Source organism: Mycobacterium sp. smrl_JER01 (genome assembly GCF_048513595.2).
GTDB lineage: Bacteria > Actinomycetota > Actinomycetes > Mycobacteriales > Mycobacteriaceae > Mycobacterium.
The window spans coordinates 169,164-226,112 of the sequence record NZ_JBLXXK020000002.1 but is presented as its reverse complement, the minus strand read 5'-3'; the positions used below and the strand labels follow the sequence as shown (position 1 = coordinate 226,112).

Sequence of the window (56,949 nt, the reverse complement as noted above, 5' to 3'; positions counted from 1 at the left end):
CGCGGCGCGGGACTCCCCCGCCGCGGGCTTGGGTGCTGGCGTCAGTTATCGGCGGACAGCCTCGCGCAGAATCGCCAATCGTTCGCGGTACTGCGTTTCGTCGATCTCGCCACTGGCGAATCTCGCCGCTAGCAGTTGTTCGGCTGTGGGCGCGTCACCGCGTGGCGCTTGTGAGCTGCCCGTCGTGTATCTGATCAGAGCGACGATACCGACGATGATCAAGCCCCAGAACAGCACCATCCCGACGCCCATCCCCGCGTATCCCCACCAACCCATGTCGTGGTCGTACCAAAACATCATGACCGTTCCTCCTCTTGATGTATCCGTGGCCGATCGGCCACAGTCTTACGGTTTGCGTCTCGTCCCGACAGAGTCAAGAGCACTGCGCTTCAAGGTCTTTGGGCCTCATTGCCGCTGACCGTGCGAAGGGCGCGGCACCGGGCTAGGGCGAGTAGTTCAGGCTCGTCATCATGCCGGCTTCCTGGTGATAGGTGTTGTGGCAGTGCATCATCCAGACGCCCGGGTTGTCGGCGGCGAGCGCCACCGTCAGCTCCTGCATCGGCAGAACGATGACGGTGTCCTTGCGTGGGCCCGGAGTCCCGTCCGGCTTGATCACTTGAAAGGTGTGGCCGTGCAGGTGCATGGGATGCCACATCATGGTGGTATTGGCGAAGGTCAACGTCGCCTTCTGGCCTTGCCTCACAGTCAGTGGGACGGTGTCTTCGAACGGTCTGCCGTTGATCGTCCAGTCGTAGGACGCCATGGAACCGGAAAGCCGGGCCGACAGAGCGACATCGGCCCTGCTGACATCCAATACCGCCTCGGGCGCGGCGGTGAACACGCCGACGGTGCCGACCCGGCGCTGCAGTTCGGGTGGCATGAACGTCGGATCGGGTGCGGCACCGGCACCGGTCGACAGTATGGCTCGCGCGAGCGCGTTCTTCCCTTCGGCCGAAGCGACAAAGGAGAACACGCCGTCACCGGTGGTGATGAGCACGTCATAGCGCTCACCCATGCCGATCAGAAGCGCGTCCACCTCGGTCGGCACCACAGGGAAGCCGTCGGTGTGGGTGACGGTCATCCGATGCCCGGCCAACGCGACCCGAAAAGCGGTATCGGACGCGGCGTTGATGATCCGCATCCTTATCCGCTGCCCAGGGCGAGCGGTGAGAGTGGTCGGTGCCGCCGGAATACGACCGTTCGCCAGGTAGAAGGGGTAGCTGACGTCACCCGCGTCGCCCCCGAGAAGCGGGCTCGCGCCCACGCCGCCGACACCGGGAACCCCTGGCATTCCAGGTGTTCCGCTCATGCCGGGCATGCCGGGCATGCCGGGCATGCCTGGCATGCCACCCGAGTGGCCGCCGACTCCCGAGATGGGACGCAGCCCCTCGTAGAGCTGCTGCGGACTGGAGCCGATGCCGTCGGTCCAGTCATCGAGCACCACGATCCACTCGGCGTCGTAGCCTCCCGGTTCGGCCGGATCGTCGATGATGACCGGCGCGTAGAGTCCGTAGTCGGCGTCGAGGCCGGTGTGCGGATGCGCCCAGTAGGTACCGGGATGAGGCGCAGAAAACCGGTAAGTGAAGTTCGAGGACGGGTCGATGTTCGGGGTCGCCGGCGTTGCCCCATCCATATCGTTGCGCAGCGCGATGCCATGCCAGTGCAGCGAAGACGGGTGGTTCAGACCGTTGGTGACGCTAATCGCCAGTTCGTCGCCGACGTTGGCGCGGATCAACGGTCCGGGAACAATGTTGTTGTACGCCAGTGTGCGGGCGACGGGTCCGCCCAGATCGATGTCCGCCGGCCCAGGTGTCAACGCCGCAGTGACAGTGCGCCCGGTGTGGGGCCGCGCGGCTTCGGCGGCGCCGATCGGATCCGTAGCCGGGTTGACACTTGTGGGCTTTCCGCACGCAGCCATGGCGGCGGTACTGGCAGCGAGGGTGGCCGCGAGAAACGTGCGTCGTGTCAATATCGTCGTGCCGACGCTCTGACCGTTCATGGTCGTTGCGGGGGGTTCGTCGTCGCGACGCAATCGGCGGCGGTGAGGCCGGGCAACGGAGCGTCGCGCTGGATTTCAATGTCCTGGCGGCGCTGCGGTGTCTTCCCCCCGAGCAGTGCCGCCAGCGCGGCGATCACGGCTCCCCAGAACGCAACCAGCATCATCATTGCCAGCAGGCAGCCAGCCCACCCCCACAGAGCGCCGGCTTCGTTCCACCACGTCATCGGGGTCACCTCCTTCGCGTTCCACACTCGTGCGGTCGAGTAGCGAATCGACGATGGTTTTATGAAGATTCGCTCAAGACCTGGGTCGCGGGTTCCTGAATCCCTTCGGGGCGGCACGATGAGGACATGGACAAGCCTGCGGCCACCCCTTCTGCGGGTTATCGAGCGTTGGTGGTCGACGACGAGGTACCGCTGGCCGAAGTCGTGGCGAGCTACCTCCGACGCGAGCAGTTTGACGTCAGCCTCGCCCACAGCGGAGCGGACGCCTTGGCGCAGGCCCGTGAGATCGACCCGGACGTGGTCATCTTGGACCTCGCGTTGCCGGGCATCGACGGCGTGGAGGTATGCCGCCAACTTCGCACGTTCTCCGATGCCTACGTGGTGATGCTGACCGCACGCGATACCGAAATGGACACCATCGTGGGCCTGTCGGTCGGTGCCGACGACTATGTCACCAAACCTTTCAGTCCCCGCGAACTGGTCGCGCGGATCCGCGCCATGTTGCGCCGGCCTCGCACCGTCGCAACGCCGACCAGTGCTGCGACCGCGGCCGACGAACCCCCGCCGCGGGCCTTCGGGCCGTTGTCCATCGACGTTGCGGGCCGACAGGTATTCATCGACGACGAACCAGTTCTGCTCACCCGCACCGAGTTCGACATCTTGGCCGCGTTATCGTCGCGACCGGCCGTGGTCTTCAGCCGCCGCCAACTCCTCGAGGCCGTCTGGGGAGACTCCTGGGGCGGAAACAAACATCTAGTCGACGTCCACATCGGACATCTGCGCCGCAAATTGTCGGATGACCCCGCCGGTCCCCGCTACGTGATCACCGTCCGCGGAGTCGGATACCGAATGGGAAGCGGCCAATGAGGACAGACACGAGCATTCAACCCAGGTCGCGGCGCAGTCCTGGAGTCGGGGCGCGACTCCTGCTGGCGCAAGCCTTGGTGCTCCTCGCCGGCGGCGCAACCACCGGGGTCGTCGCCGTCATCGTCGGTCCACCGCTGTTCCGAGAACACCTGAACCGCGCCGGACTTCCTCACTCATCCAATGAACAGTTCCACGCCGAGGAGGCCTACCGGTACGCCACCGCAATCTCCATCGCGGTGGCGATCGGCGTAGCCGCATTGACCGCCCTGTTTGTGACCTGGTACTTCAGCCGTCGCCTGCAGCACTCCATCGCCGAGGTCGCATCGGCCGCCACTGCAGTCGCCGACGGCCGCTATGACATCCGTGTGTCGCCGCTGCGCTTGGGGGAGGATTTCGCGAACCTGTCCCGCGCGTTCAATCGGATGTCCGAACGGCTCGAATCGGTCGAGACCACCCGGCGCCAACTCTTCGGTGACCTCGCCCACGAGATTAGGACACCCGTCTCGGTACTCAAGGCCTACATCGAGGCCGTCGAGGACGGAGTGAAAACCCTTGACCCCGAGACGGTTGCCGTGCTCAACGATCAAGCCAGCCGGCTGGTGCGCTTCTCCGATGACTTCGCCGCGCTCGCTCAAGCCGAGGAAGGTCCCGGCGCGGTCACACCGCAGTGGATCGACCCCCAGGCCGCGATCGTCACCACCGTGTCTGCCGCAGCCGACCGATACGCCCAGAAGGATGTCGCGCTGACCTTCGATGCCGCGAACCCGCTGCCCGAGGTGTGGGTAGACCCTCTGCGCCTCGCACAGGTGATCGGGAACCTTCTCGACAACGCTCTGCGCCACACCCCCGCGCGAGGCCGCGTCGAGGTCGACGCGGCGGCAAAGCCCGGCGAAGTGATCATCACCGTGCGCGACAATGGTGATGGCATCGCTGCCGAGCACCTCCCGCACGTGTTCGAACGCTTCTACCGCGCCGATGTGGCCCGCGATCGAAGCCACGGCGGCGCGGGGATCGGGTTGGCCATCGCCAAAGCACTCACCGAAGCCCACAGCGGCCGCATCACTGCGGCCAGCCGCGGACCAGGCCTGGGCAGCACCTTCACCATCGAGCTACCCGCACGCACGGACCGCCATGACCACTAATCGAACTCGACAACGCTGTCATGAAACATGACTCGCGCGACACGCAGCCATGCCCTGACTTCTACAACGAGGCCAGGATCTTGTTCATGGTGTCGATCTCCTGCTGCTGGCTGGTGACGATCGAGCGTGCCAACGCGACCGTATCGGGGAACTGGCCGTCCTTGATCTCATTCTGCGCCATAGTAATTGCACCCTCGTGATGCTTGACCATCTGCGTCAGGTACAACTTGGAGGCTTCCACCCCCTGGGCGTTTTGCAATGCGGCCATGTCCTCCTCGGACATCATGCCCTCCATCCCCGGCATATCACCCATACCGGGCATGCCCGGCATTCCAGGCATCATCGATTGAGTCGGCGTACCGGATTCGCTGGGCGCGGCACTGGCGCTGGGCATCCCACTGTGACCGGGCATGCCGTCCATCCCGGGCATCATCGGCATCGTGGACATGCCCCACTGCGTGAGCCAGGCCTGCATCTGTTCGATCTCGGGCCCCTGAGCAGCTTTGATCTGCTTGGCCAGGTCCACCACTCGCGGGTCGATTCCCTGCTTACCCAGCAGCATGTCGCTCATCTCGATGGCCTGTTGGTGATGCGGGATCATGTGCTGGGTGAACATGGCATCAGCCTGATTGTGGGCTTCGGTGGCCGATGTCGACGAGGGCGCCGACACCGACGACGACGAATCTCCCTGCGTAGTGCTGGTATCACTACATGCACCAACGGTGACCAGCGCCGCCAAGGTGGCCGCACCGACGGCCAGCGTCTTCCTCTTCATCACAACAAGTCCCTTCCTGGGTCTCACGGTCGATGCGGCTGCAGCGCGCCCAGTTGACGCGCGGGTATCCCGACCTGTCTTCGAGCATTCGCGGCGCCGGTATGGCCCGACTAGTCGTTCTATGAAGATTCGATAAAGAACGGCAACCGCCCTTGGCGTCGGGAGGTCCGCGGCGCAGCCTTGGCTGTGTTCGCCCCACAGGACCATTGAGAGGACCGCATGACCATCGCACTGTCGACAGCGCTGCACACGTCGTTCGCCGACGCCGTTGCGCGCACCCGAGCCGCCCTGACAGAGCAGGGTTTTGGCGTCCTGACCGAGATCGATATGAAGGCGACTCTCAAGGCGAAGCTGGGCGAGGACGTGGAGGAGTACCTCATTCTGGGTGCCTGCAACCCACCATTGGCTCACCGGGCAGTGAATGTGGACCGTCAAATCGGCCTGCTGCTGCCCTGCAACGTCGTTGTCCGAGCCGACCGTGCAGACGACACCTCCGTCATCGTCGAGGCGATGAACCCGCAGATACTGGTCGAGGTGACCGGAGAGCCGGCTTTGCGTGACGTCGCCGACGAAGTGACGCGAAAGATGCAGGCCGCCATCGACTCACTTCAGACTGCGGCCGCACCCGCCTAGTCCCTCAAACACAGAACAGCGACGGCACGCGGAGCGTCACGACTTGGCGCCCGCCTCCGCTGACGCCGGTACGGGAAGCTTCAATCTCTTCAGCATCAACGCATTGACGGCCACGATGAAGCTGGAACCTGACATCGAGAGGGCAGCGATCTCGGGCCGCAGCACCAAGCCGAGCGAAGGTACGAAAACCCCAGCCGCGATGGGCAATGCGATCACGTTGTAGCCGACCGCCCATCCAAGGTTCTGCCGCATCTTTCGTAGCGTGCCCCGTCCAATCCGCAGCGCGATCGCGACGTCGAGCGGGTCTGATCGCATCAACACCAGATCTGCGGTTTCGATGGCGACGTCGGTGCCTGCACCGATCGCCACGCCGAGATCAGCTTGGGCGAGCGCCGGTGCGTCGTTGACGCCGTCGCCGACCATGGCGACCTTCTTGCCCTGTCGTTGCAATTCAGCGACCTTGGCTGCCTTATCACCTGGCAGCACCTCGGCGATGACCGTGTCGATTCCCAGTTGCGCGGCGATGCGATCGGCAGTGGCCTGATTGTCGCCACTGAGCATGACCACCTCGACACCGAGGTCGTGCAGCGCGGACACCGCTTCGGCAGACGTCTCGCGCACAGCGTCCGCCAAGGCGATGACACCGACTCCCCGGCCGTCGACGCTTACCAAGACCGCCGTGCGTCCGCTGGCGGCGAGTTCGTCGCGGCGTTGCATCAACACGCCGAACTCGACGTCCTCCTCGACCATCAGCTTGCGATTGCCGACGGCAACGCGGCGCCCATCTACCGTCGCGACAGCTCCGTGACCGGGCACGTTACGGAAACCAGTCAGTGACGCCGAAGCGATCCCGTGCGCGGCCGCGTAACGCACGATCGCCCCCGCCAGCGGATGCTCGGACTCAGTTTCGACCGCAGCCACCATGGCGAGTACTTGATCCTCTGGAATGCCGTCGACGACGACGTCGGTCACTTCAGGCTCGCCCTTGGTCAACGTGCCGGTCTTGTCCATGACGACGGTATCGATGCGCGCCGACGTCTCCAGCGCGGTCGCATTCTTGAACAACACTCCCCGCTTGGCGCCCAACCCGGTGCCCACCATGATCGCGGTCGGAGTCGCGAGTCCCAGCGCATCGGGACAGGTGATGACCACGACGGTGATGGCGAACAGCAACGCGGTCTGGACACCGGCGCCGACCGCCCACCACACTAGGAAGGTGGCAGTGCCGCCGATCAGCGCCACCAGAACCAGCCAGAACGCTGCCCGGTCGGCGAACCGCTGCCCTGGGGCTTTGGAGTTCTGCGCTTCCTGAACCATCGCGACGATCTGAGCCAAGACCGTGTCGGAGCCGACCTTCGTAGCCAGGACCCGCAACGTGCCGGTGGTGTTGATCGAGGCGCCAATCACCTTCGAGTCCGGCGCCTTTGACACCGGCAGGCTTTCCCCGGTGACCATCGACTCGTCGACGTCTGACGTTCCCTCGGCCACCGTGCCGTCGACGGGAATCTTGGCACCTGGGCGGATGAGCAGGAGGTCACCCACTGCCACCTCGGCGGTGGGAGTTTCCACCGGCTCACCGTCGCGCAGCACAACTGCCACCGGGGGCGCCAGCTCGAGCAGGGTGCGAATTGCATCGTTCGCGCCACCGCGAGCTCGCATCTCGAACCAGTGGCCCAACAGGACGAACGCCGTCAGCACCGAGGCGGCCTCATAGAACACCTCACCGCCGCCGGTCAGCGTCACCCCGAGGCTGTAGAGCCAGCCTGCGCCGACCGCCACGGCAACGAGCACCATCATGTCCAAGGTGCGGGCCCGTAGCGCTCGCCAGGCACCGTCGAAGAAGATCCACGCCGAGTAGAAGACGACCGGCAGGCTCAGCAACAGGGTGAACACGTCATCGCGGAGCCCGAACGGCGCAGGCACGGTGAACCCGAACATGTCGCGGCCCATCGGCGACCACAGCATGATCGGGATCGACAACGCGAGCGCTACTAGGAATCGGTTGCGCATATCGCGGACCATGTGATCCATCGACATGCCGGCGTGTCCGCCGCCGTGACCCATCGCTTCTTGCGGAGTTCGTGCCGGCGCGGCCTCATGCGCATGCACCTCCCCGGCTGTCGGCGACGGAGCCGACGTTGGCTGCTCGTCCAGGGTGGCCGATGGGTGGTGATGGGGCTCGGACGGATCGCAGACGTGGTCCGGCACCGACCGCCCCGCGCAGTGGAAGCCGCAGTCACGTATCCACCCGGCCAGGTCAGCGACCGAGGTCGTCGTCGGGTCGTAAACAACTGTCGCCGTTTGATTTACCGCATTGGCTTCGACCGACGTCACGCCCGGACGTCTAAGCAGAGTGGCCTCCACCACCGCCGTCGAACTTGCCCAGTTCAATCCGTGTACGTCGAGAATCGTCGACTTCGTCATAGCGTCTCTCGTTCAGTGTTACCGGAGCGGCTCCGATGTCCTGCGACCTGCGCTGTCCTCGCCATCCCCATCCCGCATCCGTCAGGCTAGTCATCTCAATCACTCACCCTTCCGGTGATCGATAAGCCTGCAGTGCTGGTTCGACAAAGATTCGATGAAGATTGCGCGCAACACGCAACGAAAATTTCCTGTGGCCGAGACGAAAGCCAGCATGACGGCCCACATGGCCGCGCGGGCTAGGAGACTCAGGTGCGCTCGGCGACGTTCAGATGTGCTGCCCGCCGTGCTTCACCACTACAGCGAAACTCGCCCCCAGCCGGAGGATGTCCCAAAGTAGCCAGCATCGCCGCCGGTGCCTGCGGTGTCGCCTCTCTGTCATGAGCCCCCACGCCATCGAGACTACGCGCGCTGCCAGCCGCCGCAGCGTCGGGAAAGTTCGTAAACAACGTGTTGCGACACCGCCCGCTACGGCCACGTACCGCCGCCCAGCCTGCCCCCAGCCGACACACCAGCCACGCCCCTCCAGGTGAGGGCCAGACTCACCACGGCGTGGGCTGGTCGCCAAGCAGCGCTGCCTGCACCGCGGCGGATCCCAGCCGTGCCGCACCGCGTCGCGTTATGGCACCGATCGTTCGCGCCGCACGCCGCGACTATCGAAGCGCCGCAACGCATAGCGGCCACCGGGGCGCATCCGCTCCTTCTGTCGCTCTGGCGGCCGACCTTATCTGGGATGACGCCAGCCTCGGCATGTCGCTTTCGGGGTTGTCAAGACGCCCGTCCCTCAGCCGCGAACAAGTCGCCACATGCCCCACCATGCGACGGGAGCAAGAGCGAGGACTGTCCACATTCCAGGGACGTAGGCAGTGATTCCGCTGGGGTTCAGCCAGGGAAAGACGGCGAAGTGAGCGAGTTCAGTCAGACCCATGGAGGCGAAGAATGTCCAGGCCAGGTAACGACCTAGGGGGTGGTTGCGGCGCATCAGGATGGGTGTCAGCAGCCAAGCGCCAACCGACACCGCGACGAGCAGCAGGACTGGCAGGGATGTCGCGGAGGGTTTGGAGGTTCCGGTAACCGTCGCCAGAAACGCGAAGAACTCCATCTGCTTTTCTTCGACGCGGTGAAGTAGGAAGAGGCTCAACGCAATCCAGAATGGCATTCGGACATCTGCCCAGAGCCCGCCGGCGGGGAAGAACAGCCACAGCAGGAGGCCGCCGGCAAATCCGGCGGTGAAGATCGTCATTGTCAGTAGGTCGAAGGCCCACCATCCCAGGCCCAGCGTCACAGCGGTGATCCCCGTTGCGGCCGCGACAGCCCAGCGGGGTCGTTCCGGCAGGCGTTTGGTAAGCGGCGCCGTCGGTTTCATCTGTTGGTGAGGGCGGCGAGGTCGTCGGGAATGGGCATGGGTGTCATGAGGCCGGCCGTCACGCGGCCGGTGTTGCCGACGGGATAGCGGCCGGTCAGTGAGCCAGGGGCGGCGACCATCAGGCGTAGGACCTGGCCGATGGCTTCGCGGCGGTCGTGCTGGCCTAGCGCCAACCTCAGCATCGCGGCGTGGCTGCAGGTGTGTAGCCACGGATCCGGTTGCGAGACAATGTGTGCGCGCTCCAGATGTCGCCACCTGGCCGCGGGGCTGGTCGCATATTTCGCAGCGGTCATCTCACCTCGATAGACCCGCCGGGCACGCTCGCCAATTCGTGGCATCGAGTCGACTCCTGTCGTGCGGAAAGTGGTGGGCTATCGGTGGTTGGCCCTTATGGATGCGGTCGGGTCGTCGGCCAGTGGAGGTCCGGCGGGAGCGCAGCAGTCACATCCGTGGTCGTTTGGTGCAACATCTGCCGCGACCAATGGGGAGTTGAGTTTGGTGGCTGAGGGCGGCGTCGACCGTTGGGGACCACAGCAGGGGTCGTCGAGGGTGGGTGCCGGGCCGATGTCGATGGCATGAGTCGTTGATCGTGGCGACGACGTTGTCACGCCAGGGAGGGCGGCGATGCGCGCGGCGCGGATGGCGTTGAGGATGACCAGTACTTCGGCGGTTTCGTGGATCAGGACCACGGTGGCCAAGCCCAGGACACCGAATGCGGCTAGCGGTATCAGGACGGCGATGATGGCCAGCGAGAATGCGATGTTCTGCACCATGATTCCCCGGGCACGCCGCGAGTGGGCCAGTACCTGGGGTAGGTGGCGAAGGTCTTCACCCATCAGGGCGACGTCGGCGGTTTCGATGGCGACGTCGGTGCCCATGGCGCCCATGGCGATGCCGATGTCGGCGGTGGCCAGCGCGGGGGCGTCGTTGATGCCGTCGCCGACCATGGCGATGGGGCGGCCTTGTGCAATGGTTCGCAGTAGAGCTGCTTTGTCCTCGGGAAGCAGCTCGGAGTGCACGTTCGTGATGCCGGCCTCGGCGGCCACTGCTTCGGCGGTGCGGGCGTTGTCACCGGTGAGCATCGCCACCGTGAGGCCCAGGCGTGTAAGCAGCCGCACGGTGTCGGCGGCTTCGGGGCGAAGTTCATCGCGCACCGCGATGGCGGCGACCGGCTGTTCGTCTCGGGCCAGCACCACCACGGTCGCGCCGGCTGCCTGCAACCGCTCGATGTCGTCGGCGAGTGGTCCAGGCGTTACCCAGGAGGGCTTACCGAGGCGCAGCCGGTAGCCGTCGAGCTCACCATGCAGACCATGGCCGGGCACTGCGGTCACGTCGCTGGCGATCGGCGGATCACCGGCGGCAGTCAGAATCGCTTGTGCGAGTGGGTGTTCACTGCGTGTCTCCAACGCAGCTGCCCACCTCAAGGCATCATCGTCGCTGAAGTCGTCGGTGGTGATGACGTCGATGACGCGGGGCTGGTTGCGCGTGAGGGTGCCGGTCTTGTCCAGGGCGACGACCTTGATGCGGCCGAGTTCTTCGACTGCGGCGCCGCCCTTGATCAGGGCGCCATGGCGGCTGGCGGCCCCGATGGCCGCGACCACGGTCAGCGGGACGGCGATCGCCAGCGCGCACGGTGAGGCAGCCACCAGCACCACCAGCGCCCGCTCCAGCCACAGCATCGGGTCACCGAACACCGCGCCAACCGCGGCGATGGCCGCGGCCAACGCCATGATCGCCGGCACCAGCGGACGGGCGATCCTGTCGGCCAGTCGTTGACCGGCGCCTTTACGTTCTTGGGCTTCTTCGACGATGTGCACGATGCGCGCTAATGAGCTGTCGGCGGCCAGGGCGGTGACTTCCACCTCGATCGCTCCACCGCCGTTGATGGCACCGGCGAACACGTCGCTGCCGGGGCCGGCTTCGACGGGCAGCGACTCGCCCGTGATCGCCGACAGATCCAGGCTCGTCTGACCGGACCGAATGGTGCCATCAGTGGCGGCCCGTTCACCAGGCCGGATCACCATGACGTCACCGACGACGAGTTCGCCGGGGGCCACGGTTGTTTCGGTGCCGTGCCGTAGCACCGAGGCTTTCGGCGGCACAAGAGACAACAGGGAGCGAAGCCCGCGGCGGGTGCGGCTGACGGCGTAGTGCTCCAGCCCTTCGGCGATTGAGAACAGGATGCCGAGCAGTGCTGCCTCGGCGAATTGGCCCAGAGCGACTGCGCCGATCGCGGCGATCGTCATCAACGTGCCAACCCCGATGCGACCGTGTCGCAGGTTACGGGCCGCATCCGGCACGAACGTGATGGCGCCGGCGGCTACAGCCGCCAGCTCGACGGCTTCTACGACACCCTCATAGCCGCCGAACCGCCCCACGATCCAGCCCACGCTCAACAGGACCGCCGCGAGCACCGCGAACTGCAACTCTCTTACTTGCCAAAGCTTCTCGGGACCTGCGTCGAGTTCGGCGTCGTCGCGCGGCCCGCAGCACGCATCAGACACAATCGGATTCCTTCCCCGTAAGCGCGACCGCACTGGCGAGCACCGAGTCGGTCAGCTGGCGGCCACGCTCGGTCAGCTGGTACATCACCAACTTGCCCTGACGCCGCGAGGACACCAGCGACGCGTTCTTGAGTTGGCGCAGGTGGTGTGAGACCAAGCCCTGCGGCAGTCCGACCACCCAGGCCATGTCGCAAACGCACAGCTCGTCACCGGCGGCGAGTGCGGCCGCAATGGACAACCGGGTCGCATCGCTCAGGCCGCGCGCCGCCGCGGCGGCGGCTTGAATGGTGGCGGGGTCTGGAACCGTGGCCCGGATGGACTCCGCGCGCGGCAGGTCCAAACAGAGGAGATCGCAAGTGTCCACCGGCTCCGTCATATCCACATACTAAAGTACGTTGATATGTCCGTGGAAGGGCTTGCGCAATCCTGATCAACACGGGGCCGAGTCGGAGAATCTGCAGTGCCACCGCACGTCGCCGGGGCGCTGCCAGCGAGGCAGCCTTCTTCTTGTCGCCGCACGCGATGAGCCGGTCAGCAGCGATTCTTCGAGGCCGGGTCGGGGGTCGACGTCTGAGTGGCGCCGTTCGGCGTCGTGGTGGCCTCCGACGCACACCCGCCGCGTCCAGTGAATGGGTAGATCATTTGGCGCAGATAGCTGTTGGGGTAATCAGGCTTGGCAGCCATACCCAGCTGGGTGGAATCGAATCGTCGGGCGGGGTCATAGGAGAAGGTCCGCATGAGGTGATCCCACACCAGGGTGAACAGCCCGAAGTTGACGTCACCGATGCCGGCCCATTTGAGGTGGTGGAATCGGTGGCCTTCGTTGAGGGCCAGGACGTACTTGGCGGGGCCGATGCGGTACTCGGCGTTGGAGTGTTGCAGCAGCAGTTGAATCGCGACGGCCAGGGCGAGGGCTGATGCGACATCGACGGGCAGCCCGATCAGGATCAGGGGAACGACGCCGGCGGTCATCTCCACGGTTTGGTGCAGCGGGTGTTTCATCAGGCCGTTGAGGCCGTAGAAGCGGGTGACGCTGTGGTGCACCGCGTGGAAGCGCCACAGCACGCCGACCTTGTGGCTGGCCAGATGTACCACGGTAATGCCAAAGTCGGCGACCAGGATCGCGGTAAGAACCTGCGCGACGAATGGCCAACTGTGTGGCCACAACCGGGGCGCGGGGACGATGGCCGCGAGCAGCGGGATCGCGGCGACGCTGGCCAGAATGAGGGTCTCGTTGACCGCCACGTGGATGCGGTCCCGTGTGCCATCGGCTCGATCGTGGTTCCACTCCGGGTCATACGGAATGATCCGCTCCACCAGGAACCCCGTGGCGATCGCAACCGCCAGAATCGCGACCAGCCAAAATTTTGGGGCGCCCGCGGCGGCCACGGCGATGCCCGCGCCGTTGAGGCCGATCAGCATGAACGGCACGTAGCCGTAGCGGGCCACTGCCTGGAGCGCGGTGGTGGACGTCGAAGCCGTAGGGGAAGTTGTACTCATGCCTTGATCGTCGCGGTAGCCGCCGGGCCAGGGCTTGAATGATTCGGCTAGCTGCTGGGGTCGAGGTCCCAGGACACGTGCCGACTCAGCACCGAGGGCGGCAGACCGAACATCTCGCGGGTGGTGCGAGTGAGGTGGGCACTGTCAGCGAAGCCTGCACCGTGCGCGGCGCCAGTCAGGTCGTCCCCGCCTTGGACCAGGGTGATCGCAACCCTCAGCCGTGACCACAACACGTAGCGCCACAGCGGGATTCCGACCTGCGCGGTGAACAGGTGAGTGAAGCGGCTCGCCGAAAGGCCCACCCGTGCCGCGAGTTCGGCCCCCCTCACGGGGCCGGCTGCTACAAGAGCTGGCAGCAACCGCAATGCATGATCGACCGAGGAGTGTCGCGCCGGCACATCGTGTTCGAACGTGACGGGTGATAGGTCTGCCACCAGTTCGGCGACCACTGTGGCAAGCGGTCGGCGCGCAGTAGAGGCGAGCGCCGAGCTGATGGCCCATCCGGAGTCGATCGCGCGTAGGTGCGCAGCTCGTCCCGGCGCTGATTCGGGCTCCAGGAACACCACCGTGCCGTCCTGGGCGCCGGCCCGGATTCGATGGGCCGCGTCGGCAGGCACTACCACTTTCGTGCCCGTGTGTGACGCCCCCTGCTCATCGGTGACCGTCAATGGCGTAGCCGCCGTGATGATTTGCACGGCGTGGTGAGCGTGGGTATCGGTGGCGCCGATGGATCCGGCGAACGCCAGCACTCCGGGCCGGAGGAGCGCCGCACCGCCCCATCGCGGTTGGGCGTCGTCGTCTGCGGACCTACCCGGGTGCGGGTGGCTCATCGTTCGAGGTTTCCTTGCGTCGGTGTCGTCATGATCGCCGGACGCGACTCCTGAGAAACGGGCTTCGATGGCGTGTCGCTCCACATGGAACGGGTCACCGTTGTGTGCCGTCGCTCACGACGACAACCGCGCAGCGATGTGGCTTTCACGGGCACAGGCGCCATCAAGCCGACGGTCCCCCGGCCGGTGATCATCCGATGCGCGGAACGAAGCGTCCTACGCGGCTGACGTAATCGCGGTAGCGCTCGCTGTGCGTGCGATGCAGATACGGTTCCTCCACGAAGCGGACCTGCAACTCGATCGACGTCAGCAACAGGACGAAGCCAATGAGCGCCAATGGATTTGGTGCCATCAGCGCTACGCCGGCGCCGAATACCAGCATGGCGGTGAAGATGGGGTTGCGCACCCACCCAAACATCCCACCCTCGACGAGTCGGGTGGTTTCGCCGGCGTCGACGCCGATGCGCCACGAGTCACCCATCGACTCTTGCGCCCACAATGTCGCGGCGATACCCACCACCGCCGCCACCGTCCCGAGCGCCGCAAATAAGGGGGCGTCGAGCGTGACGACAGGCGACAGCAGACCGGCTACCTGGAGCATCGGCGCGAGCGCACCCGCCACAATTGCCACCACGAAGCCGGCACCGGCAAGCCACTCTAACGACCCCGGCCGTCCATGGAAGCCACGCATACCCGTGGACCCAGTGCGGCGCCACTGCCGATAGCTACGCCACCCGAACCCCAAAACGATAAACATTCCGTAGAACACCAGTGCCGCCGTTGCCATCCTGGCCCCTCCATTCATTTCGTAACCGTTGTGTGACAAACAGTGACTACTGCGCGACCGAAGACTCGCTTGCAGATCCGGCCCGTGTGTCGAATCGGTCGGCGCAATCCGTCGAGCAGAGACGGTAGGCTCGGCCGTCACGGCTTCGGGTGACAGTGGCGGACGCGGCGGTGACATGTAGCCGGCACACCGGGTCGAAGTGCTGCTGGTGTTCCCCGCCGATGTCCACTGCGAACAGTTCCATCGGGTTGGCCATGTTTCTGACGCTCACCAGCCCGAGTGCTGCGAGGGGAAGGCCGAGATCGGCGGCGGCCGTGGCGACGTCGCGACCGATAACGATCAGCCCAGGTGCGGCGAGTGCGGCCAACCTCGCCGCGGCGTTCACAGTCGTCCCGTAGACGTCGCCGCGCCGTCTCACCACCGTTCCCGCGCTGACCCCTGCACAAAGCATCGGAAAGCCCATGGCAAGCCCCGCTGCAACGCCCAATCGGTGCAGGAAGGCCAGCGCGGCAGGCGCGTCCGCACTGGCGACCATGACGGCATCACCCATCGTCTTGATCAGCTCGTCGCCGGGCCCCAGCGCTACATTGACCATGACTGCGAAGTGGGCGGCGACGTGATCGCCGTGGATCTCGATGAGTGCCGTGTCGCCAGACATGTCGGCGAACAAGATGGCCCCACTGGTGTCGGCATGGTCGAAAGTCGTTTCAGCACTTGCATTGGCCATCATCGTCCTGAGCTGTGTCACCGTCCGCGAACCCGGTAGGCCGGGCCGTGCGGTTCGGCGCAGTGACCGTCGTCAGTGTCGCCGCTTTCGTCATGAGTTCACAATACATAGTTATATGCGCATGTGTCTATGCGTAGGTAATGCGGCGCGGTGGAGGCGAACCATGAAGGCCGGGGATGCCAACCGCTAAGCAACCGCAGTTCTCGACACCGAGCCGACATGGCTCCCGGCCCAACGCCGCTGACACCTGTTGCTGCGCAGTCCATTCGGCGCTCTTCCCTTCAACCCCGGCAACCTTCCCGCACGCATTCTTCCCCGGCCGTAGAAACGGTCTTCGTCCAGCGGTCGCCCCGCCGAAGCGAACCGCGCGGCAAATTCCACCTCTGTAATTATGTGACTGCTGTTACTGACGGGGCTAATGTGAGTTATCTTTCCTACGTAGTAGGTACGTATTTGTGCCGCGCTCACGTTCGCGATTCAGCCCGCTATTGGCGCGTGGGAGTAGCTCGCCGCGCGGCGCACCGAGGAGAAGACATGGAATCACACGCCCGGGGCAAGGGTGAAGCACCTGCCGGCGCTGACCGTTCCGACCCGGCGATCCGCATTGCGAGACTCGCTCGACGGCTCCCCGCAGTTATCGCGACCGTTATCTTGCTTTTGCTCGCATGTGCACCGGTCGCGTCGGCCCAACCTGCTGCCGGTCCCTGGGACCCCCTCCTTCCAAAGCTGCCGAGCGCAGGCGCTCCCGGTGATCCGGTCGCCATCGCGAACGCATCGCTTCAGGCCACGGCTTTGGCGACGCAGACGGCGATGAATATGGGTCGCAACTTCCTCAGCAGCCTGGGAATCGTCAGTCCTGCCGCAGATCCGTCGACGAGCGTGCGCGGAAATCGCGTTAATGGTCCCCAAGCGATCGAGTACGTCATCCGCCGAGCGGGAACACAAATCGGTGTCCCCTACTCCTGGGGTGGGGGAAGCCTCACAGGCCCAACCCGCGGCGTCGACCAGGGAGCGGACACCGTCGGCTTTGACTGTTCAGGCCTTACGCGGTTCGCCTTCGCCGGCGTCGGAGTGCTGCTGCCGCGATGGTCCGGCGACCAGTACGACGCCGGCCGAAAGGTTCCTCCCTCTCAGGCTAAACGCGGCGACCTGTTGTTCTGGGGGCCCGGCGGAAGTCAACACGAAGCGATCTACTTGGGCGGAGGACAGATGATCGAGGCGCAACGAACTGGCGTTCCCATCAAAGTCTCACCAGTGCGCCACGCTGGGATGACACCGTACGTCGTACGGATTATCGAGAGCTGACCGAGATCGCCCAATCAGCAAGCGCGCCAAGCCGTTCACCTTCGCGCGTGACCGCATCACCCGACGAGACGGTAGCCAACGCGGACGGTGCGGAGGTAGCGCAGACGGGTCGAGTCACCATCGAGCTCGCGACGAAGATTGCGACATGCACGCCGAATGCAGGCCGAGGTCCGGAATGCCAAGTCCCCCATGACGCTTCTGAAGTCGCCGGCACGTCGCTGGTTCTCCCAGACTGTCGGGTAGTGCCCGCTCAATTACGAACTCCGTCCGCGTGAGCTGTAACGAATTTCCTCGCTGGTACACCTGTCGGGCCGACAGCATCGACCACTAGGTCGTCGATTTGCCGCCGCCGCGTACCGTCGGCCGGACCGTCCCTCGTCTCGGACATCACCTAGGTCCGCTGGTGGTGACTAAGCTGGGGCAAGCAGGATTTGCGCCAGGCGGGTGGTCGTTTCCACGCCATCGTCGTAGCCGCCTTCCCCGTTGAGCGAGTTCATGATCGCCAACGTGTAGCGCTGTCGAGGGCCGGCGAAACCGACGCTATTGACGACCCAGCCGCCCTGCTCTTGAGACCACCCGTTCTTGTTGCCGGGAGTCATGGCCGCGCCCGCTCCCCAGACTCCCCATTGTTGGTTGGCATCGAGGTGTTGCATCTCCGACACGATGGCCGCGGTTTCGGCCGCAGGCAAGCTCGTGAGGGTGTAGTTCATCAGCCGGTCGAGGTCCTCGCTCGTGGCCTTCTGAAAGCCCCAGTACGGGTGCGTGCTGCTGAACCCAGGCTGCGGTTGCAGGCTAGTGAGTCCGTACGTGGCGAAATTGCGGTTGAACGCCATGTTGTCCGGTCCGCTATAGCGTTCCCAAAGCGTATCCGCAGCGCCGCTGTCCGATGAGTGCATCATGTCGGCCATGAGTTGGCGGTCGGCCGGGGTCAAGGTGATCTGGCCGGCGCGTGCCCTAGTCAACAGATCGACCACCATCGCCAGCTTGATGGTGGATGCGGTCCACATCATCGTGTTGGCCACCTCGTTGCGGTGAGTCTCTCCGGTTGTCCGGTCGCGAAGCACATAGCCCACTACGCCGGGACGGGTGGCGAGGTAGGCGTCTGCCTGCGCGACGCGCTGTCCGATCTCAGCGGCGGCCATGGGCGTCGGCGCGAAGAGCAAGACGGTCATAGCGACAAGTCCGGAGACGACGGCTTTCACGTGCGTAGCTTGTCAGCCCCACGGACATCAGGGCCGACGGCACGCCGGGTAAGCACCGGCTCCTACTATCCGCCTACGTACATGCCCGCGGATGGCAAGTGTGCCGTCACGGGCTAGGTGTCGTGACCTGACAGGTTGTTGACGGCGTGCCTGCTTGAAACAGGGAGGGTGGGGACATCATCAGAAGAGAACTAGAACCGAGAAATGAGACCGGCAGGCCAGAGCCTCGCCGCCCACAGAGCCTCGCACCGCCAACCGAGGGCATAACAGATCTACGGTCTTCCTCCGTATATAGTCGGACACGCGATGCTCAACCGCGGGCACGGTCCGAGTCGGAGCTGCGGTAGACGGCTGCTCCGGCGCATCATAGACGTTCGGTGAAACTCAAGAAGGACGCATTCGAATGGCACCTCTCACACGCATTCTGCTGACCGTCTTCGCGGTCATCACCATGATCATCGGGGTTGGCGTCTATCTCTCGGCACAGGACAAGGACACACCCGGCTCCGCGCAAGCCCAGGGTGGAGACGTCGGTCAGCTGGTCCGGGAAAACAGTCGCCGCCTCACCAACGTGCCAAATAGCGATGTCACCTTCGTCGAGTTCCTCGACTTCGAATGCGAAGCGTGCCGCGCGGCCTTCCCGATGGTCGAACAGCTGCGCGCCGAGTACGGGGACCGCGTCAACTTCGTCATCCGCTACTTCCCCATTCAGTCGCACTTCAATGCAGAGCGGGCGGCGCGTGCGGTCGAGGCGGCCGCTCAGCAGGACAAGTTCGAGCCCATGTACAAGAAGATGTATGAGACGCAAAGTGAGTGGGGCGAACAGCAAACTCCGGCGGACTCCCGATTCCGCGGGTTCGCCGCCGAACTTGGGCTGGACATGGCGGCGTTCGACGCTGCCTACAACGACCCCGCCACACTCGATCGTGTCAATGTCGATGTGGCTGACGGTAAGGCCCTCGGTGTCCAGGGCACACCGACCTTCTTCCTCGACGGAACCGAAGTGGAGTTCAGGAGCTACGACGACTTGAAGACCGCAGTCGAACAGGCCTTGAACGGATAGCCGCGGTGATTGATGGCGGCCCCAGGGCGCAGCGGTTCGACACCTCGGCACGTGGATGGCGCCATCGGCGCTAACATGCCGGCGCCGCCTCGTCGACGGCGATGCCGGGGGTCGACATCGACCGCATCACGTCGATCTCGCGTTGCTGCGAGGAAATGATTCCCTGTGCGAAGTAGGTTGCGTAGCGGCTATGTCCCGCATCGACCTCGGTACGCGCCATCTTGATCGCCCCTGCGTGGTGCGCGATCATCAGTTCCAGATACAGGCGGTTGGCTGCGGCATCACCGGCGTTCTGCAACGCCGTGAGATCCGCGGACGAGACCATGCCGCACTGGTTCGGATGATGCTGCTGCGCGGCGGCCGGGCCCACACCCCACAGCGCCAGCCAGCCCCGCATCATCTCGATCTCGGATGCCTGCCGGCTGCTGATGGACACGGCTTGAGCGGCGACCTGTGGGTCGGCGTCTGACTTCGTCACCACGAGATCGGACATCTCGATGGCCTGAGCATGGTGAGGAATCATCTGCTGGAGAAAGGCGACATCGGCGTCGTTGTGAGTGACGGCGATGTCACGCCGCGATACGGGGGCGGTGTCACTGCACGCGCTCAGCCCCAGGACCAGGGCGATGCAGGCCGTTATGCCGACGGTGCGGTACCTCGTCATGAGCCGAGGCTAGCCGTGGTCGTCATCTGCTCGATCGCAGTCGAGCGGCGGCGCGGCACGATCTGCACCGCGATCACCGCCATCACCGCCACAAGCCCGCCGGCAGCGATGACTTGGCCTCCCAACCGCTGGTCGCTCAGCAAGTCTGCATGCCAGCTCAGTTTCAAGGAGCGGTAGAAGGCGCCACCGAGAACCTCACGCATGTTCATCACCACGACCCCAGCAATGACGAACTGCGACAGCGCGAACAACAGCATCGCGATCCGGCCCCGCTTGGGCATCAACCGTGGCACCGGCTCCACACCGCCAACAGCGGTGAAGAACAGTGCTCCACTGAGCAGGAAGTACCCGATCATCAGCATGTGCGAGGCGTGTTCGCTCACGGCGGCATCGAAGACGACCTTGAGGCAGAGCCCGTAGACGCCCACCACCAGAAGCGTGAGCGCCGTCCACGGATGAGCGATGAAACGCAACAATGATGAATTCAGCGCGCTGACAAGCCATTCGCGGGGACCAGGCACCCCGTTGGGATCGACTGCCTGCAATGCCTTCAGCGCGAGGGTCACCGGTGCGCCCTGCACGAGCAACACCGGCACCACTATCGTGAGCATCAATTGAGCGACGGCGTGCATGCTGAACGTTGCCGCCATGTACATGCCGAGTCCTGATGAAGTGGCGAATAGCAAAGCGAGGCAACCGATCAGCCACGACACGGTGCGCCGCGTTGACCACGGGGCGCCGCGGCGAGACAGCCGATACACCGCAACAAGGTAGATACCGGCGATGACGAACGCCGCCGTGCCGAAGATCAGGTCGAATCGCCATTCCACGAACACCCGGGCGATCGTCGGCGGCTCGGCGAGATCGAAGCCGAGCGCAGCCTCAGCCGGAAGCGGTTCGCGCGTCGCGGGCGGCGGTGGCGTGCGACCCAACCCGACCGCCACTCCAATTGCGACGCCGAACAGGGCGGCTTCTGTGAGTGCGAGCCGAAGAAGGGGTCGGCGCGACGTCGGATCACGCTGCAGCGCAACGATCGACGTCTGTCGCTGTCGCCAGCCGATCACACCGAGGCCGACCAGCGCCGTCACCTTCGCCACGAGGAGGAGCCCGTAGCTGCTGTCCAGCATGGTTGACACGTCGATCCGGACCGCCGCGTTGACGATTCCGCTCACGGCCATCGCCGCGAAGCACCACAGCGCCAGACCCGAGAACCGCCGGGCGGCTATGTCGGTGTGGCTGCCATCTCGCAGCGTGTGCACGAGCAGCGCCAGCAATCCGCCCGCCCACAATGTCCCGGCCACCAGGTGAATGATCAGACTGTTGGTCGCGATGTCGTGTGAGCCGCCCGATGAGGAATGCCCCGTCACGGCCAGCGGCATCAACGTCATCAGGCCGCCCGCCAGTAGTGCGGGAGTCCACGACCAGCGCAGCACCGTCAGGCTCGCTACGGCGACGAACGCCGCCAGAATCGAGGTGGTGCGCCATGCCGCGCTGGTTTCGACCAGGTCGGCCGCCGACCATATGTCCAGCGGGGTGAGCTCGGTCAACGGTACCCCCGACACGTCGGAGATCGTCAGCGCCACCAACAGCGCAGCGCACACAGCCCATACCGCACAAGCGGCACCGCCCACCCTAAGCGCCCGGTAACCGTCGACGTCGAGTACTCCACTGGGCTGCGGCGGCACGAGGAACGCCGCGAACAAGAAGTGTCCGATCGCCACCACCGCAGCGATCTCTCCGGCGGCGCGCACGAACGACAGCCCGTAGGTAGTGAAGGGCCCCGGATCGCTGAGCCCGGTCACCGCAAGAACCTCAGGCAACGCTAAAGCGCCGATCGCCGCGGCGGTAACGCCCGAAATCGTTGCCACACCCAGCAACACAACCCGCACCACCCAGCGTCGGGGAGCGGCAGACGTCGCCATCACCGCCCCCACTCCGATCCCGCGATGTTTTCACCGTCACGGCTCCGGCGGTTCACGATCAGCACATGGATCCCCGGGGAGAGCGACGGCGCGGTGCGCTCGAACGCGACTGCGTCATATCGGAAGTGTGGTGTTGGTGACGAACGCATCGCGCACCCACGACACCACCTCGTTCCACAGCCCGGTCAGCAGGGCGATGCCGACCGCGACGAGGAGCACGCCGCCGAAGACCTGAATTCGCCGGGTGTTTCGGCGCAGCCAGCCCAGTGCCCGCATCGCCCGTCCGGATGCCAACGCGAATAGCACGAACGGAGCGCCCAGGCCCACACAGTAGGCGACGACGAGTGCGATTCCGCGAGCGACGTTGGGCCCCTCGGTAGCAGATGCGACAGCGATGACCCCCGTCAGCGTCGGGCCCAAACACGGGGTCCAGCCCAGCCCGAACACCGCCCCAAGTACCGGCGCACCCCACAGGGTGGACAACGACGTGGGAGTAAAGCGTGCGTCGCGTTGCAGCGCAGGGAAAAAACCCATGAACACCAGACCCATCACGATCGTGACGACTCCGCCGATGCGCTGCAACAACACTCCATTGGTGATGATCGTCGTCGTCAGACCCAGAATCGCGACGGTTCCCATGAGGAACACCGCCGTGAACCCGGCAACGAACAACCCTGCGGCCCCTGCCAACCGCAGACGTGCCCTGCCCAGCGGCTGGGCACGCGCCTGGTCATCCACGCCGACCACCGCTGCAAGGTAGGACAGATACCCGGGTACGAGAGGTACCACGCAGGGCGATGCGAACGACACCAACCCAGCCAACGCCGACACGAACACCGCGAGGAGCACGTGACCAGACGTAGCGATAGCGGTGACACCATCCACGACGTCCGACACCCTCCGCATCCACCGTGTCCGAACCTACTCATCTACCACGCAGGTCCGCACCCATGCTGCCGCACCCGACGCCACATCATCTACTATGAAACTACGTAGCAACAAATCGTCGTCAGCCGCCGCGAGCATCGGCCGGCGACCAGTGGAAGGGAGAAGGCCCGCATGCGGTGCCCGCCACCCAGGCCATTAATGGCCATGATGACGGCCGCACTAGCGGCTGTGACCGTGCTGACCGCGCCGTCGGCCTCCGCCGAGCCACAAATACCCGTGCCCACACCCGGCGACCCCCTCACGGTCCCCGACTCGACAGCGCCGAATCCCTTCCTCCCTCCGCTATCCGGCCCATTTCCCGGCCCGTCGTCAACGGCCGCCGAGGAGACACCCGCCGGCCAGAACCCAGCGCCGTACCTCGGCCCACCGGTCTTCGCTCCCCCCACGTTCAACCCGACGAACGGCTCGACGGTCGGCGTCGCCAAACCCATCATCATCAATTTCCAACGGCCGATCGCCGACCGCGCGCTGGCCGAGCGAGCCGTCCACATCTCCTCCACCCCCGCAGTCCCCGGGAAGTTCTACTGGATGAGCGCAAACCAACTCAGATGGCGGCCCATCGACTTCTGGCCCGCCAACACCACGGTCAGCATCGATGCCAGCGGCACGAAATCGAGTTTCCGCACCGGCGACTCGTTGGTGGCGACCATCGACAACGCCACCCTCCAAATGGAGGTCATGCGCAACGGCACACTCGAGAAGACGATGCCGGTATCTTTGGGGAAGCCCGGATACGAAACGCCCAACGGCACCTACTACGTGCTCGAGAAGTTCGCCGACATGGTGATGGACTCCTCCACCTACGGTGTGCCGGTCGACTCAGCTGAGGGTTACAAGCTCAAGGTCCAGGACGCGGTGCGCATCAACAACGCTGGCATCTTCGTTCACGGTGCGCCATGGTCGGTGGCTGATCAGGGTAAACGCAACGTCAGCCACGGCTGCCCTAACCTGAGCCCGGCGAATGCGCAGTGGTTCTACGACAATTTCGGCAGCGGGGACCCGGTCGTCGTCAAGAACTCCGTCGGCATCTACGACGAAAACGACGGAGCCCAGGACTGGCAGATCTGACGTCTAAGCGGGCCTAAGATTGGCCTAAGACGCCTCCGCGTCGGCGCCAGCGACACCACTAGCCGCCCGAATGGCGAGTCGATCTGCCTCGTCGATCCCGAGCGCCGGGGAACGCATGGCGCCGGCGGATCTGATCAGCGTGTCGGGCATTGCACAGTGGACTGTGTCTGCGCATCTGGCCTGCCTATTCCATGCGGCCTGATCACCGGGCGCCGGGATGGCCAGCAGATGTTCTACTCCCTGAATCGCCCAGAGCCGATGGACCTGTTCGCGTCGGCGGAATCGCTGCTGGCCGCCACCGGCAACCAGGTGGTGCTTTGCCCTGCGTGCGGAGCCAACGCGACAAAGAATGCAACGGTGACCAAGCTGTGACCGTCACCTGCGGTTGCGGGGTCAACGATGGGGCCGACATCGACAGACGGGCCGAGGAGCACGAAACCGAATATCCCTATGGCAGGTTCGCGATTCGCGTCCGTCGCGGGCGTGTTCTCGCTGCGCTGATCGCCCGGCGTCAGGTGCAGCGCCGACGGTCCTTCTCACGTTTGGAACCGGTCCAGCGCATTGCTCGCCCGGGCCGTGCTGTTGCCGCCGCCCACGGATGACCAAAGCCTTGTTTGGGTCCGGCCCTAGACTATCGCCGCGATACCGGTGGGGGTATTGTAGATTGGGGCCGAGGCAAAAGCCTGCAAGGAAAGTGATCGTTGGTCGATGCCGTTCCACGGAGCCAGGAACTTCACGGGTTTCCGCACTTTTGGCGGGCATATTGAGGCACATCGGCCCTACCGTCGGGGCACCCTGCCAGTTCATCGTGGTGCCAGGTAAGACATTTCCCGGCCAGTCAAGTGAAAGGGTTTCGCAACCATGATGTACGGCACGGACGGCTGCATGTGGGGCGGTTGGGGGTGGAGCGGCTGGATCCTCATGAGCGCGGTGATGGTGCTGTTCTCGGCCGCCCTGATCACCGCGGTCGTGCTAACCGTCCGGTATCTCGCCGGTAGCGATACAGAGCGCAACCGTGCTGATTCAGCAGCCTCATTCCGGTCCGAAGATGCTTTGGCACAACGGTTTGCGCAGGGTGACATCGACGCGGATGAGTTTCGGCGGCGAATGACGCTGCTGCGCGAAAGCCAGGAATCACGATGACTCAAGTGCCGCGGGCTCGCCGACGGCGGATCGTGCGGTGCCGGTCGACCGTGCACCTCAAGAATCGGATACAGCGAAGGAGATTGGAAGCATGACCGATACACCTGAATCGACAAGTGAACGAATCGCCGGGGCCGGAGAGCGCAGAGGGGTGAACCACGCCTTGGCGTGGAGTGGCATCGCCGCCGCAGCAGTGTTCATCGTTGCAGTTGTGTTCTTTTCCGGGTTCTTCATCGGCAGGGCCACCGACGGTTTCGGCGGTAATCGGGGGCAATGTCAAGGAACGCCCGGCATGATGGGGCCCGGCATGATGGGCCCGGGCATGATGGGACCGCAGGGCTCGTGGTCACCGGGGAACATGGGGCCTTCAGGCCCTTGGGGTCCCGGCCAGTGGCAGCCGCCGACAACCACGCCGACTACACCCCGTCCGTAGCGCACAAGAGCCTATTCACGCTGCGGTAGGAGCAATCTCAGACTGTCTCGTTAAGTCGGCGATCGTCGGGCACGAAGCCGCCAATGCCTTAAGACGGAAGCAACTTGCACCAAGCGTTCGCCGACAACGCGAATTCCCACGACATGTAGAGCACGAGGAGATCATCGGATATGACCGGAATGAGCAGGCGAGCGGCGCTGAGAATGCTGGCCACCGGTGGGGCCCTCTTCGGCCTGGGGTATGTCTTGCGCAACATTATCGACATACCTGTCAGCCGTGCCCAACCCGGGATGGGTGGCGCGACCGGTATGGATATGCGCGCTTACATGAACATGTTCATGCGGCATCAGGAGCTTCGACGCACCGTCGAAGAGATTCCCGGCGGGGTGCGCACCACCACCGAATCCGACGCCGCCGACCTCGTCGCCGAACTGCAGGCCCACGTCTCGTCGATGTATACCCACCTCGATCAGGGCAGTGAAGTCACCTGCATGAGCTCAAGCCTGCCCACCCTGTTCCGCCGTGCTGCCGATTATCAACGTCAGATCACGCTCACAGCCAGCGGCGTGGTGGTGGTCGAAACCTCCAGCGACCCCGAGCTGACCAGCGCCATTCGCGAACATGCCCGCGAAGTCACCGGATTCGTCGTCGAAGGGATGCCGGCGATGATGAGCGGAATGATGGACGGCGGGATGATGGGACCTGGCATGGGTCACGGAATGATGGGTCCCGGCATGGGTCACGGCATGATGGGACCGGGCCGCTGAACCGAAGCACGCACACCCATCAGAGACGGATCCGCCACAGGCACTGGTAGTCGCCGCAGCACGGCACAGCGGGAGAGCAAGCCAAGGCTCGTACCGAAATTGGCCTCCCCCCGCGAGTGAACGCTTACACACCGTGTCCGGGCTCCTCCGCCGCCTCGTTGCGGCCCTCCTCCTAGGCCAGCGCAGCCGATTCCCGGCGTCAAGAACAGCCAGGCGTACGCGGGGGACGGCGGGCTCGCCAGCGCGCCCCCGACCAGTCAGCGCGCGATGTGGACACTTCCCCGTACTCAGTCCCTCCACTAGTTAGTTAGTCAGTTGGTAGTACAGGACGTCGAGAAGCTGGCGGTCGTCGTGCAGAAGCTCGTGAAGGTGCTCGCCGGTCATGTCCGCTCCTAACCGGGACGGTACGTTTATGCGTCGATAGATATCGATAGGCAAGGCGTCCGATACTTGCGACGGCCCGACCGGTCTCGTCTCGCGCGAATAGTATTGATGGCGAACACCATTCGGGAGCATGTGGTGAACTTCGGCCCTTAGCAGGAGGTTGAACGAGTCGACATCGGTGCAGCCCCCCGCCCGCTCGTCGGGGACCTCAGCGTGCCCAAAGGGACCGCGACCTCACCCAAGAACGACTGAATGGACGCCGAATCCCCGTCACCAGATGATGTGCTCATATCGCCAACGCGGTCTGCGAATTGGCGTAGACAGGCCGTCGAACAGAAGTAGAACCGGTAAGTGTCCTCCTCATGCGTGATCGTCAGCGATTGTGCATCTGTCGAGACGTGCATCCGACATATCGGATCGACGTGCTCCTGGTGGCGGGTTCCGACGTCGAGGGCGAACGCTTCCACCAGCGCACCGACATTCCGCAACCGAAGCGAGCCCAACGACGTCGTCGCGAGAAGATCCGTTCCCCGAAGCGCGGAAGCGGCGTCGGCGTTGCCGACGATTTGGCCTGGCCGGGGCGACGGCGGCCAGTCTGGCTGCGGTGTTGACCGTCGACCCGAAGACGTCTCCGCGGCGCTTCACCACCGCCCCGGCACAGATGCCTGCGCGCAACAACGGAAAGCCGTCGATACGCCGGGTTTCGTCGTGGAGTCGCCGAAGGAAAGCCAACGCCGCGGCGGGGTCCGAACTGGTGATCATCACGGCATCGCCGAGGGTCTTGATCATCTCGTCGCCGGGCCCGAGGACCCTCGCGGCTATGGTGGCGAACCGGTCCGCCAGTTCGGCAGCACGATGATCACCGTGGGCCTCGGTGAACGCCGTGAACCCCGCGATGTCGACGAAGATGACCACAGTGTCGACGTCGGCATGCTCGAATTCATCTGCAGCGCTGAACGGGTCGATCGTCATGGCGTCTCTTCTGCACGCTCAACGCGCGGCGCTGCTGGGTTTATCGACTGCATCGGCATCCCGAGGAGGCGCAACGCATTGGCGACGACGATAAGAGTAGAGCCTTCGTGAATGAGCACGGCGGGACCGATGCCCAGACCAAAGACCGTCGCCGGGATGAGGACCGCGACGATTCCGAGACTGGCCCACAGATTCTGCTTGATGACGCGCGAGCAGCGGCGGCTCAGGCTCACCGCAAACGGCAACGCGCGCAGGTCGTCGGCCATTAACGCAACGTCAGCGGTCTCCAACGCCACGTCGGAGCCCGCCGCCCCCATCGCAATACCCACATTCGCGCCAGCCATCGCGGGCGCATCGTTGACACCGTCACCGACCATCCCAACGCGGCCGCCGCGTTCCCGGAGGGCGGCGATCTGAGCCACCTTGTCCTCGGGCATCAGATCGCCGCGAGCGTCGGCGACACCGACCTCGGCGGCGACGGCATCGGCCACACGCTGGTTGTCCCCCGACAGCATCACGGTGTTCGTCACGCCGAGTGCGGCAAGACGTGCTACGACCGCCGACGCCTCCGGCCGAGGAAGGTCCATCAATCCGATCGCGCCCAACCATCGGTCGCCCGCGCGGACGAGCATCGTTGTGCGCCCCGCCTGTTCGAGTCGATCCACCTCTGCCGCCAACTCAAGCGGCGGGGGCTGAGCGGCGTCGGTGAACAACTCCGTCTTGCCGATCCAGACCTCAATCCCATCGACGGACGCGACGATGCCGCGGCCGATCACCGCACGGACGTCGGACGCGCGGGGTGTCACCGCACCGGCCAGGCGCTCGCGGCCATCGCGGACGATAGCGCGGGCGAGCGGATGGTCGCTTTGCTCCTCCACGGCCACGGCGATCCTCAACAGTTCGGCGTCGTCGCTGTCTGCTGTGGCGCAGACATCGGCGATCCTGGGCCGCCCCTCGGTGAGGGTGCCGGTCTTGTCAAAGGCCAGCACATCGACCCGGCCAAGTTCCTCCAATGCGGCACCGCCCTTCATCAGGATGCCGGCCCGCGCCGCCCTCGCCACCGCCGACAACACCGCGCTGGGCGTGGCTATCGCCAGCGCACACGGACTGGCCGCCACCAGAACGGCAAGCGCCCGGTACACCGTGTCAGTAAACGGCTCGTCGACCACGAACCCGGCGAAGAGCAGCAGGACCACACCGACCAGGATCACGGGCACGAAAACGCGCTGGAACCGGTCGGTGAAGCGCTGCGTGGAGGTGGTCTTGGTTTGCGCCTCGGCCACCAGACGCACCACGCGGGCCAGGGTGGAGTCACCCGCGAGCCGGGTCACCTGAACCTCGATGGCGCCGGCACCGTTGATGGTGCCGGCGAACACCCGCGATGCCGCGTCGATGAGCTCGGGTGACGCGGCGGCTGCCGCCACGTCCGGGACCGGACTCTTGTCGACGGGGACGCTCTCCCCGGTCACCGGGGCTTGGTCGATGCTGCTGCTGCCTGCCACGACGAAGCCGTCTGCGGCCAGACGCATGTTGGGGCGCACGACGACGATGTCGCCAATGCGCAGGTCCGCAACGGATACTTCGACGGTGTCGCCTGTGCCGCCGCGCCGCACCAGCGCCGTCTTCGGGGCGAGTTCGGCGAGCGCTTCGATCGCCCGGCGAGCCCGGCCCATCGCATAGCCCTCGAGTGCGTGTCCGACGCTGAAGAGGAACAGCAGGAGCGCGCCTTCGGCGATTTCGCCGAGCGCCGCCGCACCCGCGGCAGAGACGAGCATGAGGAAGTCGATCTCAAACCGGCCCTGCCGCACACTGGCAAAGGCTTCCTGCACGGTGAAGAACGCGCCGAAGAAGAACGCCAGGCCGTAGACCACCACCTCGGCCGAGCGCGGCGTATCGGCGAAGGCAGCCAGTAACCAGCCCGTGAGCAGCAGCGAGCCCGCCAGTCCCGCGAAGACCAGTTCGGTGCGCTCGCCGAAGATCCCGCCGTGACCGTGTTGATGGTCGGCGCCGTCTTTCTCGTGCGCGACGGCGGCTTCAACCGCGGCGGCACTCCTCGACGGCGCCACCTGCGCAGCAATGACGTCTACAAGCTCTTGGGCCGTCACCGTCGCCCGCTCGAACTCCAGCTCGATGGAATCGGGTGTCGCTACTGCTGCGACCACGCCAGGCATCGTCGAGAGCGTGTCGGCGAGCGCAGTTCGTATCGCCTCGTCGTCATGAGTGCCTGTAGTCAACCAGCGAAGGTGCCCGTACGTCGACGTGATCGTGTCGGCCGCCTGCAGAGCCCGCCGCTGCACTTCTGTTGCGGACGCAGCCTCGGCGTCGTAGTGCACACACAGGCGGGGTTTGGTCGTGTCGCCATCGATGACGTGGGCCACTTCGATGATCCCGTCATCCACCAGGCCGCGCGTCAGGCGGTCAGCACAACGCTCGTCGCTACCGGGAAGCAGGTCTGTCAGGTCGAGAGCCAGGGTCCTATTCGTGGGCGTTCCGTCGTGGCCGAGCCGGCTCACCCTCTCGCCGTTGCGATCTGCCATACATGCGATAATACGCATGTGTGCATATGAACCGTCAACCCTCGTCCACGAAGTCAGCCACGTCGGCACGATGCGTCACACCGATGTCGATTGAGCGGATGCATCGACCAGAAAGATTCGATGGCGAGCGCGGCGCCGCCGAGAGACAATCGCCGCCGCCCACGTCCGGCGTGCGGGCGGCTGCCACGACCCGTGAACGTTCACGGCGTGTCTAGCCCATCGCATGACGGAGGGTGGGGGTCATCAAGGAGATATCCGAAGCCATTGAGCCGCATATCCGTTCGGAGCGGTGGGCTCGGTCGATTAGCTGATAGCCATTTCCTGAGCGCGGCGGCTTGGTGCTCGCGGGAGGCATCGACCACGCCGGCGTCGTCGAGAACGAAGTAACAGAGGGTTGCTTCGCCGTAACGACCGTCGATCATGCCCACGTCGGCAGTTGCCCTAACGTCGGCTGCCGCGACGCGAATTTCGAGGAGCGTCCAATCGGCGGGCGATCCTGAACCTGGACGCCGGCGCAACCATTCCTGGAACTCCACGTGTAACGCGGACGGCAGGGGGTGCCCGCTGCGGGATAGGGCTGTGACCACCACCAGTAGGGCCTGGCTCGGCTCACCAACATGTAGCGCCGTGAGCGCGGCCAAACGCTGCTCTTCTGATAGGCAGGGTTCGGCGGCCTCCCACATCACCTCAGCCATCTCGAAGTCTCCCCTGATCACTTCGACGGCCCAGGCGATTCGCCGACCCACCTTGGCTTCGACCGCGGGCGCATCTGCCTCAGAATCCGAACGTCCTGCGAATGGCGTTGCATCAGAATGGAATGGCGTACTTTCTCGCTTTTCGGCATCATGGCGGGCCGTTTAGGTGCGCACTTCGACGTCGTCGATCCTGGTGACGTCGCCGTCCTCGGGACCGTGCGCGCGACCCACGTGGGCTTCGGCGCGCATCCGCTCGACCATGTGCGGGTAGTGCAGCTCGAAGGCTGGACGCTCCGACCGGATGCGGGGCAGCTCGGTGAAGTTGTGCCGCGGCGGCGGGCAGCTGGTGGCCCACTCGAGCGAATTGCCATAGCCCCACGGATCGTCGACGGTGACGACCTCGCCGTAGCGCCAGCTCTTGAAGATGTTCCACAGGAACGGCAGCGTCGAGGCGCCCAGGATGAATGCACCGATGGTGGACACGATGTTCAGCGTGGTGAAGCCGTCGCTGGGCAGGTAGTCGGCGTAGCGGCGCGGCATGCCCTCGTTGCCCAGCCAGTGCTGCACCAGGAACGTGGTGTGGAAGCCGATGAAGGTTAGCCAAAAGTGCAGTTTGCCGAGGCGCTCGTCGAGCAGGCGGCCCGTCATCTTCGGGAACCAGAAGTAGATGCCCGCGTAGGTGGCGAACACGATGGTGCCGAAGAGGACGTAGTGGAAGTGCGCGATCACGAAATAGCTGTCGGTGACCTGGAAGTCGATCGGTGGGCTGGCCAGCAGCACACCGGACAGGCCACCGAGCAGGAACGTGACGATGAAGCCGATGGAGAACAGCATCGGTGTCTCGAACGTCAACTGCCCCTTCCACATCGTGCCGATCCAGTTGAAGAACTTGATGCCCGTCGGTACCGCGATCAGGAATGTCATGAACGAGAAGAAGGGCAACAGCACCGCACCGGTGGCGTACATGTGGTGCGCCCACACCGCCACCGACAGCGCCGCGATACCGAGCGTCGCGTAGATCAGGGTCGTGTAGCCGAAGATCGGCTTACGGCTGAACACCGGGAAGATCTCCGACACGATGCCGAAGAACGGCAGCGCAATGATGTACACCTCTGGATGGCCGAAGAACCAGAACAAGTGCTGCCACAGCAGAACACCGCCGTTGGCCGGGTCGTAGACGTGCGCGCCCAGGTGGCGGTCAGCGGCCAACGCGAACAATGCCGCGGTCAGGAGCGGAAACGCCAGCAGCACCAGGATCGAGGTCACCAGGATGTTCCAGGTGAAGATCGGCATCCGAAACATCGTCATGCCCGGCGCACGCATACACACCACGGTGGTAATCATGTTGACCGCGCCTAAGATTGTGCCCAGCCCACCGACGATCAGGCCGAGAATCCAGAGGTCGGCGCCGGCGCCTGGTGAATAAATGGCACTCGACAAGGGTGTGTAGGCGGTCCAGCCGAAATCCGCAGCACCACCGGGGGTGATGAACCCGGCAGTGGCGATCAGCGCGCCGAAGAGGAAGAGCCAGAACGAGAAGGCGTTCAGTCGCGGGAACGCGACATCGGGGGCGCCGATCTGCAGCGGCAGCACCAGATTCGCGAAGCCGAACACGATCGGGGTGGCGTAGAACAGCAGCATCACGGTGCCGTGCATCGTGAACAGCTGGTTGTACTGCTCGTTGGACAGGAACTGCAGCCCCGGCACCGCCAATTCGGTGCGAATGAACAACGCCATCAACCCACCGATGAGGAAGAAGGCGAAACACGCGACGCAATACATCATGCCGATCAGCTTGTGATCGGTGGTCGTGATCAACCGGTAGATCAGGTTGCCTTTCGGGCCCATCCGGGCAGGAAAAGGACGGCGTGCCTCCAGTTCCGCGATCGGTGGCGCATCGGCAACCATTGAATCCCTTCCGCCACGCGCCGGAACGCGCTCCCATTATCTACTGACTAGATACGTAGGATACTCTACGGCGGAGCTTAGTACTACCTTGCGTAGCTGCGCCATCCCGGATCCGGGCGTGAGCCACATCGCCCGGTGACGGGTGCCCCGCCGGGGCGGGTGCAGAGCACTCGCGCCCGCTCCGGCCAGCGCTGAAGGGTCGTTTTCTGCGCGCGCGGCGTTGCGCTATCCGGCGACGACGGGAGTTGTTTCGAGGTGGGTCGCCGAACGACATCCATCCTTGGCGATCGTCCGTAACTCGCAATCTACTACGTACGTACCAAGGATCGAGATTGTGTGCAGCGCTGCGTTCTGACGTAACCAAACTGATTGCGCCTCAACCCTTTGCGCGAAGCATGTTGCCATGCCGGGGGGACCTCGCTACGGTCGGCGGCTTGCCCAATCGCGGGCATTGGGTTAGCGTCTCGCCAACCAGATAACGAATTGGTAACGGCAAAGGATCGTCTCGAAGTGGTGCATCACCGGATCGCGCAACCAAACGCGCCGGCCGATCTCGCCAACGACGTCACCGAGATCATCGCCCTCGGCGAGTTCGGCGCGATGCTGGATATGCCCAACTATTGCACTGATCCCCTTGCCATCGAGCTCGCGGTGTTGAACGCACCTGAACTCGACGACCTCAACGATGTGGTCGACGAGTCTCCGCGGCTGCTCCTCTCACCGAGAGATGCTTCGAAGTCAGAACCGCCGACCGTGCCAATCCCCGTCGGCGGGGCAAGGCTTCCGGGAAGCCCACTTCCGTCTCACCGGGCGCTGTCGGGCGCTACCGTCCGCGCTTCTTGTGGGGCGCATCGAAAAATCCCCCCGGCCACCGGCGCGGCGCACAGCAGGCTGGTCGTCACGGCTATCGCCGTTGGCGCGATCGCTGCCGCAGCGAATACAGCGGTCAACGCAGCCGATGCGCAGCAGCCGGTTTTGGTCGCAGACACTGCGGCGTCCCCGGCTGCCCTGCCCGACCCTTCGGGGATGCAGATCATCCCAGTGGCGAACAGCTTTGATGCCGGGATCCATCGACAGGAGTTGGCCAACGGGGCGGCCTACGCTCAGGAGCGGGCACAGCGGGAGGCACGACTTCGGCGCCCACAGTTCGTTTTTCCTTCCCGAGGCATCTTGACATCGGGCTTCGGAGCCCGGTGGGGCACCCTGCACGCCGGTCTCGACATCGCCAACGCCGTCGGTACTCCGATATACGCCGCATCAGATGGCGAGGTCATAGCTTCCGGTCCGACACCGGGTTTCGGCATGTGGGTCAAGATTCGTGCCGGGGACGGCACCGTGACGCTCTACGGGCACATTGACACCACCATGGTGCAAACCGGCCAGCGGGTGATGGCCGGCGACCAGATCGCCACCATGGGCAACCGAGGCAATTCGACAGGACCGCATCTGCACTTCGAGGTGCATCGCAATGGAACTGACAAGATCGACCCGATGGCGTGGTTGGGGGAACGGGGAGTACCCGACGGCTAGGCGCCCTGGAGAGGCCGGGCGATCCGAGGGGTCGAAGGCCCGGCCTCATGGCCGGCAGCATTCGCGAAGTGCATGCCCGCCGCTGAAGGCTACCAGCTCAATTACTGACTTCCTCAGTAGGATCCTGCCTGGCCCGGCTGGCCGCTGCGAGGTTGCAGTCGGTGCCGCGCGCTCACTTCAGCGTCGGCACGCCGATCGACACCGTAAGCTACCTACTGACCAATTCAGGAGGTTCGATCATGGCTCGGGTGCGTGGCTTCGGAGAACTCGAGGCGTCGATCATGGATCGCCTCTGGAACCGTGACCCTGACGCCGACACCACGGTACGGGACATCTTCGACGAGTTGAGCACCGAACGCCACATTGCGTACACCACAGTGATGTCGACGATGGACAACTTGCACAGCAAAGGCTGGCTGTCGCGTGAACGCGACGGCAAGGCTTATCGCTATCGGCCAACGCTGACTCGCGAGGAGCACAGTGCACGACTCATGCTGGAGGCACTGAGCGGCGGCGGTCGATCCGAGGCGATCCTGAGTCATTTTGTGGCGCAGATCGACGCGGAGGAATCCGCTGATTTGCGTGCTGCGCTGCGGCGTCTGGCCCGCAAGTCGGGTCGCTGATGACCGTCGCGGCGGCGTTGCTGCTGTACGTCGCGGCAGTCCTGTACACCGGACCGAAGGTGCTGGTTCACATCACGGCCGACGGCGGGGCTCCGCGCCTGGCGATAGCCGCGTGGATCACAGCTGTCGTGACGGTGATCGGCTGCGCGGTCGCCGCCGTCGCGCTGCTGCTCATCGAGGCCGCTGGGCATTGGGACAGCCCCGACGCGCTGCTCGTCACGTGCCTGGAACGTCTGCGCGCCATTCTCGTCGGCCACGCCGGGTGGCCGGCCCGAACCGTCGCAACCGTCGCGGTAGCCATCGCCGTCGGTAGTCTGATCGCCGTCGTCTTTCGAATCGGCCGCGCTCTGGGGCGCATGCGCTCCCACACTTTCGCGCATGCCGACGCCGTACGCCTGGTGGGCAGGTCGTACGGCAGCGATGTCGTGGTCATCGAAGCATCCGAGCCTGCGGCGTATTGCGTGGCGGGCCGCCCACCGGCGATTGTGGTGACCTCCGCAGCTCTTGCCGCACTCAATGAAGACCAACTGGCTGCCGTTGTCGCCCACGAGCGTGCTCACCTAGATGGCCGGCACGCCTACGTCGTCGCCGCGACCCGCGGCCTGACCGCCGCGCTGCCCACCTGCGGCCTCTTCGCGAGCGCCGCCAGCCATATCAGTTCTCTATTAGAGATGTGCGCCGACGACGCGGCCGCTCGTCGCCACGGCCGTCAGCCGCTGCTCGCTGGCTTGTTGACCCTCTCGGGCGCCACCACCCCGGCGCACGGTCTGGCCGCCGCCGGTATCGCCGTGCTCGCTCGTGCCGAACGCTTATTGAAGCCACCACGAAGGTTTGCCCGCATCCGCACCCAAGTCACGCTCAGCGGTGCAGTAGCAGCGATGGCCACTACACCGTTGGCGATCGTCGCTCTGTCCCTAGCGGGCGTGTTGATCTGCTTCGCGTAGACGGCTCACGCGCCAAACGACTTCCCGACCGACCGTTGGCGCGTCCTAATACGGTGCTGGACGGCGTCCTTGTTGAACTTGCAGCTACGCAAGGGGCTTGGTGCTTGTACTGATAGCTAGACGCCCATGAGGTGAGCGGCGGCCGGGTCGGCTACGAGCAAGGCCAGCACCGCCAAACTCAGCGCCAGCAATAGCGCAGTCGCGATCCATCGGCGAGCTAGCCGACCCGCCGACCGCGCGTGATGCTGGTGTGGCCAAGTCGACCGCGGTCCCTGGCAGGACACGGCCAGTGCACTCTTCACACCACTAACCTACTATGTGACTACGTATATGACCATTGCTTGACTGTCACGCGGCACCAGGTGCGGCGATGGTCCCCTAGCGCCGGATAGTCGAGCCTGCGCCCGGGCGCCTAAGGCATTCATCGTCTCCTCCTCTTCTATGCCAGTGAATTCGGAATAGACTGCGTCAGTGAGGATTCCGTAAAGACCCGATTACCGATCCATGCGGTATGGGCGGCTCTCGCAGCCGTTGCAACCATCGTTGCGCGAATGCGCTGATACACAAAGCCCTCGTCGCCAGGTCGCGGGCCAGTATCTCGAATTGATGATCAGCAGCACGGTTTACGATTCCGGCCGCACCACCGGATGCAGTTAGGGCGGTTCTCCGGGGATGGCGATGTGCGGCGACCTAGGTCCGGCGCCAGGATATTGCCCACGTCTCGTCGTGGCGGTGTTCGGCAGATGGGCAGCTGGTCAGCGCTGTTGGTGCAGTTGGCGCAGAAATGCGTTGTAGGCAGCCAATTCCGCGTCGTCGCGTTCGACGTCGGCCTCCCTCTTCACCGACTCCAACTCCTCGTCACGGCGCCATCGGATGGCGAAGATCACCGTGGTCAGCAGGGCGACCGGCTCGCCGTAGGACCACGCCAAGGCGCCGGCGACCCCCTGGTCGGCGACGGGGTCGACGTTCCAGTCCGGCGGAGGTTGGGCGAAGGTCTCGGTGAGCGTCCGAGGCGCCATCATCAGGATGACGCCGATGAAGACGTGCAGCGGCATCTCGACGAAGATGTCGAAGAAGCGTCCGAGGTTGCTCTGCCGGACCGGCAAGGGACCGGTCGACAGGATCGGCACGATGAACAACAGGCCGCTGACTAGGAAGAACACTTGCAGTGTGACGTGTCCGGCCACGCTGGCCGCCGCCGCGTCGAACAGGTCGGAGAGGTACAGGCCGTAGTAGCTCAACAGGAACACCGGAATGGTGAAGCCGGGGTGCAACACGATTCTGCTTGCCCGGCAGCGCAGTCCGCCGAGCGCGGAGATGACGACGTAGCGTCCGAGTCCACGATGGGGCGTGGACCTCAGTAGCAGCCTGCCGGGCGCACCCAGCACCAGCAGCGGCGGGACGAGGATCGAGAGCGTGAGGTGCTGGAACATGAAGGCACTGAACAGTCGGTAGCCGTAGCCGTCGATGGCCAGGCCCGTCACCGCCGCCAGGGCGATACAGCCCGCCAGGAAGCTCGCCGTCCGTTTCCACGCCCACTGGCGGCCCCGCGATCTGACGACGCGAACGGCGAGCAGGTACCAGACCGCCAAAACAATTGCTAATACGGGCAATAAAGGAACCGGTGGTACTAGCCAACCGAGCATCGCCCAGAGCGACGGCGGCGAGGTGGGGAGCACCACCTGACCAATCACGGTGCCGCCTTCCGTCGAGTCGCACCGTTGCGCCTGAGCCTCGGCCGGGCCCCGCGGTGACGTGCGGCCGGGGCGGGGTCACCGTTCACCGCGGTGGTCCGGAGCCGGTTGCGGTCTCGGCGGCGAGCCGACGGACCACCGGTTCGAGATCCTCGGCGAGCAGCGCCCTCAGGAACACCGCGGCGACGCGATGTGACCGGTCCAAGACGATGGTGGATGGAATAGCGGTCGTGGGATACCTCGCGCCCAAAGCGATCATCGTGCGCATCGGTGGGTCGTAGATCGATGAAAAGGTGACCTTGCGATCGACGATGAAGTCAACCGCCGCTTCGCGATTGTTGTCGCGGACGTCGATGCCCAGGAAGGCGACTCCCTCGTTGCGGGTCGCGTCGTACACCCTTTGTAGTTCTGGCATCTCGGTTCGACAAGGACCACACCACTGACCCCACACGTTGATCACAACCACCTTCTCGGAGAAGTCATCAAGTGACAACGTGCGGTCAGGGTCCATCAGGTCGGGTCCGCTTATCGGCCCCGGCCGACCACGACTCAGCGGCGGGTCATAGAAGATGTCGACCTGCCCGCCCGGCGACACGAACTCGAATGTGCCACCCTGCGCGACGGCATCGGCTCCGCTGGAGCATCCGGACACTGCGGCACCGAGCAGTACCGCGCTCAGGCCTGCAGCGATGCCGCGCCGCATCAACGGTGACCAACGTGTCGGGGGTCGCCGCCGGCACCAACGCTCAACACCCATGTCCAGCCGCGACCGCGACATTCGAGGCGCATCGGTCAGTCGATGAGTCATTTGAGCGCCTCTCACGTTCGCTCGTTGAGATATAGGCCTGCCGACTCGAAGCTGCGCAACGTAGGGCGTGAACTTTGGCGACGACACAACGACCTCCGTTACGGGACGTTCGGCGGCGACCCTGGTGCAAGAGCCCGCTGCGCACGCCACATCCTACGTAGGGACTACGTAGGATGTTAGTGCACCGGCTTCACCCGAATGACCGGACTGGCATGGTGGGCCGGATCGACCATGCTCGCGATCCATCGGCGCAGAAGCGTTCACTCGCCGTTGAGGTCACGGCCCCCGGTTGAGGTGATGGCGTGCAGGTCTGCCCGCTCTCAACATGATGACGGCGATCGCGACCAGTCCCGCGACGGCGCCACCCAGGATCCACAGCGCCGGGTTCGCGACTTCGGGTTGGTCGGGGTGCGTGTCGTCGTAGGAGTGTTTGGTCGGCGTTGAGCCCACGGGTCGTGGCGGAGCTGTCGAGGTGGCCTGCGCCGACGTCGGCTCCGCGGCGACGTTCGCCGCGACCGTCGAGGCGAGTCCGAGGAGGGTAGCCACGACTGCGACGACAACGGCCGCCCGCGCCGGCCACCTTCGGGATCGTCGACACCTGCGCGGCGTGCCCCCCGTCATCTCACGAAGTAGATGACGGCAAAGAGCGCGATCCACACGATATCAACGAAGTGCCAGTAGTAAGACACCACGATGGCGGCGGTCGCCTGGGCGGGAGTGAACTTACTCATGCGCGTGCGCACAAGCAGCAGGATGAACGCGACGAGACCGCCGATCACGTGCAACCCGTGGAAACCCGTCGTGAGGTAGAAGACCGACCCATAAGCGCTGCCAGCGATCGTGGTTCCCTCACGCACCAAGCTGAGGTACTCGTACCCCTGGCCGAGCACGAAGAACAACCCCATGACGAACGTGACGACGTACCACCGGCGCAGGCCGAACACGTCGCCGCGCTCGGCGGCAAATACACCCATCTGACAAGTGAACGAGGACGCAATGAGGACCAGGGTCACCGGCACTGCGAGCGCGAGGTTTAACTCGGTGGGTGGTGGCGGCCACTCCTCGGCCTGAGCGCGAGCGGTGAAGTACATCGCGAACAGACCGGCGAAGAACATCAGCTCACTGGACAACCACACGATCGTCCCCACGGCGACCATGTTGGGCCGATTCAGGGAATGAACCCGTGCCGTGATGGCGGTGCCACTTGTCATGTCGTTCCTCGTCGAGCCAAGTCCGCAGACGGTCTACTGAGTTCCTACCTACTATTGCACATAGTAAATATGTGATAGTAGCGGCGTCAGGTCCATGGTTCGCCTGCCCGAAACATGCTGCGGAAAGGCGGTTTTGAGCGGTTCCTCATGCGATGGAGCGCGCGCGATCGAAGTGTACGGCCGCTGAGCGATGCCGCGCGCGTGGACATTGGACGCAGTTACTCGTAATCTTTCCGTGACCTACGTAGCTAGACCATAGATGTCCCTGCGGGGTGAGGACTGGTGTTTTGAGGATGAACCGCCATGGCGCGGTATGCCGATCGGCGGGTGCTCTCGTCGTGGCGATCGTGCTGGCACTGACACTCGGCGACTCGGCCGGCGTCGGGTGGGCCGACCCGGCTGCCGATGCCTTGGCCCGCTTGACGGAGCTCTCTCGGGAGGCCGAGCGGACCACGGAAGCGGTCTATTCGGCCGAACTCGACCTCGCGGCGAAACTCACGGCGCAGCGCAGGGCTGAGGATCGTCAACGCGCCGAACTGGCGGCGATGACCGCGGCGCGAGCCGACCTCGGTGAGTACCAGACCGCCGTGAACCAGGTGGCAGCTGCGTCTTACATGGGCGGTTCCACCAGCACAATCAGCGCGGCGCTGACCGCGGAGTCTCCGCAACGCCTCCTCGACGAACTCTCGGCGAGCAAGGTGATGGCCACTCAGATGTCGGACCGTATCGAGGCTTTCCGCGCCGCATCGACCCGTGCCGACGACGCAGCGCGTGCGGCGCAGTCGTCGGCGCTGGCAGCTCGTACTGCCACGGAGCAGGCGTCCGCGGTCAGCGCAAGCCTGCAATCCAAGCAGAGCCGGCTGCGAACACAGATCGCCGAAGTAGAGGCGCTATATCGCGCACTCACTCCCGACCAACGTGCAGCGCTTGCCGATCCCGGTCCCGTGCCGCCCACGCCGCCGGCCCCCCCAGCGGCAAACCCGGCCATCATGGCGATGCCCGAGGCGATAGCGCCGGCGGGGCCGGGTCCGTCCAACTCAGCCGACGGGGCCGCCGTCGTGCAGGCGGCGTTGACCCGTGTGGGTGCGCCCTACTCGTGGGGCGCGACAGGACCAGATGCCTTCGACTGCTCGGGGCTCATCAAGTGGGCATTTCTGCAGAACGGCAAATCGCTCCCCCGATCCAGTCAGGCGCTCGCGGCGGGCGGACAACCCGTGGCGACGACCGCGGTACAGCCTGGCGACATCGTCACCTTCTACTCGGACGCCTCACACGCGGGCATCTACATCGGCGACGGGAACATGGTGCACGCCTCGACGTACGGCACTCCGGTGAAGGTGGCGCCGATCTCGTCGGCCCCGATCTACAACGTGCGCCGCTACTAGCCGGCTAGCGTTGTGTTGCCCGCCCCCACGGTTCCCAGGGAATGTTCCATCGCCGAGTCCGTCGGTCGGTACCGGACAGGGTGGTCCCACCGTGTTGACGGCTTCGACGACTATGCGGCGTTTGGTGTTGTCGTACGTTTGGTGTTGTCGTAGAAGCCCTTGCCTGCAAGGGTGCCGGTGTTGAGGCACGCGTGACTGGCGTTGGCGTTGGCGTTGCCAGACCAGAACATACACTCAGGTGCGCGGACCCCGTGTTGGCGCGACGGACGCGAAGCTCAAGGAGGACCGTGAACCTGGCCACTCGCACCGTCATGACCACACTGGCGGCGCTGGCCTTCTGGCTGTCCGGGGTCGGGGTTGCCGCCGCGCACACCTCACTCGTTGGTTCTGACCCGGCCAAGGACGCGAGCGTGACGTCCCCATTAGCCGCCGTCGTGCTGAACTTCTCCGAGGAGATCAATCCGGCGTTCGCTGACGTCGCCGTCACCAGCGCCGATGGTCGCAACTGGGTGTCCGGGTCGGCAAGCGTCGAAGGGCCGCGCCTCACCGTCGCCGTCGGACCCGACCGACTCACAACGGGCCTATACACCGTCAGCTACCGCGTGGTTTCAGCAGACGGCCACCCTGTCTCCGGCGCTTACACCTTCACCATCGCCAGCGTCCCCGAACAGACTTCACCCACAACCGCGCCAGCCCGTGCAGCACCCATCACCGCTGACCCGTCTCCCCCGGCGCCCGCCGGTTCGGACACCAAGGCGTCTGTACTCACAGCGGCCGGCGTCGGTCTCGCGCTCGGAGGTGCGATCGCGTTCTGGCAACATAGGCGAAACCGCCGGAAGAAGGCAGCAAAACACCCCGGATCTGAAACCGGGCCCTCACGTGGAGAACAAGACACATCACCTCCTTCTGGTCGGAGAGACTGAATGGGCTATGAGCAGTGGACCTGACGCTGGGCCAGTGATGTCTTGATAGGGGTATGGGCAATCAAGAAATGATGCGCCCCAGACGATCACGGGCGCTGACGGCTGCCCTTCCTCGACAGGTTATGTGATTAGCAGGTCTGAACCTGGCAGGCTACCGTGGCTTTTAGTGACTGCCCCAGACGCCTTCACGGACGACCAGCGGCGGCCGCTGCGGATCGAGATCGTCGTTGTGTTGATGGTGACATTCGCTCTGAGCGCCTATACCGCGATCCTGGATCTGATCGAGGCGGTGCTGCTCGGCCTGGCGGGGCAGACCATAGCGCTCAACCCGCGCCGCTCCGCGTTCGACCTCATTGATCTCGGCCTTAATCTGGCGACTGTTTTCCAATTGGTCGCTTGGGGTCTTCTAGCGGTATACCTTTTGTGGCGCAGTGGTTTTGGGCCGGCAGCAATCGGGTTGGGCCGACCACGGTGCCGGGTCGACCTGCTCGGTGGCATCGGGCTCGCGGCCCTTATCGGGCTGCCCGGCCTGGCGCTGTATCTTGCCGCCCGCGCATTGGGTCTCAGCGCATCGGTAGTGCCCTCGGAACTGAACGACACGTGGTGGCGCATCCCCGTCCTTATTTTGGTGTCGTTCGCCAACGCCTGGGCCGAAGAGATCATCGTGGTGGGTTTTCTGCTCACCCGGCTGCACCAACTGCGGGTGCGCCCGGTCACCGCGCTCGTGCTGTCAAGCCTTTTGCGCGGCACCTACCACCTGTATCAAGGGTTCAGCGCCGGGCTGGGCAACGTCGTAATGGGTCTGGTATTCGGCTACACGTGGCGGCGCACCGGTCGGCTGTGGCCACTGATCATCGCACACGGTGTCATCAACACGGTGGCCTACGTCGGCTATGCGCTGGTCGCGGATCAACTGAACTGGCTGTATTGAGTTCACCGCAACCCTCCTGGGACCTAGCCCAGACCGACCACCCGCGGCGCGGGCCTAGAGCTGGCAGTCACAACGCGATGCCGAGATCCCAACGCGGATCCGTCACCGCCGGCGGTGATGCAGAGCACCGGCGATGCCCTCACCGTCACGCTGCCGCGGTCTAGACGGGCGTGGTGGCCATCAACACCGACTGAGCCGCCGACTATTGCCTACGTAGCCGTTGTTGCTCAAAGAACATTGGCGTCCCGACGTGCACACGATCTCGAAGGACGGCGTCGGCTCAGGCTCTGCGAGAAGGCCTTGCATGATCGTGATCTCCCGCTGCTGGGTAACCCCAATCGATCGGGGCAGCGCGACGGCCGCTGCCCATGTCCTCGAAACGCGCGATCACGCGGGATTAGACATCCCACCGTCGAGCCTCGGCTCTGGTATTCCAAGATTGCGCGTTGCCCGCTTGAGGTCGAGCGGGGCGATGGGCTCTGCCACCGCTCGGACGTCTGCGCCCACAACACGCAAGGTGAACCCCCGGCTTCAGGCCCGTGGCACAATGGCTTCGACCAGAATGGCTTGAGGGAGTCCAGTGTCGCTGGTGCGTGTGCGGGTTGTCGCCGTTGTGGGCGTGACCGCGATGCTGGTGGCGTCCAGCTGTTCGTGCCAGATCGGCACCTCGATGCCCGAAGGTATTCCGCCACCCTCGGGCGCCCCGGTGCCCTACATTGACTATCCTGCCCGCGGCCGACCCGCCGACCAGTTGCGCGTCTGGGCTGCCCAGCGGGCGCCGGCGCTGAATATGCCGGCTACCGCGCTGGAGGCATATGCCTATGCGGCCAGAGTCGCCCACGTCGAGAACCCCGACTGCCAGCTGGCTTGGACGACGCTGGCGGGGATTGGCATGGTCGAGAGCCGCAACGGCACCTTTCGCGGCGCTACCATCGCCCCGAACGGGGATGTCACTCCGCCGATTCGTGGTGTACGCCTTGATGGCTCGAACGGCAATATGCGCATCATCGACAACGGCGGCGGCTCGCCCGACGGTGAGCCCGGATTCGCCCAGGCGATGGGTCCGATGCAGTTCATCCCGGAGACTTGGCGGCTGTATGGGGTCGATGCCAACAACGACGGCGTCGTCAGTCCCGACAATGTCGACGATGCTGCGCTGTCGGCCGCCGGCTATCTCTGCAATCGCGGCGGCGACCTGGCGACGCCACAGGGGTGGATGAAAGCGCTGCGGGCTTACAACCAGTCTGATCCGTACGCCCGCAGCGTGCGAGACTGGGCCACAGCCTATGCTTCCGGCCACTCTCTGTAGCCACTTCGAGGTCGCCGAATCTATGCGGTCGCGCGCATTATCGACACATAGATGTGGCGCGGCGGCGGGTCGCGCATAGGATCGAACTGCCATCTGATGAGGCACTCGTAAGGTCCAGTCGATGGACCCGACCGCCAGTCTGAACCACTCTGCTGATGTTTCCTTGTTATGCCGAAACCGAAAGGGAACGAACACGATGGAGAAGCACATCATCTGGCGCGGCCTGTTGGCTGGCGCCGGCGCGGGAGTACTGGCGTTCGTGTTCGCGCGATTATTCGCTGCGCCGCAAACTGCACGGGCAATCGAGTACGAAGATGGCGTGGGTGCCGCCCGGGAGGCCATGGATTCGGCGGGGGGACACGCCGGCCACGGAGAGAACGTCGAGCTGTTCACCCGCACGGTGCAAATGAACATCGGCATGGGACTCGGTCTACTCGCGTTCAGCGTCGCCATTGGCGCCTTGTTCGCGGTGGTGTTTGCGGTGGCATACGGCCGTGTCGGCGGTGTGTCGGCACGACTGCTCTCGCTCTACATCGCGGGCGGCATGCTGCTGAGTTTGTACGTCGTACCCAACTTGAAATACCCCGCCAACCCACCAGCGTTGAGTCTTGACCAGACCGTCCGTGAACGCACGCTGCTGTACGTGTTGATGGTGGTGCTCTCGGGGGCGCTTCTGATCGGCGCGGTGGTACTGGCTCGCCGATGGGTGACCAGGTTGGGTGCCTTTAATGGGGTGTTGGCCGCCGCTGGGGCCTACGCGGCGGCGATGGCAATCGTCATGTTCGCACTGCCGACCATCAACGAAACACCGGCACCGCTGCGCGACGCTACAGGCGCGATCGTCTATGAGGGCTTTCCCGCCGATGTCCTCTACTATTTCCGGCTTTACGCGCTCGGCACCCAGGTTGTCATCTATACGACGATCGGCCTCGTGTTCGGCGCGATGACGTCGCGGCTAGTCGCGGATCGCCAAAAAACGAGCAACTAACTGTGGCGCCCGATTCCCGGCCATGCAGGCGCCAGCGTCAGGGCAACAAGTCCAACCGCAGTGACTTCGCGGTACCTCGCGCTGAGATCTTCCACAAGAAGGCGAACTGGCGGCGTCGGCCAGGCAAGCAGGCCGCTCCCTCGTCGCGGCCTACAGGTCTATCAGCTGAGCCGGGTTGAACGGTGAGCGGGTAATCAGCCCGCGCGACCGCGCTTCGTGAGCCGGGTCAATGGGTTAGCGAAACGCCCTTCGCTGTCCGCGAGCGTTGTGCCGGGTGGTCAGGACGGCATAGCCCGTTACGGTCTCGGTTCGCCACGCCGAAGCGGGTTGGGGCCCGCCAGGCGCTGACTACTGCTGCTCACCGAGAGCGTTCTTGATCGCAGCGCCCAGGTCTGCGTAGGTCTTGATCTCTATTTGCTTTCCGTTGACGAAGAATGTGGGCGTGCCCTGCACGCCGAGGGCGGTGCCGTCGGCGACGTCCTCTTCGATTCGATCGAGGGTGGCTGGAGCGTTGTACGCCTCCTCCCACGCGGCCACGTCGAGACCTAATTCCGTTGCAAATCCGCGGAATACCTCGTCTGCGGGTACCTGCTTTTCGCCCCACTGACTCTGCGTCTCGAACATCTTCTTGTACATGGGTTCGAACTGGCCTTGCTGCGCTGCCGCTTCTACCGCGCGCGCCGCGCGTTCTCCGTTGAAGTGGCCAGGCATCGGAAAGTACCGGGCGACGAAGGTGACTTGCTGGCCGTACTGGGCGCGCAGCTGCTCAACGGCGGGGAACGCCGCGCGGCACCCTTCGCACTCGAAATCGAGAAACTCGACAAAGGTCACATCGCTGTCGGGCGCGGAACTGAGGCGATGACTGTTCTCGCGGACTACCTGGGCTTCGCCATCAGCCTGTGTTCCACCTGATCCTGCGGTTCCGCCATCTCGGGTCGAGAAGTACACACCGGCACCGATGGCGACAGTGATGACTATGAAGAAAGTCAGCAGAATTCGAGTCAGTGGATTCACGCCGGCAGTTCCTTTCGCTCCGTAGCGCTCTGTGAGCCTGAGCAATCTACGGTGTATCTACGTAAATATTTCTACCACGATAGCTCTCCCCCACGTTCAAGCGTTCCGCACTTGCCCTTCCCACTCCGTTTCAAGGCTCAGAGTGCGTCGCGAATCAACCATGCATAACGCCATGGCTCCTAGCTTTGCAAGGAGGCTCTAGAGCCCCCGTATCGCCACAGCGGAGTTCATCCGCATATCCACCAAATCATATTATTTTTCAACAGGTTTCGAGACTCATCGGTCTTGAACACTGTCCAACTCAACGTCGGCAGACACAGACCTCTCGCGACGACATCAGTGCTGAGCCCTCGCCCGCCGATGCTTGCTGACCACCTTCCGTCCCGCCGCAGCGCACCGCTACCGCTGGCACTGGCACACCCCCCTTTCTCAGTTGTTGTCCGCAGACGCTGGCGACCTGCTGCCAGGATTGAGACTGTGACCGGCACCCCTCCAGTACCCGACGAGCATCCGTCGCCTCAAACGCTGCCCGAAGTTGGAGCCCGCACCGCGACGGTCCTTGTGTTCACTTCTTCGGCTGCGGTGCTGGTGGTAGAAATCACCGCGCTGCGGTTGCTTGCGCCGTACCTCGGGCTGACCCTGGAAACCAGCACCCTGGTCATCGGAATCGCCTTGGCCGCAATTGCCCTTGGGTCCTGGGCGGGCGGCCGGCTTGCCGACCGCGATGATCCGCGCCGCTGGCTGGGGACATCGCTAGGGGTATCAGGGGTAGTCGTGGCCTTCACGCCTTCCGCCGTCCGCGCGGCGGCCGAATGGGCACCTGCGACGCTGTTGCTAGTCGCGACGCTCACGATTCTGGCACCCGGAGCGTTACTATCGGCGGTCACACCGATGGTGACCAAGCTGCGCCTGATCAAGCTCGCCCAGACCGGCACCGTTGTCGGTCAGTTGTCTGGTGTAGGCACCATGGGTGCCATCGCCGGCACCGTGCTTACCGGATTTGTCCTCGTGTCGCGGATACCAGTGAGCGTGATACTCATCGGACTCGGATCGATACTGGTACTCGGCGGCATCGTTGTGCAGTGGCGCATGCGCCGACGGAACACCGTAAGCGCCACCGTACTAACGCTTACAACCGTCGGCGCCGGCCTGGCTGGCTACGTCGCACCCGGCGGTTGCGACGTGGAAACCAAATACCATTGCGCCCAAGTCATCGCCGACCCGGAGCGAGACAGCGGCCGAATCCTCATGCTCGATGGCGCGCGCCACTCGTACATAGACCTCCAAGATCCGGCTCTCCTGCAATTCACCTACGTGCGCGCCTTTGCTTCGGTCGTCGACGCATCCTTCCCCTCCGAGAAGGCATTGGAGGCATACCACCTTGGTGGGGGCGGCCTCACCTTCCCGCGGTACCTTGCTGCTACGCGGCCAGGAACACGCAACGTGGTGTCCGAAATCGACGGCGGCGTGGTGCGCATAGACCGAGACAAACTCGGATCGGCTTCCAACGCTGGGACACAGGTGCGCGTCGAGGACGGCCGCCTGGGCCTTGCGCGGCTCGATGACGACAGCCGTGATCTGATCGTCGGCGACGCCTTTGGCGGCGTGAGCGTGCCATGGCACCTGACGACGGTGGAAGCGTTGACAGACGTACGCCGAGTCCTCAAAGACGACGGTATGTACATTGCCAATCTCATCGATTACGGCGAGCTGGCGTTTGCGCGTGCCGAAGTCTCAACACTCACAGAGATTTTCGATCACGTCATAGTCGCCGCCGAGGCCGGCGACGTCGGCGTCGATACCGCTGCGACACCCGATGGTGGCAACCTGGTCGTGCTCGCTTCCGATCGACCAGTTGACCCGGACACGCTTCAGCGCGTTCTGAACACCCGCAAAACCGGGTGGACGATCACTGCCGGCAAAGAACTCAGCAGGTGGATCGGCGACGCGCGAGTTCTGACAGACGACTACGCGCCCGTCGATCAACTTCTCGATCCCTACCGTCGACAGACCGGCGAGTGACTTGTCACGCTCAGCCTCGATCGAACACTGATCAGGGACGCAAAGCGCTGCCACTCACCCATTCATCCCAGGGCACAGACCAATCTCCGTTCTGCCACTGTTCCAGCGGTGCGCCGCCGGTATTGCGGACCTCGACAACATCGCCCGGATTGGCGAACTCGTAATACCACTCGGCGTTTTCCGCGCTCAGATTCAAACAGCCCGCCGACACGTTGGTGTTTCCCTGCGCCCACACCGTCGCCTCGCGCTCATGCAGGTAGATGCCGTCAGGACTGATCCGCACCGCGTGCGGGACGCTGATCTTGTACCCCGACGCAGAATCGACGGGCAATCCGTAGGTCGACGAGTCCATCAAGACGGGATTCTGCTTCTCCATCACCGTATAAACGCCAGGCTGGGTCCAAAAGGCAATCGTCTTGCCCCCGACAGTCTGCGTCCCGCCCCGGCCCATCGACGTCGGCATCGTGCGGACCAAACGGCTGTTTTCGTACACACTGACCTGTTTGGTCGTGTCATCGGCGACCGCGACACGAGACGGTCCGATCCGGAAACTGACCTGCTTGTCCTGTTCTCCGAATAATCCACCACCCAGATCAGTGCCGTAGAGATCGGCTTTGACCGTGACCTCAGTACCGGAAGGAAAATACTCACGGGGCCGCCAGTGCGCCTTGCGATCGTTGACCCACATCCAGGAACCGGCTAGGTGGGGTGACGTTTTGACCTCAAGCCGCGATTCGGCCGCAGCCCGGTCCGGGATGTCGGCGTCGAAGGTTGCCACGATCACGGTTCCGACACCGTAGACGCCGCCCTCCGACAGCGACGCTCCGTTAGTCATGCCCAGCCTGACCCCGACCTGGGATTGCGGCGCGACGGTGGAGAACTCCGAAACGGACGTGACGGTACGGGAGTCAGCCCCCTGGCCCGTCGCGCTGAGCCTGTAGGACCGCCCGTATCCGAGTGGCTCGGCGGGCTCCCAGGCGCGTCCGCCCCCCACCATTCGGCCGGCAACGACCCTGCCCTGTTCGTTCTGCATACGCACATCGGTCAGGGTCCCAACAGTCGCGGTCACCTTCACTGCTCCGACAGGGACCACATCGCTCGCGCCTGTGCGGGGGAGAATCTCGATTGCGGGAGGCCCGGGTGCGGCCTGCGGCGTCTGCTCAACCTCCACAGCACCGGGCGCAACCACCGTATTCGACAGCCGAGAGTTGAGCGCACTCGTCTGCGATGCCGTCACGAGTACCGCGACAGCCGACAACACGCTCAGCGCCACTACCTGTCGTCGTTCACTCAACACTTTCATCACAACAATCCGTCGGGTCCCGCTCCTGCTACTACGTACCCACATAGTAGTTGGTGGGACGACCAACCGCCGTTCCGGCGCGGTGGGATAGCAGAAGGGCGGCGCCCAAATCCCAAGCGGCTGACCAACCGGTGTCGGCGATATGGGTATTACGCCGTCGGCGGGACCCACCTAAAAATAGGCTCACCCTCCGGCTTAGACGCCAGCTGGACGGCCGCTTCGGGAGCTCGCTCGAAGTAACACTGTGGCGGAATCCCCCGACAGGATTCCGCCACAGTGCTTAGTCGGGATCGGTCCCACCTCACCTGACGGGTCCACAATCTACTATGCCACTCAGTAGGACGTTGAGAAATCTGCGAGAGAGGCTGTTATCAGCCTCCGAACAGAAGGTAGAGACCGGTGAAGGTGTAGCCGACCATCGTCAGCATCATCGCCACCTGACCGGTGATCTGATGCTGTTGCGGCAACAACCGCAAAGCGCGATCGTGCGCAGAGATCACCGCCACGATGTGCCCCACGACCACACAGGCAACCTTGATCGTCCAGAGCACTGACGGATGTTGAGACAAGACGTAACTGACGTCATCCGGCGCCAATCCGAACAGTCGCCAACCCAGGCCGAACGGATCAGCCAAGCGCACGACAGTTTCCTGTCCGCGTTCGACGAGGTAAGACAAGTAGTGGGCGAATATGTAGCCGACCACGATGGGTATCAGCGAGTGCGCTAACTGGCCGGGAAGTCGTTGGCGCTCCTGAGGGCTGATGCCGCCGGTTGCTCGTGCCGCACCCCAGAAAGTCGTACCGACAACCGCGACGAACACGACCAATGCCGTTGTCCGCAGCACGGTCGCACCGCCGGCGTCTCCGAAGAACGGAACTCCTGTTGCGGTGCGATCAACGAAGTTTCGGAATGCCGGAGCCTGGGAGAAACTGTCGAACGCAGTAGAGCCCAGCAGCACCGCCAGAACGGCGACGGTTCCAGGACGCACCGGCAGCGTCGGTAGATGATCGAGGGGATTGATGAGTTCTATTCGTCCCGATGCCGGCGCACGCCGAAAAGGTGATAGCCGCGATACCGCCATGCTGTAGACCTCGAACGGGTCTGCCCGCGCGAACCACCGTGCGCCAAAAGCCCACGCACCCAACCCCATAGCCAGTGCGTAAATTAATAGCCATGTCTTGATGGCAGCCAGGGAGCCCGGGTCAGGGCTGGCCAACTCCAGCCAGACAAAGGCGAAAAGCCCGAAGGCCGCCGGCCAGTAACCCCAGTGTTGCGGGTAGGAGCGGCCCGAGCTATCGGGACCCTTTCGTCGAACGATGCCGTAAATGCGATAAACAGTGCGTGGCGGCGACAGTAATCGCCAGACTGGGCCGACGCAGACCGAGAGAGCAACGAGCCCGACCCAAAGTAGGACGTAGAACGCGCCGGGCAGAGCGTTGTCGCTTCCGGCGGGGCCCCATATGGCGGCCACCAGAACCCATAGCGCAAACAGCAGTGCCAATATCGCGATGATCCAGCGCGCCGTCGGAGAGTCGACGGCACGGCTGACCCAGGCAGGTAATTCGCGGCCGGGCTTTGCGGGGTCGAAGCGCGGGTGCTTCCAAGCGAGGGCAACGATCGCGAAAGTTGCCGTCAGGGCCCATGCCGCACCGATGAGGGCGAACGACAGCGGTACAGGAAGGTCAGTGGAACCTCCTACGCCGTGCGCGAAGATTTCGACGTGCGGAGTCACGGCCGAACTTGGATGGTGACGACAGTGCGATTGAGGTCGTGGAGCTCGATGTCGACTTGTCCGGGCACATCGACAGTGAACTCGAAAGTCTGATCTGGGCGCGGTTCGATGCTGAAGGTGTGCTCAGGTATTGAGTGGACGTGCAGTTGGTCGGCGTCGTCGCTGGTCACCTGCAGCACAATCGGCTTTCCGACTGTGGCTTGCGCTTGGCCGTTCGTCGGAGTGACCGTCCCCCCGGCGATCGAGACCACAACGAGGGTGACGTCAGTCGCTGGTGACGCCTGTTGGGGCCGAGGCGGCTCCGTGGAGATCGTCGTGGCGGCTGTCGACGCAGCCTGGCTGGTCGACGATGTTGAATCCGTCGTCGTGGATCCGCAGCCGACTAGGGCAGATAGCGTCGCCGCAGCTGCGATGGCGGCGCTGAACTGGAGTGTCCGAGCGATCATGCGTTCTCGTTCCTCTCGACGACGGGGCTCTCCGCGGAACCTGGTTCGCGACGTCGGTTCCGACGGGCAGTAAAGAAGACGACACCAACGATGACTAATGCAGGCGCGAACGCTGGAAGCGACATCCACAGGCCGACGTCGGTAGCGAGGTAGGAGATCGCCGGAGGATTCGCGCCTCGACCGGCTTCGCTCGCTAGAAGGTCGATCAGCACCGTGGGCCACCGATCGCCATGGACATCAGCGACACCCCCTTCGACGCCAACCATCCGATAGCCCCGCGCGCCGGGTCGGGACTCATCTCCTCCGACGCCTACGTACTATCGCCGTACTTTGTGAGGACGAAACATACCGGAACCGTCGGTACCGAATTTCTTCAGGTGAGCCCAACCTGGCCAGGCATCGATGGTGCCCGTCGTTCCGCTGTTGACCGACGGCAGCGGGTCACCCCTGACCGGCATCACATGGTCGGCGACGACTTGCGTGCACGAGTCGCTTTGAGCCGTTCGCGCAGCCGTGAGTCACTCACATCCCCTCACGGACGGCCCTCAGTCAACGCGGTTGAGGAGCAATGGATGTTGATCACAGTTGCCGCAGTTCGCGGTAGCGGGCAGGCGTCAGATGCTCGCTGCGAGTGACCTGCAGTTGGCCCGGGCGCGTGCGTTGCTCGTAGGCGGTTATGACTAGGCCGACTCCGCCGGCTGCGGGCACCAGGACGCCTTGCACATGCAGAAACCATGCGGCATGACCTACTGCTTGGCAGGCCGACCAATCGTCGCCGTGGATGTCGTCGTCTTCCAGTCCTACCGCCTCGCGGGCTTCTGGGGTGGTGAGATCCAGGACTGACAGGTCGGTGGCCTCGATGGTATGCAGCCGGTAGGAGGCTTCGAGCAGCTTCTCCGGGGTCGTTGATGCCGCCTGCGCGGCGCGTTCCACTTCAACCATGCACGCTTGCGCGGAATCGGCCAGATAGATCGCTGAGAACAGCAACGGCGGGTTCCACCTGCCGCCGAATCTGCGTGCCCCTTCCCCCGATAAAGGATCACGGCGGGCGCCGGTGTACCGAGCGCACGTTCCCGACCACTGGATGGTGCCACGCGCGTCGATGCGCTGCACCAGTCCTTCGTCGAGCGCATCGCTCACACAAAGATCCCTTCGGCCATGGCGTCAATGAGGGCCAAGACGCGCTGGTATTCGCCGTCGCGTACCAGGTCGGCGGGCTTGCCGTGCGCGAGTAATCGATTTGGCGAAAACATCCAGACGTTGGCCTGGTCGCGGGGGAGCACCTCGGACAGCGCGTCGGCGACGTAGGCCAGTTCGATTAGTCGTTGCTTGTTGAGGCGTTGCGGGACGACCTGACCTGAGGTCCAGCGCGCCACCGAGCGCGCTGAGGCATCGACGATGCCGCCGACCTCCTCGTAGGTCAATCCCAAGCGCTCGATCGCACTCGACACGGTCGAGGCGAGCGCATTAGCTCCCATATCGTCTGCCTGTCTTCCTTTTGTCAGTCCCTATGTCATGTAGTCTGTCACGAAACGACGCCTGGGGCGAGAGGACTTTCACCACGATGGGCATTCAGTTTCGGCTGGGACCTAACGACCACAAGCCGGTCGAAGACTTCCTGTCCCGCGAGCACGCCGGCACCGACGCCATCACCCTCGATACCAAGGCTGCGCGTCACCAAGCGGCTGCGGCAGCGGCTGCCGCCGACGCGGGCCTGCAGGTGTACTGGGAGCCCGCAGCAGAACGGCTGGCCGACGAGGGTTTCGGCCTCGACAAGTTCCCGCTGTGGACCGGGCAGCCCTACGACATTGACAACCTCTCCGCTGACCAGGCGGCACGCGCCGCACTGGTCGGCCTGACTGTGGACAAGCACCCGGCGCGGGTCACTCACTTCACCGCCCCGCACTTCTATGTGACCGATGAGCGCACCGCACGCCTCAACGTCGACCTCGCCGAACGGACCCGGCTGGCCGTCGGCGAGGACAAGCCCACCCGGGCCGTGATCACGGTGTCGACCACCGCCGTGGGCCGCCTCGGCATCGACCTTGCCGCCGAGTACGCCGGCGCAGGGATCAACGACGTCGAGATCCGCTTCTCGCCCTTCGGTGGCGACGACGAAGGTATCCGCAAGATCCGCGCCGCTTTTGGGGTGCTCGACCAGTTCCGTGAACACGACCTCACCGTCACGCTTGGGCTGTCGGGCAACATTGGCCGCGCTGCACTGGCCATGGGTCACGCCGACGCCTACTCAGTCGGCCTGGGGATGCTCGAGAAGGTCAACCACTCCCAAACGATGGCTCGCTACCGTAAGGCCCCCGACCCGGATAAGGACCAAGGCGGTGGCGCCGCCGGCGGCATTTACCTGCCCCTACTCGGAGCCACCGTGTCGGCCAAAGCTGCACGACAGCTGTTGAGTCACACCGATATTCGCACTCGCGTCGGGTGTCGTATCGGATCGTGTCGCAACAGCGTGACAGGACCCCTCGACGACCGAAGAGCACACTACCTGCACTCCCGGTCCAGCGAGGTGGCCGAGATGCTTCGTCGGCCCGCACCCTGGCGCGGGGCGATGGAAATTGACCGCCTGAACGTTGCGATCGGACTCCGCGAACGCGTCAACGAGCACTATCTCAGCGACGACGTACACAAACTGGGTACGCGCACGCTGCGCAGCCTCATCGACGAGATACAACACGAACAGCAGCAGGCTTCTTAGAAGTCGCCGCCGCCGGTTAGATGAGCGCTCGAATCCAGGTGCCGGTTCAGCGTCCGTGTCGTGCTGCGGGAGTAGGTTGCCAACAACCGATCCGGTCAATTAGGAGAACCATCGTGGCTGACTACGACGTGCAGTACGACACAAATTCAGGTGACTGGGGCGCCAAACGTGCGGGAGCAGAGAAAGCTGCGGGACGCTACGAGACCCAGGCCGAGGCGCACGAGGCCGCGCGCGGTTTCGCAGAACGAAGCGGCGGCGGCGAGGTTCGAGACCACCGCAAAGACAATAACCAGATTCGGAACACGGACACAGTCGGCAAAAGGGACCCCTACCCGCCGAAGGGCTGAAGCGGGCGCGTCATCCCCTGCCGGCAGCCTGCGCAGTCTGGTTCTTGAGAACTGGAAGCTACCCGACGAGCAGCGACGCACGATTACAGGGGCAACAACCACTACGAGTTCGGAATTGCGTGGCCGTCCTCTGTCCACGCGCCGAACATGCGGGAACTGTCGCTCCCACGGGTATGGGATTCGGCCTGTCGGTTCTTACCGACTAAAGGCCATTACGTCACGGTGGCAAATGATCACAGCCGAGCGTCTCTAAGTCAACGCTGGCCGCCGCGACCGCCGACATGCGCGTTGTCGACGTAAGCGCGCAAGAACGCCGCCCAGTGATCGCGCAGTCAGTTATTTGCGATGCGGCGGTATTCCTCCACCGGGATGAGCACCGCGATCTCTCGCCCGCGCCGGGTGATGACGTAGGTCTGTCCCTGTGTTACTTCACCGAGTATTCGGCCGAACTGGCGGCGTAGTTCGGTCACACCGATCCGCGGCAGCGAGGGATCAATCATCAGGGGCCGCAACATGTCGGATCCGTACCACGCAGCGCGGCCCGCGGGTTGCGGCGGGCGTCACCGAGACCACCGCGTCCCGGAGTGGTGTGACATCGAGTCGATGCGGGCGGTGGCGCGGGCCAGACGGTTCTTCTTGCGGCTTTGTGCTGAGTTGGCGGCGGTAATGTCGAAGCAGCGTCGGAGCTTGAGCGTTACTCGGGCGTCTTCGCTGGCGCGTTGACAGATGAGACGGGCGAGCGGTGTGAGCGCCTCGTCGTGGTACACGTCATGAGATTCGAACTTGCCGTCAGCGAGGATGACCTCAGCGAGCAGGTGCTGCGCGGCGGTCGGGTCGTGAGCGTCCAGTACCGCGGCGGCAAGGGTACTGGCTCTTGCGGTGTGCACGGCGGAGGGCATCGTGGGTCGGGCCGTGGTTCGTCCTTTGCTGCTGCGGTCTGGGCTGGCGGCAACAGCGTTGTCGGAGCGCAGCGTTAAGTCCGCGGCGCCGCCGAGAAGTGTGAAGACGTACGAGCAAGGGTTTTCACGTCCATGAGCATCTCGTGTGGTCTCGGTTGATGTGCGCCGTACACGCGGAGCCGCCTTGGTCTTCCCGCGAGCAGCGCGTTGATGAGCCGCTGGGTCCGCGCCATCGAGAGGCTCAGGGGGTGATCGGCTGGCTGAACGCGGGTCAGGTCGGCGCCGCAAAGCCGCCGCTGCCCGACGAGGTCGAGGATCGGTTGAGCACATCGGTCCAACTCGGGGATCATGTAGGTGGGTGGGCGGTAGCGTTGCGGCGCAGCGCAGTTCGGGCAACCGTCCTGCAGCAGGCATTTGTGGGTAGGACAGGCGAAGGTCCAGTTGAGTCGCCATGCGAGCAGCCAGCGCCCTCCGGTGTCGGTCAGGCACTGTGGGCACCAACGTGAGGAGGTGCGCCAGTCCCAAGTCGAGGACAGCAGCGTTCGTCCACCGCTGAGCGGGCCCACACCACTTCCGCTGCGCGGCAACGCCAACGCATTGACAACATGGCGGCCGTAGCCGGTTGCCTGAGCGATTCCGTCGATATCGGCGGGGGTGAGTAGGCGTATCCAGGCCCCGTAGAACGAAATGGGTGCGATGGCGCATCGCTCGATGACAGCTCGGCGTGGCACGTGGTGCCGGTGGGCGATCGCGTCGAGCCAGGAGTCAAGCGCCTCGCCCTGGATCGGCGCTACCCGCAGCGGAAAGCTACGGTCGATCCGTGACATCGAGGGGGTGGCACGTCGACTCGAGGACGCGAGGACTGGCTGAGCCGGTATTGACCGGTTGCCCCTCGCGCCTCACTCACACCTCAATGTACTGCTAGCGATACATATTTTTATGCCCTTCTTGGTGGGCTGACTTTCGTGTATCGCAGGTGACTACTTGGGGGTGCCGACACGACTTCCTGCCGATGATCCCGACCGTGCCCAGCAGTGGCAGCGTCGCCGCGCGTTGGTGGGGTCACGGATCCGCGCGTTGCGGCTGGAGCGGGGGTTGTCGCAGGAGAGTCTGGCGCTGGAGTCGGGGGTGGCGCGCAATCAGTTGATTCAGATGGAGCATGGCCGGCGTGGGGTGTTGATCGAGCGGGTGTATGACATTGCCGAGGCTCTCGGGGTGTCGGTGAACGAGATCGTGGTCGACGATCCGGCTGCTACCGCGCAGCGGTAGTCCAGTACGTATGTCAGGGTCCGCCGAGTTCGGCGAGTCGGTGCACCGCCGCGAGGACGTCTTTGCCG

Annotated in this window: 56 protein-coding genes and 1 pseudogene (1 of these 57 cut by a window edge); 22 read left to right on the top strand and 35 right to left on the bottom strand. The window is 64.4% G+C overall.

Features of this window, described 5'->3' with window-relative positions:
• Positions 1-45: 45 nt before the first annotated feature.
• The 3 genes from ACNUDN_RS29305 to ACNUDN_RS29295 all read right to left on the bottom strand — a co-directional run bounded on the left by ACNUDN_RS29305 (position 46) and on the right by ACNUDN_RS29295 (position 2,223).
• A complete protein-coding gene (locus ACNUDN_RS29305; RefSeq protein WP_011767898.1) occupies positions 46-300 on the bottom strand; it encodes an SHOCT domain-containing protein in 255 nt (84 codons plus the stop codon).
• A gap of 142 nt (positions 301-442) precedes the next feature.
• On the bottom strand, positions 443-1,999 hold the full coding sequence (locus ACNUDN_RS29300) for a multicopper oxidase family protein (protein WP_011767897.1): 1,557 nt from the start codon (positions 1,997-1,999) through the stop codon (positions 443-445).
• Positions 1,996-2,223 (bottom strand): hypothetical protein, encoded by a 228-nt coding sequence (locus ACNUDN_RS29295; protein WP_041322078.1) that lies wholly within the window; start codon positions 2,221-2,223, stop codon positions 1,996-1,998. Before ACNUDN_RS29295 ends, ACNUDN_RS29300 begins: the two co-directional genes overlap by 4 nt.
• 126 nt (positions 2,224-2,349) lie before the next feature.
• Between ACNUDN_RS29295 and ACNUDN_RS29290 the strand changes: the two genes are divergently transcribed.
• Together ACNUDN_RS29290 and ACNUDN_RS29285 are read left to right on the top strand one after the other, a co-directional pair.
• A complete protein-coding gene (locus tag ACNUDN_RS29290; protein WP_011767895.1) occupies positions 2,350-3,090 on the top strand; it encodes a response regulator in 741 nt (246 codons plus the stop codon).
• Positions 3,087-4,232: a sensor histidine kinase gene (locus ACNUDN_RS29285; protein WP_011767894.1), complete on the top strand. Its 1,146-nt coding sequence runs from the start codon at positions 3,087-3,089 to the stop codon at positions 4,230-4,232. The genes ACNUDN_RS29290 and ACNUDN_RS29285 overlap by 4 nt, the downstream gene beginning before the upstream one ends.
• Positions 4,233-4,293: 61 nt before the next feature.
• Here ACNUDN_RS29285 and ACNUDN_RS29280 read toward each other — a convergent pair whose 3' ends face one another.
• A complete protein-coding gene (locus ACNUDN_RS29280; RefSeq protein WP_011767893.1) occupies positions 4,294-5,007 on the bottom strand; it encodes a DUF305 domain-containing protein in 714 nt (237 codons plus the stop codon).
• A 219-nt stretch (positions 5,008-5,226) separates the two neighbouring features.
• On the opposite strand from ACNUDN_RS29280, the gene ACNUDN_RS29275 reads away from it, so the two are divergent.
• Positions 5,227-5,640, top strand: a complete 414-nt coding sequence (locus tag ACNUDN_RS29275; RefSeq protein ID WP_011896107.1) for a DUF302 domain-containing protein — start codon at positions 5,227-5,229, stop codon at positions 5,638-5,640.
• Positions 5,641-5,676: 36 nt separating this feature from the next.
• Here ACNUDN_RS29275 and ACNUDN_RS29270 read toward each other — a convergent pair whose 3' ends face one another.
• The 9 genes from ACNUDN_RS29270 to ACNUDN_RS29230 form a co-directional block, all read right to left on the bottom strand.
• Positions 5,677-8,064, bottom strand: coding sequence for a heavy metal translocating P-type ATPase (locus ACNUDN_RS29270; RefSeq protein WP_011896108.1), 2,388 nt, complete (start codon positions 8,062-8,064; stop codon positions 5,677-5,679).
• 781 nt (positions 8,065-8,845) lie between these two features.
• Positions 8,846-9,346 (bottom strand): hypothetical protein, encoded by a 501-nt coding sequence (locus ACNUDN_RS29265; RefSeq protein ID WP_011767890.1) that lies wholly within the window; start codon positions 9,344-9,346, stop codon positions 8,846-8,848.
• Positions 9,347-9,423: 77 nt separating this feature from the next.
• On the bottom strand, positions 9,424-9,765 hold the full coding sequence (locus tag ACNUDN_RS29260; protein WP_011767889.1) for a DUF3703 domain-containing protein: 342 nt from the start codon (positions 9,763-9,765) through the stop codon (positions 9,424-9,426).
• A gap of 33 nt (positions 9,766-9,798) precedes the next feature.
• Complete coding sequence (locus ACNUDN_RS29255; RefSeq protein WP_011767888.1) at positions 9,799-11,931, bottom strand: heavy metal translocating P-type ATPase; 2,133 nt, start codon at positions 11,929-11,931, stop codon at positions 9,799-9,801.
• Positions 11,924-12,307: an ArsR/SmtB family transcription factor gene (locus tag ACNUDN_RS29250; protein WP_011767887.1), complete on the bottom strand. Its 384-nt coding sequence runs from the start codon at positions 12,305-12,307 to the stop codon at positions 11,924-11,926. Before ACNUDN_RS29250 ends, ACNUDN_RS29255 begins: the two co-directional genes overlap by 8 nt.
• A 155-nt stretch (positions 12,308-12,462) precedes the next feature.
• Positions 12,463-13,431 (bottom strand): sterol desaturase family protein, encoded by a 969-nt coding sequence (locus tag ACNUDN_RS29245; protein WP_011767886.1) that lies wholly within the window; start codon positions 13,429-13,431, stop codon positions 12,463-12,465.
• Between the two features lie 47 nt (positions 13,432-13,478).
• Positions 13,479-14,261 (bottom strand): helix-turn-helix domain-containing protein, encoded by a 783-nt coding sequence (locus ACNUDN_RS29240; protein ID WP_011767885.1) that lies wholly within the window; start codon positions 14,259-14,261, stop codon positions 13,479-13,481.
• A 190-nt stretch (positions 14,262-14,451) separates the two neighbouring features.
• The gene (locus tag ACNUDN_RS29235) at positions 14,452-15,048 is read right to left on the bottom strand and encodes a methyltransferase family protein (protein WP_011767884.1); all 597 of its coding nucleotides are present in this window, start codon (positions 15,046-15,048) and stop codon (positions 14,452-14,454) included.
• 46 nt (positions 15,049-15,094) lie between these two features.
• Positions 15,095-15,796 carry an adenylate cyclase gene (locus ACNUDN_RS29230; protein WP_233211213.1) on the bottom strand — a complete coding sequence of 234 codons (702 nt, stop codon included), beginning with the start codon at positions 15,794-15,796 and terminating at the stop codon, positions 15,095-15,097.
• A gap of 513 nt (positions 15,797-16,309) precedes the next feature.
• Here ACNUDN_RS29230 and ripB point away from each other — a divergent pair.
• Entirely contained in the window at positions 16,310-17,080 is a 771-nt protein-coding gene (ripB, locus tag ACNUDN_RS29225; protein WP_011767882.1) for an NlpC/P60 family peptidoglycan endopeptidase RipB, read from the top strand.
• 410 nt (positions 17,081-17,490) lie between these two features.
• Here ripB and ACNUDN_RS29220 read toward each other — a convergent pair whose 3' ends face one another.
• Positions 17,491-18,252: a serine hydrolase gene (locus tag ACNUDN_RS29220; RefSeq protein ID WP_011767881.1), complete on the bottom strand. Its 762-nt coding sequence runs from the start codon at positions 18,250-18,252 to the stop codon at positions 17,491-17,493.
• 433 nt (positions 18,253-18,685) lie between these two features.
• Between ACNUDN_RS29220 and ACNUDN_RS29215 the strand changes: the two genes are divergently transcribed.
• A complete protein-coding gene (locus tag ACNUDN_RS29215) occupies positions 18,686-19,345 on the top strand; it encodes a DsbA family protein (protein ID WP_011767880.1) in 660 nt (219 codons plus the stop codon).
• A 70-nt stretch (positions 19,346-19,415) separates the two neighbouring features.
• Here the strand turns inward: ACNUDN_RS29215 and ACNUDN_RS29210 are convergent, their stop codons facing one another.
• The 3 genes from ACNUDN_RS29210 to ACNUDN_RS29200 form a co-directional block, all read right to left on the bottom strand.
• A complete protein-coding gene (locus ACNUDN_RS29210) occupies positions 19,416-20,009 on the bottom strand; it encodes a DUF305 domain-containing protein (protein WP_011767879.1) in 594 nt (197 codons plus the stop codon).
• Entirely contained in the window at positions 20,006-21,931 is a 1,926-nt protein-coding gene (locus ACNUDN_RS29205) for a bifunctional copper resistance protein CopD/cytochrome c oxidase assembly protein (protein WP_011767878.1), read from the bottom strand. The genes ACNUDN_RS29210 and ACNUDN_RS29205 overlap by 4 nt, the downstream gene beginning before the upstream one ends.
• A 114-nt stretch (positions 21,932-22,045) precedes the next feature.
• Positions 22,046-22,816, bottom strand: coding sequence for a cytochrome c biogenesis CcdA family protein (locus ACNUDN_RS29200; protein ID WP_011896111.1), 771 nt, complete (start codon positions 22,814-22,816; stop codon positions 22,046-22,048).
• A 174-nt stretch (positions 22,817-22,990) separates the two neighbouring features.
• On the opposite strand from ACNUDN_RS29200, the gene ACNUDN_RS29195 reads away from it, so the two are divergent.
• From ACNUDN_RS29195 to ACNUDN_RS29175, 5 genes and pseudogenes are all read left to right on the top strand, one after another.
• Positions 22,991-23,947, top strand: coding sequence for a L,D-transpeptidase (locus ACNUDN_RS29195; RefSeq protein ID WP_011767876.1), 957 nt, complete (start codon positions 22,991-22,993; stop codon positions 23,945-23,947).
• A 127-nt stretch (positions 23,948-24,074) separates the two neighbouring features.
• Positions 24,075-24,319, top strand: a pseudogene (locus ACNUDN_RS29190) (ArsR family transcriptional regulator); the annotation flags it as partial.
• Between the two features lie 489 nt (positions 24,320-24,808).
• Positions 24,809-25,090 (top strand): SHOCT domain-containing protein, encoded by a 282-nt coding sequence (locus ACNUDN_RS29185; protein WP_011767874.1) that lies wholly within the window; start codon positions 24,809-24,811, stop codon positions 25,088-25,090.
• 91 nt (positions 25,091-25,181) lie between these two features.
• Entirely contained in the window at positions 25,182-25,523 is a 342-nt protein-coding gene (locus ACNUDN_RS29180; protein ID WP_081437717.1) for a hypothetical protein, read from the top strand.
• A 170-nt stretch (positions 25,524-25,693) separates the two neighbouring features.
• The gene (locus ACNUDN_RS29175; RefSeq protein WP_011767872.1) at positions 25,694-26,290 is read left to right on the top strand and encodes a hypothetical protein; all 597 of its coding nucleotides are present in this window, start codon (positions 25,694-25,696) and stop codon (positions 26,288-26,290) included.
• 744 nt (positions 26,291-27,034) lie between these two features.
• On the opposite strand, the gene ACNUDN_RS29170 is transcribed toward ACNUDN_RS29175, so the two are convergent.
• The 4 genes from ACNUDN_RS29170 to ctaD form a co-directional block, all read right to left on the bottom strand.
• Positions 27,035-27,646, bottom strand: coding sequence for an adenylate/guanylate cyclase domain-containing protein (locus tag ACNUDN_RS29170; RefSeq protein ID WP_011896113.1), 612 nt, complete (start codon positions 27,644-27,646; stop codon positions 27,035-27,037).
• Positions 27,643-30,201: a heavy metal translocating P-type ATPase gene (locus tag ACNUDN_RS29165; RefSeq protein WP_419125357.1), complete on the bottom strand. Its 2,559-nt coding sequence runs from the start codon at positions 30,199-30,201 to the stop codon at positions 27,643-27,645. Before ACNUDN_RS29165 ends, ACNUDN_RS29170 begins: the two co-directional genes overlap by 4 nt.
• Before the next feature lie 182 nt (positions 30,202-30,383).
• The gene (locus tag ACNUDN_RS29160; RefSeq protein ID WP_041801146.1) at positions 30,384-30,878 is read right to left on the bottom strand and encodes a hypothetical protein; all 495 of its coding nucleotides are present in this window, start codon (positions 30,876-30,878) and stop codon (positions 30,384-30,386) included.
• Between the two features lie 162 nt (positions 30,879-31,040).
• A complete protein-coding gene (gene ctaD / locus ACNUDN_RS29155; RefSeq protein ID WP_011896139.1) occupies positions 31,041-32,786 on the bottom strand; it encodes an aa3-type cytochrome oxidase subunit I in 1,746 nt (581 codons plus the stop codon).
• A 510-nt stretch (positions 32,787-33,296) separates the two neighbouring features.
• On the opposite strand from ctaD, the gene ACNUDN_RS29150 reads away from it, so the two are divergent.
• The 3 genes from ACNUDN_RS29150 (at position 33,297) to ACNUDN_RS29140 (ending at position 35,883) form a co-directional block, all read left to right on the top strand.
• Positions 33,297-34,316 carry a M23 family metallopeptidase gene (locus tag ACNUDN_RS29150; RefSeq protein ID WP_011896140.1) on the top strand — a complete coding sequence of 340 codons (1,020 nt, stop codon included), beginning with the start codon at positions 33,297-33,299 and terminating at the stop codon, positions 34,314-34,316.
• 239 nt (positions 34,317-34,555) lie between these two features.
• Positions 34,556-34,939: a BlaI/MecI/CopY family transcriptional regulator gene (locus ACNUDN_RS29145; RefSeq protein WP_041801148.1), complete on the top strand. Its 384-nt coding sequence runs from the start codon at positions 34,556-34,558 to the stop codon at positions 34,937-34,939.
• A complete protein-coding gene (locus tag ACNUDN_RS29140) occupies positions 34,939-35,883 on the top strand; it encodes a M56 family metallopeptidase (RefSeq protein ID WP_011896142.1) in 945 nt (314 codons plus the stop codon). Before ACNUDN_RS29145 ends, ACNUDN_RS29140 begins: the two co-directional genes overlap by 1 nt.
• A 755-nt stretch (positions 35,884-36,638) precedes the next feature.
• On the opposite strand, the gene ACNUDN_RS29135 is transcribed toward ACNUDN_RS29140, so the two are convergent.
• From ACNUDN_RS29135 to ctaE, 4 genes are all read right to left on the bottom strand, one after another.
• Positions 36,639-37,529: a cytochrome c oxidase assembly protein gene (locus ACNUDN_RS29135; protein WP_233211219.1), complete on the bottom strand. Its 891-nt coding sequence runs from the start codon at positions 37,527-37,529 to the stop codon at positions 36,639-36,641.
• Between the two features lie 133 nt (positions 37,530-37,662).
• Positions 37,663-38,280, bottom strand: coding sequence for a TlpA family protein disulfide reductase (locus tag ACNUDN_RS29130; RefSeq protein WP_041801095.1), 618 nt, complete (start codon positions 38,278-38,280; stop codon positions 37,663-37,665).
• Positions 38,281-38,661: 381 nt separating this feature from the next.
• Entirely contained in the window at positions 38,662-38,931 is a 270-nt protein-coding gene (locus ACNUDN_RS29125; RefSeq protein ID WP_233211215.1) for a hypothetical protein, read from the bottom strand.
• Between the two features lie 71 nt (positions 38,932-39,002).
• Complete coding sequence (gene ctaE, locus ACNUDN_RS29120) at positions 39,003-39,596, bottom strand: aa3-type cytochrome oxidase subunit III (protein ID WP_011896146.1); 594 nt, start codon at positions 39,594-39,596, stop codon at positions 39,003-39,005.
• 293 nt (positions 39,597-39,889) lie between these two features.
• Between ctaE and ripC the strand changes: the two genes are divergently transcribed.
• From ripC to ACNUDN_RS29095, 5 genes are all read left to right on the top strand, one after another.
• On the top strand, positions 39,890-40,981 hold the full coding sequence (gene ripC, locus ACNUDN_RS29115; protein WP_011896147.1) for a peptidoglycan hydrolase RipC: 1,092 nt from the start codon (positions 39,890-39,892) through the stop codon (positions 40,979-40,981).
• Between the two features lie 287 nt (positions 40,982-41,268).
• Positions 41,269-41,904, top strand: a complete 636-nt coding sequence (locus tag ACNUDN_RS29110) for a copper resistance CopC family protein (protein WP_233211216.1) — start codon at positions 41,269-41,271, stop codon at positions 41,902-41,904.
• A 166-nt stretch (positions 41,905-42,070) separates the two neighbouring features.
• Entirely contained in the window at positions 42,071-42,835 is a 765-nt protein-coding gene (locus tag ACNUDN_RS29105; RefSeq protein ID WP_041321994.1) for a CPBP family intramembrane glutamic endopeptidase, read from the top strand.
• Between the two features lie 580 nt (positions 42,836-43,415).
• Complete coding sequence (locus tag ACNUDN_RS29100) at positions 43,416-44,144, top strand: lytic transglycosylase domain-containing protein (RefSeq protein WP_011767854.1); 729 nt, start codon at positions 43,416-43,418, stop codon at positions 44,142-44,144.
• 196 nt (positions 44,145-44,340) lie between these two features.
• Positions 44,341-45,132 (top strand): CbtA family protein, encoded by a 792-nt coding sequence (locus tag ACNUDN_RS29095; RefSeq protein ID WP_011896150.1) that lies wholly within the window; start codon positions 44,341-44,343, stop codon positions 45,130-45,132.
• A gap of 348 nt (positions 45,133-45,480) precedes the next feature.
• Here ACNUDN_RS29095 and ACNUDN_RS29090 read toward each other — a convergent pair whose 3' ends face one another.
• On the bottom strand, positions 45,481-46,146 hold the full coding sequence (locus ACNUDN_RS29090) for a DsbA family protein (protein WP_011767814.1): 666 nt from the start codon (positions 46,144-46,146) through the stop codon (positions 45,481-45,483).
• Positions 46,147-46,623: 477 nt separating this feature from the next.
• Between ACNUDN_RS29090 and ACNUDN_RS29085 the strand changes: the two genes are divergently transcribed.
• Positions 46,624-48,168, top strand: a complete 1,545-nt coding sequence (locus tag ACNUDN_RS29085) for a fused MFS/spermidine synthase (RefSeq protein ID WP_011896151.1) — start codon at positions 46,624-46,626, stop codon at positions 48,166-48,168.
• A gap of 31 nt (positions 48,169-48,199) precedes the next feature.
• On the opposite strand, the gene ACNUDN_RS29080 is transcribed toward ACNUDN_RS29085, so the two are convergent.
• The 5 genes from ACNUDN_RS29080 to ACNUDN_RS29060 all read right to left on the bottom strand — a co-directional run bounded on the left by ACNUDN_RS29080 (position 48,200) and on the right by ACNUDN_RS29060 (position 53,128).
• Entirely contained in the window at positions 48,200-49,516 is a 1,317-nt protein-coding gene (locus tag ACNUDN_RS29080) for a L,D-transpeptidase (protein WP_099247463.1), read from the bottom strand.
• Positions 49,517-49,842: 326 nt separating this feature from the next.
• A complete protein-coding gene (locus tag ACNUDN_RS29075) occupies positions 49,843-51,204 on the bottom strand; it encodes a hypothetical protein (RefSeq protein WP_011767811.1) in 1,362 nt (453 codons plus the stop codon).
• Entirely contained in the window at positions 51,201-51,650 is a 450-nt protein-coding gene (locus ACNUDN_RS29070) for a hypothetical protein (RefSeq protein ID WP_011767810.1), read from the bottom strand. The genes ACNUDN_RS29075 and ACNUDN_RS29070 overlap by 4 nt, the downstream gene beginning before the upstream one ends.
• Positions 51,651-52,229: 579 nt before the next feature.
• On the bottom strand, positions 52,230-52,790 hold the full coding sequence (locus ACNUDN_RS29065) for an RES family NAD+ phosphorylase (protein WP_011767808.1): 561 nt from the start codon (positions 52,788-52,790) through the stop codon (positions 52,230-52,232).
• The gene (locus ACNUDN_RS29060) at positions 52,787-53,128 is read right to left on the bottom strand and encodes an antitoxin Xre/MbcA/ParS toxin-binding domain-containing protein (RefSeq protein ID WP_011767807.1); all 342 of its coding nucleotides are present in this window, start codon (positions 53,126-53,128) and stop codon (positions 52,787-52,789) included. Before ACNUDN_RS29060 ends, ACNUDN_RS29065 begins: the two co-directional genes overlap by 4 nt.
• Positions 53,129-53,214: 86 nt before the next feature.
• On the opposite strand from ACNUDN_RS29060, the gene ACNUDN_RS29055 reads away from it, so the two are divergent.
• Together ACNUDN_RS29055 and ACNUDN_RS29050 are read left to right on the top strand one after the other, a co-directional pair.
• Positions 53,215-54,366 (top strand): hypothetical protein, encoded by a 1,152-nt coding sequence (locus tag ACNUDN_RS29055; RefSeq protein WP_233211217.1) that lies wholly within the window; start codon positions 53,215-53,217, stop codon positions 54,364-54,366.
• 113 nt (positions 54,367-54,479) lie between these two features.
• The gene (locus ACNUDN_RS29050) at positions 54,480-54,713 is read left to right on the top strand and encodes a DUF2188 domain-containing protein (protein WP_011767805.1); all 234 of its coding nucleotides are present in this window, start codon (positions 54,480-54,482) and stop codon (positions 54,711-54,713) included.
• Positions 54,714-55,045: 332 nt separating this feature from the next.
• Here the strand turns inward: ACNUDN_RS29050 and ACNUDN_RS29045 are convergent, their stop codons facing one another.
• The 3 genes from ACNUDN_RS29045 to ACNUDN_RS29035 form a co-directional block, all read right to left on the bottom strand.
• Positions 55,046-55,228, bottom strand: a complete 183-nt coding sequence (locus tag ACNUDN_RS29045) for a type II toxin-antitoxin system Phd/YefM family antitoxin (protein ID WP_041321980.1) — start codon at positions 55,226-55,228, stop codon at positions 55,046-55,048.
• Between the two features lie 45 nt (positions 55,229-55,273).
• On the bottom strand, positions 55,274-55,600 hold the full coding sequence (locus ACNUDN_RS29040) for a hypothetical protein (RefSeq protein ID WP_131722613.1): 327 nt from the start codon (positions 55,598-55,600) through the stop codon (positions 55,274-55,276).
• An 86-nt stretch (positions 55,601-55,686) separates the two neighbouring features.
• Positions 55,687-56,439 carry a TniQ family protein gene (locus tag ACNUDN_RS29035; RefSeq protein WP_011767803.1) on the bottom strand — a complete coding sequence of 251 codons (753 nt, stop codon included), beginning with the start codon at positions 56,437-56,439 and terminating at the stop codon, positions 55,687-55,689.
• A gap of 163 nt (positions 56,440-56,602) precedes the next feature.
• Here ACNUDN_RS29035 and ACNUDN_RS29030 point away from each other — a divergent pair, with 163 nt between their 5' ends.
• Positions 56,603-56,881, top strand: coding sequence for a helix-turn-helix domain-containing protein (locus ACNUDN_RS29030; protein ID WP_011767802.1), 279 nt, complete (start codon positions 56,603-56,605; stop codon positions 56,879-56,881).
• 13 nt (positions 56,882-56,894) lie between these two features.
• On the opposite strand, the gene ACNUDN_RS29025 is transcribed toward ACNUDN_RS29030, so the two are convergent.
• A protein-coding gene (locus ACNUDN_RS29025; RefSeq protein WP_011767801.1) for a TniQ family protein crosses the window boundary here: on the bottom strand, positions 56,895-56,949 show its final stretch. The gene runs 2,495 nt beyond the window's last position; only the last 55 of its 2,550 coding nucleotides appear in the window; the start codon falls outside the window, past its right edge; the stop codon is at positions 56,895-56,897.

Coding starts and splice junctions, on each gene's coding strand:
- ACNUDN_RS29035 (WP_011767803.1), bottom strand. CDS start 56,439: ATGTCACGGATCGACCGTAGCTTTCCGCTGCGGGTAGCGCCGATCCAG.
- ACNUDN_RS29045 (WP_041321980.1), bottom strand. CDS start 55,228: ATGTTGCGGCCCCTGATGATTGATCCCTCGCTGCCGCGGATCGGTGTG.
- ctaD (WP_011896139.1), bottom strand. CDS start 32,786: ATGGTTGCCGATGCGCCACCGATCGCGGAACTGGAGGCACGCCGTCCT.
- ACNUDN_RS29145 (WP_041801148.1), top strand. CDS start 34,556: ATGGCTCGGGTGCGTGGCTTCGGAGAACTCGAGGCGTCGATCATGGAT.
- ACNUDN_RS29095 (WP_011896150.1), top strand. CDS start 44,341: ATGGAGAAGCACATCATCTGGCGCGGCCTGTTGGCTGGCGCCGGCGCG.
- ACNUDN_RS29260 (WP_011767889.1), bottom strand. CDS start 9,765: ATGCCACGAATTGGCGAGCGTGCCCGGCGGGTCTATCGAGGTGAGATG.
- ACNUDN_RS29135 (WP_233211219.1), bottom strand. CDS start 37,529: ATGCTCGGTTGGCTAGTACCACCGGTTCCTTTATTGCCCGTATTAGCA.
- ACNUDN_RS29180 (WP_081437717.1), top strand. CDS start 25,182: ATGACCGATACACCTGAATCGACAAGTGAACGAATCGCCGGGGCCGGA.
- ACNUDN_RS29070 (WP_011767810.1), bottom strand. CDS start 51,650: ATGATCGCTCGGACACTCCAGTTCAGCGCCGCCATCGCAGCTGCGGCG.
- ACNUDN_RS29160 (WP_041801146.1), bottom strand. CDS start 30,878: ATGGCTGAGGTGATGTGGGAGGCCGCCGAACCCTGCCTATCAGAAGAG.
- ctaE (WP_011896146.1), bottom strand. CDS start 39,596: ATGACAAGTGGCACCGCCATCACGGCACGGGTTCATTCCCTGAATCGG.
- ACNUDN_RS29270 (WP_011896108.1), bottom strand. CDS start 8,064: ATGACGAAGTCGACGATTCTCGACGTACACGGATTGAACTGGGCAAGT.
- ACNUDN_RS29290 (WP_011767895.1), top strand. CDS start 2,350: ATGGACAAGCCTGCGGCCACCCCTTCTGCGGGTTATCGAGCGTTGGTG.
- ACNUDN_RS29235 (WP_011767884.1), bottom strand. CDS start 15,048: ATGGCAACGGCGGCACTGGTGTTCTACGGAATGTTTATCGTTTTGGGG.
- ACNUDN_RS29275 (WP_011896107.1), top strand. CDS start 5,227: ATGACCATCGCACTGTCGACAGCGCTGCACACGTCGTTCGCCGACGCC.
- ripC (WP_011896147.1), top strand. CDS start 39,890: ATGAACCGCCATGGCGCGGTATGCCGATCGGCGGGTGCTCTCGTCGTG.
- ACNUDN_RS29130 (WP_041801095.1), bottom strand. CDS start 38,280: ATGCGGCGCGGCATCGCTGCAGGCCTGAGCGCGGTACTGCTCGGTGCC.
- ACNUDN_RS29295 (WP_041322078.1), bottom strand. CDS start 2,223: ATGACGTGGTGGAACGAAGCCGGCGCTCTGTGGGGGTGGGCTGGCTGC.
- ACNUDN_RS29305 (WP_011767898.1), bottom strand. CDS start 300: ATGATGTTTTGGTACGACCACGACATGGGTTGGTGGGGATACGCGGGG.
- ACNUDN_RS29205 (WP_011767878.1), bottom strand. CDS start 21,931: ATGGCGACGTCTGCCGCTCCCCGACGCTGGGTGGTGCGGGTTGTGTTG.
- ACNUDN_RS29080 (WP_099247463.1), bottom strand. CDS start 49,516: ATGTGGGTACGTAGTAGCAGGAGCGGGACCCGACGGATTGTTGTGATG.
- ACNUDN_RS29195 (WP_011767876.1), top strand. CDS start 22,991: ATGCGGTGCCCGCCACCCAGGCCATTAATGGCCATGATGACGGCCGCA.
- ACNUDN_RS29165 (WP_419125357.1), bottom strand. CDS start 30,201: ATGCGTATTATCGCATGTATGGCAGATCGCAACGGCGAGAGGGTGAGC.
- ACNUDN_RS29250 (WP_011767887.1), bottom strand. CDS start 12,307: ATGACGGAGCCGGTGGACACTTGCGATCTCCTCTGTTTGGACCTGCCG.
- ACNUDN_RS29215 (WP_011767880.1), top strand. CDS start 18,686: ATGGCACCTCTCACACGCATTCTGCTGACCGTCTTCGCGGTCATCACC.
- ACNUDN_RS29175 (WP_011767872.1), top strand. CDS start 25,694: ATGACCGGAATGAGCAGGCGAGCGGCGCTGAGAATGCTGGCCACCGGT.
- ACNUDN_RS29140 (WP_011896142.1), top strand. CDS start 34,939: ATGACCGTCGCGGCGGCGTTGCTGCTGTACGTCGCGGCAGTCCTGTAC.
- ACNUDN_RS29170 (WP_011896113.1), bottom strand. CDS start 27,646: ATGACGATCGACCCGTTCAGCGCTGCAGATGAATTCGAGCATGCCGAC.
- ACNUDN_RS29055 (WP_233211217.1), top strand. CDS start 53,215: ATGGGCATTCAGTTTCGGCTGGGACCTAACGACCACAAGCCGGTCGAA.
- ACNUDN_RS29285 (WP_011767894.1), top strand. CDS start 3,087: ATGAGGACAGACACGAGCATTCAACCCAGGTCGCGGCGCAGTCCTGGA.
- ACNUDN_RS29245 (WP_011767886.1), bottom strand. CDS start 13,431: ATGAGTACAACTTCCCCTACGGCTTCGACGTCCACCACCGCGCTCCAG.
- ACNUDN_RS29300 (WP_011767897.1), bottom strand. CDS start 1,999: ATGAACGGTCAGAGCGTCGGCACGACGATATTGACACGACGCACGTTT.
- ACNUDN_RS29210 (WP_011767879.1), bottom strand. CDS start 20,009: ATGACGAGGTACCGCACCGTCGGCATAACGGCCTGCATCGCCCTGGTC.
- ACNUDN_RS29060 (WP_011767807.1), bottom strand. CDS start 53,128: ATGGGAGCTAATGCGCTCGCCTCGACCGTGTCGAGTGCGATCGAGCGC.
- ACNUDN_RS29185 (WP_011767874.1), top strand. CDS start 24,809: ATGATGTACGGCACGGACGGCTGCATGTGGGGCGGTTGGGGGTGGAGC.
- ACNUDN_RS29280 (WP_011767893.1), bottom strand. CDS start 5,007: ATGAAGAGGAAGACGCTGGCCGTCGGTGCGGCCACCTTGGCGGCGCTG.
- ACNUDN_RS29240 (WP_011767885.1), bottom strand. CDS start 14,261: ATGAGCCACCCGCACCCGGGTAGGTCCGCAGACGACGACGCCCAACCG.
- ACNUDN_RS29220 (WP_011767881.1), bottom strand. CDS start 18,252: ATGACCGTCTTGCTCTTCGCGCCGACGCCCATGGCCGCCGCTGAGATC.
- ripB (WP_011767882.1), top strand. CDS start 16,310: ATGGAATCACACGCCCGGGGCAAGGGTGAAGCACCTGCCGGCGCTGAC.